The 57,166-nt window shown below is 59.6% G+C and carries 52 protein-coding genes (2 of these 52 only partly in view); 25 read left to right on the forward strand and 27 right to left on the reverse strand.

The features are described 5' to 3' along the window. Positions 1-1,816 carry the 3' portion of an Mks condensin complex protein MksF gene (gene mksF, locus ACEWE8_RS02100; protein WP_046784591.1) on the forward strand. It extends 1,016 nt beyond the left edge of the window, so only the last 1,816 of its 2,832 coding nucleotides appear in the window; its start codon lies beyond the left edge, outside the window; it ends in the stop codon at positions 1,814-1,816. Between the two features lie 118 nt (positions 1,817-1,934). Here the strand turns inward: mksF and ACEWE8_RS02105 are convergent, their stop codons facing one another. The 5 genes from ACEWE8_RS02105 to rplU form a co-directional block, all read right to left on the reverse strand. Next, positions 1,935-2,396, reverse strand: coding sequence for a CreA family protein (locus ACEWE8_RS02105; RefSeq protein ID WP_039603157.1), 462 nt, complete (start codon positions 2,394-2,396; stop codon positions 1,935-1,937). Continuing rightward, positions 2,393-3,511: a glutamate 5-kinase gene (gene proB, locus ACEWE8_RS02110; protein WP_012316297.1), complete on the reverse strand. Its 1,119-nt coding sequence runs from the start codon at positions 3,509-3,511 to the stop codon at positions 2,393-2,395. The genes ACEWE8_RS02105 and proB overlap by 4 nt, the downstream gene beginning before the upstream one ends. Before the next feature lie 87 nt (positions 3,512-3,598). Beyond that, on the reverse strand, positions 3,599-4,825 hold the full coding sequence (gene cgtA, locus ACEWE8_RS02115) for an Obg family GTPase CgtA (protein ID WP_046784592.1): 1,227 nt from the start codon (positions 4,823-4,825) through the stop codon (positions 3,599-3,601). 190 nt (positions 4,826-5,015) lie between these two features. Further along, positions 5,016-5,273, reverse strand: a complete 258-nt coding sequence (gene rpmA / locus ACEWE8_RS02120) for a 50S ribosomal protein L27 (RefSeq protein ID WP_008092023.1) — start codon at positions 5,271-5,273, stop codon at positions 5,016-5,018. 38 nt (positions 5,274-5,311) lie between these two features. Beyond that, a complete protein-coding gene (gene rplU / locus ACEWE8_RS02125; RefSeq protein ID WP_008092021.1) occupies positions 5,312-5,626 on the reverse strand; it encodes a 50S ribosomal protein L21 in 315 nt (104 codons plus the stop codon). 245 nt (positions 5,627-5,871) lie between these two features. On the opposite strand from rplU, the gene ACEWE8_RS02130 reads away from it, so the two are divergent. The 3 genes from ACEWE8_RS02130 (at position 5,872) to ACEWE8_RS02140 (ending at position 7,671) form a co-directional block, all read left to right on the forward strand. After that, the gene (locus tag ACEWE8_RS02130) at positions 5,872-6,840 is read left to right on the forward strand and encodes a polyprenyl synthetase family protein (protein ID WP_039603156.1); all 969 of its coding nucleotides are present in this window, start codon (positions 5,872-5,874) and stop codon (positions 6,838-6,840) included. A gap of 160 nt (positions 6,841-7,000) precedes the next feature. After that, a complete protein-coding gene (locus ACEWE8_RS02135; protein ID WP_012316300.1) occupies positions 7,001-7,342 on the forward strand; it encodes a zinc ribbon domain-containing protein YjdM in 342 nt (113 codons plus the stop codon). 83 nt (positions 7,343-7,425) lie between these two features. Continuing rightward, on the forward strand, positions 7,426-7,671 hold the full coding sequence (locus ACEWE8_RS02140) for a hypothetical protein (RefSeq protein ID WP_039603155.1): 246 nt from the start codon (positions 7,426-7,428) through the stop codon (positions 7,669-7,671). Between the two features lie 117 nt (positions 7,672-7,788). Here the strand turns inward: ACEWE8_RS02140 and ACEWE8_RS02145 are convergent, their stop codons facing one another. The 5 genes from ACEWE8_RS02145 to ACEWE8_RS02165 all read right to left on the reverse strand — a co-directional run bounded on the left by ACEWE8_RS02145 (position 7,789) and on the right by ACEWE8_RS02165 (position 12,572). Then, complete coding sequence (locus ACEWE8_RS02145) at positions 7,789-8,406, reverse strand: FKBP-type peptidyl-prolyl cis-trans isomerase (RefSeq protein WP_196997054.1); 618 nt, start codon at positions 8,404-8,406, stop codon at positions 7,789-7,791. Between the two features lie 85 nt (positions 8,407-8,491). Then, positions 8,492-8,797 carry a DUF6482 family protein gene (locus ACEWE8_RS02150; protein WP_046784593.1) on the reverse strand — a complete coding sequence of 102 codons (306 nt, stop codon included), beginning with the start codon at positions 8,795-8,797 and terminating at the stop codon, positions 8,492-8,494. Positions 8,798-8,941: 144 nt separating this feature from the next. Further along, a complete protein-coding gene (locus tag ACEWE8_RS02155; RefSeq protein ID WP_046784594.1) occupies positions 8,942-9,430 on the reverse strand; it encodes a TIGR00645 family protein in 489 nt (162 codons plus the stop codon). Between the two features lie 201 nt (positions 9,431-9,631). Beyond that, positions 9,632-9,970: a hypothetical protein gene (locus tag ACEWE8_RS02160; RefSeq protein ID WP_012316305.1), complete on the reverse strand. Its 339-nt coding sequence runs from the start codon at positions 9,968-9,970 to the stop codon at positions 9,632-9,634. A gap of 163 nt (positions 9,971-10,133) precedes the next feature. Beyond that, positions 10,134-12,572 carry a Lon protease family protein gene (locus tag ACEWE8_RS02165; protein ID WP_046784595.1) on the reverse strand — a complete coding sequence of 813 codons (2,439 nt, stop codon included), beginning with the start codon at positions 12,570-12,572 and terminating at the stop codon, positions 10,134-10,136. 251 nt (positions 12,573-12,823) lie between these two features. Between ACEWE8_RS02165 and ACEWE8_RS02170 the strand changes: the two genes are divergently transcribed. The 3 genes from ACEWE8_RS02170 (at position 12,824) to ACEWE8_RS02180 (ending at position 15,939) form a co-directional block, all read left to right on the forward strand. Next, complete coding sequence (locus ACEWE8_RS02170) at positions 12,824-13,312, forward strand: DUF3015 domain-containing protein (protein WP_012316307.1); 489 nt, start codon at positions 12,824-12,826, stop codon at positions 13,310-13,312. A 74-nt stretch (positions 13,313-13,386) separates the two neighbouring features. Then, positions 13,387-15,240, forward strand: coding sequence for a DUF4105 domain-containing protein (locus ACEWE8_RS02175; RefSeq protein ID WP_046784596.1), 1,854 nt, complete (start codon positions 13,387-13,389; stop codon positions 15,238-15,240). A gap of 201 nt (positions 15,241-15,441) precedes the next feature. Further along, positions 15,442-15,939, forward strand: coding sequence for a GreA/GreB family elongation factor (locus ACEWE8_RS02180; RefSeq protein WP_046784597.1), 498 nt, complete (start codon positions 15,442-15,444; stop codon positions 15,937-15,939). Between the two features lie 36 nt (positions 15,940-15,975). On the opposite strand, the gene gdhA is transcribed toward ACEWE8_RS02180, so the two are convergent. Together gdhA and ettA are read right to left on the reverse strand one after the other, a co-directional pair. Next, positions 15,976-17,316: an NADP-specific glutamate dehydrogenase gene (gene gdhA, locus ACEWE8_RS02185; RefSeq protein ID WP_046784598.1), complete on the reverse strand. Its 1,341-nt coding sequence runs from the start codon at positions 17,314-17,316 to the stop codon at positions 15,976-15,978. A gap of 244 nt (positions 17,317-17,560) precedes the next feature. Continuing rightward, complete coding sequence (gene ettA, locus ACEWE8_RS02190; protein WP_144415393.1) at positions 17,561-19,255, reverse strand: energy-dependent translational throttle protein EttA; 1,695 nt, start codon at positions 19,253-19,255, stop codon at positions 17,561-17,563. Positions 19,256-19,402: 147 nt separating this feature from the next. Between ettA and ACEWE8_RS02195 the strand changes: the two genes are divergently transcribed. The 7 genes from ACEWE8_RS02195 (at position 19,403) to ACEWE8_RS02225 (ending at position 27,138) form a co-directional block, all read left to right on the forward strand. Further along, positions 19,403-20,668: a site-specific integrase gene (locus tag ACEWE8_RS02195; RefSeq protein WP_046784599.1), complete on the forward strand. Its 1,266-nt coding sequence runs from the start codon at positions 19,403-19,405 to the stop codon at positions 20,666-20,668. Continuing rightward, positions 20,665-22,251, forward strand: coding sequence for a tyrosine-type recombinase/integrase (locus tag ACEWE8_RS02200; protein ID WP_046784600.1), 1,587 nt, complete (start codon positions 20,665-20,667; stop codon positions 22,249-22,251). The genes ACEWE8_RS02195 and ACEWE8_RS02200 overlap by 4 nt, the downstream gene beginning before the upstream one ends. Beyond that, positions 22,248-24,485, forward strand: coding sequence for a hypothetical protein (locus ACEWE8_RS02205; RefSeq protein ID WP_206405827.1), 2,238 nt, complete (start codon positions 22,248-22,250; stop codon positions 24,483-24,485). The genes ACEWE8_RS02200 and ACEWE8_RS02205 overlap by 4 nt, the downstream gene beginning before the upstream one ends. 2 nt (positions 24,486-24,487) lie before the next feature. Next, positions 24,488-24,886 carry a hypothetical protein gene (locus ACEWE8_RS02210; protein ID WP_046784602.1) on the forward strand — a complete coding sequence of 133 codons (399 nt, stop codon included), beginning with the start codon at positions 24,488-24,490 and terminating at the stop codon, positions 24,884-24,886. Between the two features lie 215 nt (positions 24,887-25,101). After that, complete coding sequence (locus ACEWE8_RS02215) at positions 25,102-25,395, forward strand: hypothetical protein (protein ID WP_189339939.1); 294 nt, start codon at positions 25,102-25,104, stop codon at positions 25,393-25,395. 69 nt (positions 25,396-25,464) lie between these two features. Then, complete coding sequence (locus tag ACEWE8_RS02220) at positions 25,465-26,493, forward strand: DUF4238 domain-containing protein (protein WP_046784603.1); 1,029 nt, start codon at positions 25,465-25,467, stop codon at positions 26,491-26,493. A 513-nt stretch (positions 26,494-27,006) separates the two neighbouring features. Then, positions 27,007-27,138 carry a YHYH domain-containing protein gene (locus ACEWE8_RS02225; protein WP_144415395.1) on the forward strand — a complete coding sequence of 44 codons (132 nt, stop codon included), beginning with the start codon at positions 27,007-27,009 and terminating at the stop codon, positions 27,136-27,138. Between the two features lie 59 nt (positions 27,139-27,197). Here ACEWE8_RS02225 and ACEWE8_RS02230 read toward each other — a convergent pair whose 3' ends face one another. Genes ACEWE8_RS02230 through ACEWE8_RS02240 form a run of 3 tightly spaced genes read right to left on the reverse strand, consistent with a single transcriptional unit; the run spans position 27,198 to position 28,691 of the window. Further along, positions 27,198-27,932, reverse strand: a complete 735-nt coding sequence (locus ACEWE8_RS02230) for a TraX family protein (protein WP_046784604.1) — start codon at positions 27,930-27,932, stop codon at positions 27,198-27,200. Further along, complete coding sequence (locus tag ACEWE8_RS02235; RefSeq protein ID WP_046784605.1) at positions 27,929-28,369, reverse strand: YqaA family protein; 441 nt, start codon at positions 28,367-28,369, stop codon at positions 27,929-27,931. The genes ACEWE8_RS02230 and ACEWE8_RS02235 overlap by 4 nt, the downstream gene beginning before the upstream one ends. A gap of 4 nt (positions 28,370-28,373) precedes the next feature. Beyond that, a complete protein-coding gene (locus ACEWE8_RS02240) occupies positions 28,374-28,691 on the reverse strand; it encodes a metal-sensing transcriptional repressor (protein WP_046784606.1) in 318 nt (105 codons plus the stop codon). A gap of 512 nt (positions 28,692-29,203) precedes the next feature. Between ACEWE8_RS02240 and ACEWE8_RS02245 the strand changes: the two genes are divergently transcribed. The 3 genes from ACEWE8_RS02245 to ACEWE8_RS02255 all read left to right on the forward strand — a co-directional run bounded on the left by ACEWE8_RS02245 (position 29,204) and on the right by ACEWE8_RS02255 (position 32,365). Next, positions 29,204-29,941 (forward strand): HupE/UreJ family protein, encoded by a 738-nt coding sequence (locus ACEWE8_RS02245; RefSeq protein ID WP_046784607.1) that lies wholly within the window; start codon positions 29,204-29,206, stop codon positions 29,939-29,941. 10 nt (positions 29,942-29,951) lie between these two features. Beyond that, positions 29,952-30,629 (forward strand): hypothetical protein, encoded by a 678-nt coding sequence (locus tag ACEWE8_RS02250; protein ID WP_046784608.1) that lies wholly within the window; start codon positions 29,952-29,954, stop codon positions 30,627-30,629. Positions 30,630-30,922: 293 nt separating this feature from the next. Beyond that, entirely contained in the window at positions 30,923-32,365 is a 1,443-nt protein-coding gene (locus ACEWE8_RS02255) for a HAMP domain-containing sensor histidine kinase (RefSeq protein ID WP_046784609.1), read from the forward strand. A gap of 2 nt (positions 32,366-32,367) precedes the next feature. Here ACEWE8_RS02255 and ACEWE8_RS02260 read toward each other — a convergent pair whose 3' ends face one another. Continuing rightward, complete coding sequence (locus ACEWE8_RS02260; RefSeq protein WP_046784610.1) at positions 32,368-33,339, reverse strand: zinc ABC transporter substrate-binding protein; 972 nt, start codon at positions 33,337-33,339, stop codon at positions 32,368-32,370. Between the two features lie 43 nt (positions 33,340-33,382). Then, positions 33,383-34,687 carry an MFS transporter gene (locus tag ACEWE8_RS02265; RefSeq protein ID WP_046784611.1) on the reverse strand — a complete coding sequence of 435 codons (1,305 nt, stop codon included), beginning with the start codon at positions 34,685-34,687 and terminating at the stop codon, positions 33,383-33,385. A 188-nt stretch (positions 34,688-34,875) separates the two neighbouring features. On the opposite strand from ACEWE8_RS02265, the gene ACEWE8_RS02270 reads away from it, so the two are divergent. Together ACEWE8_RS02270 and chrA are read left to right on the forward strand one after the other, a co-directional pair. Beyond that, the gene (locus ACEWE8_RS02270) at positions 34,876-35,817 is read left to right on the forward strand and encodes a chromate resistance protein ChrB domain-containing protein (RefSeq protein ID WP_144415396.1); all 942 of its coding nucleotides are present in this window, start codon (positions 34,876-34,878) and stop codon (positions 35,815-35,817) included. Next, the gene (gene chrA / locus ACEWE8_RS02275; protein WP_046784612.1) at positions 35,810-37,180 is read left to right on the forward strand and encodes a chromate efflux transporter; all 1,371 of its coding nucleotides are present in this window, start codon (positions 35,810-35,812) and stop codon (positions 37,178-37,180) included. The genes ACEWE8_RS02270 and chrA overlap by 8 nt, the downstream gene beginning before the upstream one ends. A gap of 340 nt (positions 37,181-37,520) precedes the next feature. On the opposite strand, the gene ACEWE8_RS02280 is transcribed toward chrA, so the two are convergent. Further along, positions 37,521-37,973, reverse strand: coding sequence for a hypothetical protein (locus ACEWE8_RS02280; RefSeq protein ID WP_046784613.1), 453 nt, complete (start codon positions 37,971-37,973; stop codon positions 37,521-37,523). A gap of 85 nt (positions 37,974-38,058) precedes the next feature. Here ACEWE8_RS02280 and ACEWE8_RS02285 point away from each other — a divergent pair, with 85 nt between their 5' ends. The 3 genes from ACEWE8_RS02285 to ACEWE8_RS02295 all read left to right on the forward strand — a co-directional run bounded on the left by ACEWE8_RS02285 (position 38,059) and on the right by ACEWE8_RS02295 (position 39,589). Continuing rightward, positions 38,059-38,346 (forward strand): helix-turn-helix domain-containing protein, encoded by a 288-nt coding sequence (locus ACEWE8_RS02285; protein WP_046784614.1) that lies wholly within the window; start codon positions 38,059-38,061, stop codon positions 38,344-38,346. 321 nt (positions 38,347-38,667) lie between these two features. Continuing rightward, positions 38,668-38,934: an antitoxin Xre/MbcA/ParS toxin-binding domain-containing protein gene (locus ACEWE8_RS02290; protein WP_080952058.1), complete on the forward strand. Its 267-nt coding sequence runs from the start codon at positions 38,668-38,670 to the stop codon at positions 38,932-38,934. Between the two features lie 55 nt (positions 38,935-38,989). Continuing rightward, the gene (locus ACEWE8_RS02295; RefSeq protein ID WP_080952059.1) at positions 38,990-39,589 is read left to right on the forward strand and encodes a DUF6088 family protein; all 600 of its coding nucleotides are present in this window, start codon (positions 38,990-38,992) and stop codon (positions 39,587-39,589) included. Between the two features lie 611 nt (positions 39,590-40,200). Here ACEWE8_RS02295 and ACEWE8_RS02300 read toward each other — a convergent pair. The 3 genes from ACEWE8_RS02300 to ACEWE8_RS02310 all read right to left on the reverse strand — a co-directional run bounded on the left by ACEWE8_RS02300 (position 40,201) and on the right by ACEWE8_RS02310 (position 44,981). Next, positions 40,201-42,615, reverse strand: coding sequence for a S8 family peptidase (locus tag ACEWE8_RS02300; protein ID WP_046784616.1), 2,415 nt, complete (start codon positions 42,613-42,615; stop codon positions 40,201-40,203). A gap of 23 nt (positions 42,616-42,638) precedes the next feature. After that, the gene (locus ACEWE8_RS02305) at positions 42,639-43,622 is read right to left on the reverse strand and encodes an AAA family ATPase (protein ID WP_046784617.1); all 984 of its coding nucleotides are present in this window, start codon (positions 43,620-43,622) and stop codon (positions 42,639-42,641) included. Between the two features lie 960 nt (positions 43,623-44,582). Then, complete coding sequence (locus ACEWE8_RS02310; protein ID WP_046784618.1) at positions 44,583-44,981, reverse strand: hypothetical protein; 399 nt, start codon at positions 44,979-44,981, stop codon at positions 44,583-44,585. Between the two features lie 258 nt (positions 44,982-45,239). On the opposite strand from ACEWE8_RS02310, the gene ACEWE8_RS02315 reads away from it, so the two are divergent. The 3 genes from ACEWE8_RS02315 to ACEWE8_RS02325 all read left to right on the forward strand — a co-directional run bounded on the left by ACEWE8_RS02315 (position 45,240) and on the right by ACEWE8_RS02325 (position 51,636). Continuing rightward, a complete protein-coding gene (locus tag ACEWE8_RS02315; RefSeq protein WP_046784619.1) occupies positions 45,240-49,070 on the forward strand; it encodes a GGDEF and EAL domain-containing protein in 3,831 nt (1,276 codons plus the stop codon). A gap of 195 nt (positions 49,071-49,265) precedes the next feature. Then, positions 49,266-50,519 (forward strand): serine hydroxymethyltransferase, encoded by a 1,254-nt coding sequence (gene glyA, locus ACEWE8_RS02320; RefSeq protein ID WP_012316314.1) that lies wholly within the window; start codon positions 49,266-49,268, stop codon positions 50,517-50,519. Positions 50,520-50,682: 163 nt separating this feature from the next. Continuing rightward, positions 50,683-51,636, forward strand: coding sequence for an arsenic resistance protein (locus ACEWE8_RS02325; protein ID WP_046784685.1), 954 nt, complete (start codon positions 50,683-50,685; stop codon positions 51,634-51,636). 39 nt (positions 51,637-51,675) lie between these two features. On the opposite strand, the gene ACEWE8_RS02330 is transcribed toward ACEWE8_RS02325, so the two are convergent. The 6 genes from ACEWE8_RS02330 to ACEWE8_RS02355 all read right to left on the reverse strand — a co-directional run. Further along, a complete protein-coding gene (locus ACEWE8_RS02330; RefSeq protein WP_046784686.1) occupies positions 51,676-52,866 on the reverse strand; it encodes a multidrug effflux MFS transporter in 1,191 nt (396 codons plus the stop codon). A 49-nt stretch (positions 52,867-52,915) separates the two neighbouring features. Beyond that, positions 52,916-53,515, reverse strand: a complete 600-nt coding sequence (locus ACEWE8_RS02335; protein WP_046784621.1) for a thermostable hemolysin — start codon at positions 53,513-53,515, stop codon at positions 52,916-52,918. A 16-nt stretch (positions 53,516-53,531) separates the two neighbouring features. After that, on the reverse strand, positions 53,532-55,013 hold the full coding sequence (locus ACEWE8_RS02340; protein WP_012316318.1) for an AMP-binding protein: 1,482 nt from the start codon (positions 55,011-55,013) through the stop codon (positions 53,532-53,534). Further along, positions 55,010-55,942, reverse strand: coding sequence for a TauD/TfdA family dioxygenase (locus tag ACEWE8_RS02345; RefSeq protein WP_395589211.1), 933 nt, complete (start codon positions 55,940-55,942; stop codon positions 55,010-55,012). The genes ACEWE8_RS02340 and ACEWE8_RS02345 overlap by 4 nt, the downstream gene beginning before the upstream one ends. 128 nt (positions 55,943-56,070) lie before the next feature. Next, positions 56,071-57,009 (reverse strand): LysR family transcriptional regulator, encoded by a 939-nt coding sequence (locus ACEWE8_RS02350; protein WP_012316320.1) that lies wholly within the window; start codon positions 57,007-57,009, stop codon positions 56,071-56,073. Positions 57,010-57,034: 25 nt separating this feature from the next. Further along, positions 57,035-57,166, reverse strand: partial view of a MarR family winged helix-turn-helix transcriptional regulator gene (locus ACEWE8_RS02355; protein WP_012316321.1) — the 3' end only. 375 nt of this gene lie beyond the right edge of the window; only the last 132 of its 507 coding nucleotides appear in the window; its start codon lies off the right edge, out of view; the stop codon is at positions 57,035-57,037.

A 57,166-nucleotide genomic window follows, 5' to 3' on the forward strand; every position in this document is an offset into this window, starting at 1 on the left:
CCTGGTTGATGACGTCAAAGTGCTGGAGCAGCAACTGCTGGCCGCCAAGGATGCCCACGACGAGCTGGCCGGCGCCTTGGCCCAGTCGCGGCAGTTCTCTGCCGAGGACCTCGACGAGCGTGTGCGCGACCTGGAAAAGCGCCTCAAGCAGGTCAAGCAGCAGCTCGACCACGCCGACAACAACAGCTACGCCCGCCTGCGCGAAGAGTTTTCGCAGGCAGACGTCGAACGCCTGATGCGCCTGTTCAACGGCGCACTGTTCAGCCTGCCGCTGGGCGAGCGCGGTATCGAACTGGACGATAGCGACCTGTGGGTGAAATCGCTGGAAGCGGTGCTCGATGGCTTCAAGGGCGAGCGCTTCGAGGCCCCAGGCATTTCCATCGACCTTTCGCACATCGACCCACCGGCCCTGCAAGCCCTGGCCGACCGCGCCGCCCTGCGCGACCAGAAGGACCGCCTGGAGCGCGAGCTCAAGCAGCTCAAGACCCAGCAATCGGTGGCCGCCGACCGTACCGCGTCCAAAGCGCAGACCGAAGCCCTGTACCAACAGGTGCTGGATGCGCAGAAGGCCCTGGAGGACTACCGTCGCAGCGAAACCCTGGCGGCTGAAGAACCGGAGAAGATGGAGCAGCTGGCGCAACTGGAAGCGGCCCAGGACGAACTCAAGCGCTCCAGCGATGCGTTCACCGAGCGCGTCCAGCAGCTGTCGGCCAAGCTGCAACTGGTCGGCCGCCAGATCGCCGACCTGGAAGCCAAGCAGCGCACCCTGGAAGACGCCTTGCGCCGTCGCCAGCTGCTGCCTGCCGACCTGCCGTTCGGTACGCCGTTCATGGAAGCGGTCGACGACTCCATGGACAACCTGTTGCCCCTGCTCAACGATTACCAGGACAGCTGGCAGGGCCTGCAGCGCGTCGACAACCAGATCGAGGCGCTGTACGCCCAGGTACGCCTCAAGGGTGTGGCCAAGTTCGACAGCGAAGACGACATGGAGCGGCGCCTGCAACTGCTGGTCAATGCCTATGCGCACCGCACCGACGAGGCCCTGACCCTGGCCAAGGCGCGCCGCGCGGCAGTCACCGACATCGCCCGCACCCTGCGCAACATCCGCAGCGACTACGACAGCCTCGAACACCAGCTGGCCCTGTTCAACCGCGAGATCAACAAGCGCCAGGTTTCCAACCTGCAGAGCTTCCGCGTGGTACTGGCGCCGAACAAGGAAGCGCTCAAGCACATCGACCAGATCATCCACAGCGCCGGCCAGTACGAGGAAGGCGAGACATTGTCGGTGTTCGACCTGACTCAGAATTCGGAGCAGGATCACAAGAACGAAGAAGCCAAGGAATACCTGGCACGGCTGGTGGCGGCCAACCACAACCAGCTGGGCCTCAAAGACCTGTTCGAACTGGCTTTCGAGATCACCAAGATCAACAGCCAGCCGGTGATCCACGCCGACATCGACGGCGCCGCTTCCAACGGCACCACCATGACCATCAAGGCGCTGACCAACATGTACCTGTTGCTGCACTTGATGGACCGCGACCTGGCCGGGCGCATCCGCCTGCCTTACTACCTCGACGAAGCGGCGGACATCGACGAGCGCAACCAGGCTGCACTGCTGGAGACCAGCCTGCAACTGGGCTTCGTGCCGATTCTGGCGAGCGTGAAGCCACAGGTATCGGCGCATGTGGCGATCGACCTGGAAGGCGGTAGCGGGCCGAATGGCATCTATATCGACGAGGCGGACTGGAAGTACATCAGCCGACGTGACGTGGAGAAAGCGATCGTGCGCGAGGATCAGGCCGAAGAACTGGCCTGAGGAACAGGGGCCGCTTTGCGGCCCTTCCGCGACACGAGGCCGCGCCTACAGGCATATACGTTCGCCTGTAGGAGCGGCCTCGTGTCGCGAAAGGAGGCCAAAGGCCTCCCCTAAAGTATCAGTGAGCCCAAGGCAGAATCGGAATCGCCGTCACCGCATTCTGCGGGCTGCCTTCGATCATGCGGTCGCTGTACACCAGGTACACCAGTGTATTGCGCTTCTTGTCCAGGAAGCGCACCACCTGCATGGTCTTGAACACCAGCGAGGTGCGCTCCTTGAACACCTCCTCACCGTCTTTCAACTCACCCTTGAAGTTGATCGGCCCGACCTGGCGGCAAGCAATCGACGCCTCCGCACGGTCCTCGGCCAGGCCCAGGCCACCCTTCACTCCGCCCGTCTTGGCGCGCGACAGGTAGCAGGTCACACCTTCGACCTTGGGGTCGTCGAACGCCTCGACCACGATGCGATCGTTGGGCCCGACGAACTTGAACACAGTAGATACCTGGCCGATTTCCTCGGCCCCTGCCAGCATCGGCAGCGCCAGGGCTGCCACGGCAATCACGCGCTTGAGCATGTTCATACCAGCACCAGGTTGTCACGGTGGACCAGCTCCGGCTCGGCACTGTAGCCAAGCAGGGACTCGATGGCATCGGACGACTGGCCAATGATTTTCTGTGCTTCCAGCGCGCTGTAGTTGGCAAGGCCACGCGCCACTTCAAGGCCGTCCGGGCCTACGCACACCACCATTTCGCCACGGCGGAAGCTGCCTTGGACGGTCTTCACGCCTACCGGCAGCAGGCTCTTGTTGGCCTGGCGCAGGGCCTGAACCGCACCGGCGTCCAGCACCAGCGTGCCGCGGGTTTGCAAGTGCCCAGCCAGCCACTGCTTGCGCGCCGCCAGCATGCCGCGCTCAGGCGACAGCAGGGTACCCAGACGCTCGCCAGCCTTGAGGCGGTCGAGTACGCGTTCGATACGGCCACCGATGATGATGGTATGGGCGCCGGAACGGGCTGCCAGGCGTGCGGCGCGCAACTTGGTCTGCATGCCGCCACGGCCCAGGGCACCGCCGGTACCACCGGCTACGGCGTCGAGCGACGGGTCATCGGCACGGGCCTCGTAGATCAGCTGTGCCTCTGGATTGTTGCGTGGGTCGGCGTCAAACATGCCGTCACGGTCGGTGAGGATCACCAGCAGGTCGGCTTCGACCAGGTTCGCCACCAACGCGGCCAGGGTATCGTTGTCGCCGAAGCGGATCTCGTCGGTAACCACGGTGTCGTTTTCGTTGATCACCGGCACCACGCCCAGGTCGACCAACGTACGCAGCGTGCTGCGGGCGTTGAGGTAACGCTTGCGGTCGGACAGGTCGTCGTGAGTCAGAAGGATCTGCGCGGTGTGCTTGCCATGCTCGCCAAAGCTCGACTCCCACGCCTGCACCAGGCGCATCTGGCCGATCGAAGCGGCAGCCTGCAGCTCGTTCATCGCGCTCGGTCGTGCGGTCCAGCCCAGCTGGCTCATGCCGGCAGCCACGGCCCCGGAGGACACCAGCACCAACTCAACGCCCGCCTCACGCAGGGCAACCATCTGCTCGACCCATACGGCCATGGCACCGCGGTCGAGGCCCTTGCCATCGGCCGTGAGCAGCGCACTACCGATCTTCACGACCCAGCGCTTGGCGCCAGTCACCTTGCTTCGCATCTTCTCTTCCAACCTATGTCGAATCTGTAGATACCGTGGATACAAAAACGCCGCTCCAGAGAGCGGCGTTTAGTGTACTGCAACCGGTCAGTCGCGCACGTAAATGATTTCCGGGCCGTCTTCGTCGTCCTCGAAATCATCGTCCCACGCGTCATCGTCGCCGATGTCATGCACGCTCTTGACGCCGGTACGACGCAGGGTACGGGCGTCGTCCAGGGCCTGCAGCTGGGCGCGGGCTTCGTCTTCGATGCGCTGGTCGAGGTCGGCCAGTTCTTCGGCGTAGGCCGGGTCATTGGCCAGGCGATCGGCGCGGTCTTCGATGTAGCGCATCAGGTCGTGAGTGAGCTGCTCGGTGCCCTGCTTGGCGATGGCCGAGATCACGTAGACCGGGCCTTCCCACTGCAGACGCTCGACCACTTCCTTGACGCGCTCGTCGCGCTCGTCGTCCATCAGCATGTCCGCCTTGTTCAGCACCAGCCAGCGCTCACGGTCGGTCAGCGACGGGCTGAAGCGGGTCAGCTCGTTGATGATCACTTCAGCGGCATCGGCCGGGCTGCTGCCGTCCAGCGGCGCCAGGTCGACCAGGTGCAGCAGCACGCGGGTACGCGCCAGGTGCTTGAGGAAGCGGATACCCAGGCCGGCACCGTCGGATGCGCCTTCGATCAGGCCAGGGATGTCGGCGACGACGAAGCTCTTCCAGCGGTCGACGCTGACCACGCCCAGGTTCGGCACCAGGGTGGTGAACGGGTAGTCGGCAACCTTCGGCTTGGCGGCCGACACCGAACGGATGAAGGTGCTCTTGCCGGCATTCGGCAGGCCCAGCAGGCCCACGTCGGCCAGGACTTTCAGCTCCATCTTCAGGTCGCGCTGGTCACCCGGCTTGCCTGGGGTGGTCTGGCGCGGCGCACGGTTGGTGCTGGATTTGAAACGGGTGTTGCCCAGGCCGTGCCAGCCGCCTTGGGCGACCATCAGCTTCTGGCCAGGGGTGACCAGGTCACCGATCACTTCCTGGGTGGAAGCGTCGATCACCGTGGTACCGACCGGCACACGCAGGAACAGGTCCTCACCCTTCTTGCCGGTGCAATCGGTGCTGCCACCGTTGGCGCCGCGCTGGGCTTCGTGGTGACGGGTGTAGCGGTAGTCAACCAGGGTGTTGAGGTTTTCGTCGGCCACCATGTACACCGAGCCGCCATCGCCACCGTCACCCCCGTTGGGGCCACCGTTCTCGATGAACTTCTCGCGACGGAAGCTCATGCAACCGTTACCGCCATCACCGGCCTTGACCCGGATGGATACTTCGTCAACAAACTTCATTCAAAAACCGCCTCTCGCCTTCCGACGAGCTGAATACTTAAAAAACCTGAGGCTCTTGCAAAAATGAGCGCGGCGGCCCCGTACGACCGAAGAAACCCACGCCGGCAGCCCATACAAACAGCTTTGCAAGAGGCTCACCACAAACGAAAAAGCCCCGTCGCATGACGGGGCTTCTGGAGCGACGTCGCGATTAAGCGGCGACGATGCTCACGTAACGGCGGTTGAACTCGCCTTTCTTCTCGAACTTGATCACGCCTTCGATCTTGGCGAACAGGGTGTGATCCTTGCCCATGCCAACGCCGTAGCCGGCGTGGAACTGGGTGCCGCGCTGACGGACGATGATGTTGCCGGCCTTGACGACCTGGCTGCCATACATCTTCACGCCAAGGCGTTTCGATTCTGAGTCGCGACCGTTACGAGTACTACCACCAGCCTTCTTGTGAGCCATGGTTCAATTCTCCAAATAAATTCAGGGGATCTGAGCGATTAAGCCTGGATACCGGTGATTTTGATCTCGGTGAACCACTGGCGGTGGCCCATACGCTTCATGTGGTGCTTACGACGACGGAACTTGATGATGCGTACTTTATCGTGACGGCCTTGCGAAACGACTTCGGCAACAACTTTAGCGCCAGCGACGACTGGAGCGCCGATGGTGACTTCTTCACCGTTGGCAACCAGCAGAACGCGATCGAAAGTCACGGATTCGCCAGTGGCGATTTCCAGCTTTTCGATTTTGAGGAATTCACCTTCAGCGACTTTGTACTGCTTGCCGCCGGTAACGATTACTGCGTAAGACATGGGTATTTCTCCGATAATCCTGCTCACCCAGCGCTTTATATGATGAGTATTGGCTGGCATGGCTGCACAGGGCTGGAACGGCCCGGCGCAATTGCGTAAGGCAGGTGCTGCCCAGGAAGTTAGGGTGCGCGATTGTACGCAACCCGGGTTTTGCTTGCAAGTACCGGCCCCGCTCACCGGGCGGCGCGCCTTGACACACCGGGACCCGCGACCTAGCATGCCGCGCAACCTCACTGGAGCAGCCGATGCAACCCCAAACCTTCTACCGCGCGGTAGCTGACGATTTCAGCGCCGTCGACGAGATCATCAAGAAGCAGCTGACCTCGCGCGTGCCGCTGGTATCGAAGATCGGCGACTATATCACGTCGGCCGGCGGCAAGCGCCTGCGCCCCCTGCTGGTGCTGCTGTGTGGCAAGGCCCTGGGCCGCGAGGGTGACGACCTGCGCCTGCTCGCCGCAACCATCGAGTTCCTGCACACCGCCACCCTGCTGCACGACGATGTGGTCGACATGTCCGGCATGCGCCGCGGCCGCTCCACCGCCAATGCCCTGTGGGGCAACGCACCGAGCGTGCTAGTGGGCGACTTCCTTTATTCGCGCTCGTTCGAAATGATGGTCGAGCTGGGCTCCATGCCGGTCATGCAGATCCTCTCCAAGGCCACCCGGGTGATCGCCGAAGGCGAAGTGCTGCAGCTGTCGCGCGTGCGCGATGCCAGCACCACCGAAGAGGTGTACATGGAGGTCATCCGCGGCAAGACCGCCATGCTGTTCGAGGCCTCGACCCACAGCGCCGCCGCGCTGGCCGGTGCCACCGACGAGCAGCGCGAGGCCCTGCGTACCTTTGGCGACCACCTGGGCGTGGCCTTCCAGCTGGTCGACGACCTGCTGGACTACAAAGGCGATTCGCAGACCCTGGGCAAGAACGTCGGCGACGACCTGGCCGAAGGCAAGCCAACCCTGCCGCTGATCTACACCATGCGTGAAGGCACGCCAGAGCAGGCTGCACTGGTGCGTAAGGCGATCCAGAAGGGTGGCCTGGAAGATCTGGAGCAGATCCGTGTGGCGGTCGAAGCTTCGGGTGCGCTGGACTACACCGCGCAGTTGGCACGTGATTACGTGAAGCGGGCCATTGAGTGCCTGGAAGTGCTGCCGGCCAGCCAATACCGGGATGCACTGGTCGAGCTGAGTGAGTTTGCGGTAGCGCGCACACACTAAGATCGCGCCACCCTCTTCGCGGGCAAGCCCGCTCCACAGGATCCGCGTGGTTCCAGAGGAGCAGGCTTGCCCGCGTTGCATTTGTACGGACAAAAACACTTCCCCGTTAAAACCTTATACAATATGGGCCTTTAACCGTCTGTCTGTTTAAGGAACCGAAGTGAGCACTTTGCCGCCCTGCCCCAAATGCAATTCTGAATACACCTACGAGGATGGCACCCAGCTGATCTGCCCCGAATGCGCCCACGAGTGGTCGGCCAACGGCGAAGCCGATGCCGGCAGCGATGACGTGGTGAAAAAGGATTCGGTGGGCAACGTGCTGCAGGACGGCGACACCGTCACCGTGATCAAGGACCTCAAGGTCAAGGGCTCCTCCCTGGTGGTCAAGGTCGGCACCAAGGTCAAGAACATCCGCCTGTGCGATGGCGACCACGACATCGACTGCAAGATCGACGGCATTGGCGCCATGAAGCTGAAGTCGGAATTCGTGCGCAAGGTCTGATTACATAAAAAACAGCCAATAGTCTCTTGCTATTTTGATAATAAGAATTATTCTCATTGGACTGTTATCCAAGGAGAATAGCCATGACTTATCTGATCGACGCCTGGCTGGACCGCCCCCACCCTTACCTGCGCATCCTGCATCGCGAAACCGGCGAAGTGTGCGCCATGCTCGAAGAAGAAGCGCTCGACGAGCTGCGTGACCAGGGCGACCTGGACATGAGCGGGCTGAATTCGAGTGAGCCGGTGGTGCTCAAGGAGCTGGTGCGCAATCTGTTCCTGTTTTGCTATGCGCGGGCATTGCGCCCGGTGGGAACAGACTGGAATTGATCGGCATAGCGAGGGCTTTGCCCTCGTTCGCGACACAAGGCCGCTCCTACAAGAGCATCATGGGCCTGTAGGAGCGGCCTTGTGTCGCGAATGGGCCGCAAAGCGGCCCCAGAGGCATTACAGAACGTCGAGCAGCTCGACGTCGAATACCAGCACGCTGTGCGGCGGGATGCTGCCAACGCCTTGGGCGCCGTAGGCAAGCTCGCTCGGCACGTACAGGCGCCATTTGCTGCCAGCGTTCATCAGCTGCAAGGCTTCGGTCCAGCCAGCGATCACGCCACCGACCGGGAATTCAGCCGGCTGGCCACGCTCGTAGGAGCTGTCGAACACGGTGCCGTCGATCAGCGTGCCGTGGTAGTGGGTACGCACGTTGCTTTCGCGGGTCGGCTTGGCGCCTTCGCCAGCGGTCAGCACTTCGAACTGCAGGCCCGAAGCGAGGGTGGTGATGCCTTCACGCTTGGCATTTTCGGCCAGGAATTCCTTGCCGGTGGCAGCCGCGGCTTCAGCCTTGGCAGCCGCTTCTGCTTGCATCACGTCACGGATGACCTTGAAGCTGGCCGACAGGTCGGCTTCGCTGACGCGGCTGTCGGCACCGTTGAAGGCGTCGGTCAGGCCGGCCACGATCGCATCCAGGTTGACGCCCGGTGGCGGGTTGTCGCGCAGCTGGCCGCCCAGCTGACGGCCGATGCCGTAGCTTACGCGGGTTTCGTCGGTGGACAGGTTGAGTTCGGACATTGTCGTGCTCCACTGCAGGGCGCAGTGCAGCCGCGCCCTTGATGAAAAGGGCGAGCAGCCTAGCACACTGGGAAGCTGCGAGCAGCTACCAGGCCGAACGCTGGGAAATGGGTACCTTGAGGTCTTCTTCGGGGTGCGAACCCATGCCGCACATTTCGTCCTGCACAGACCAGTGCACCAGGTTCATCGAGACCATCGGGATGGCTTGCAGCAACTTGCGGGCGTCTTCCACCGAGTGCACGCGCAGGCGTTCACCGCGGGTATCGGCAAGGGGGTGGGCGTGGCCCTTGATGCGGGCCTCGAGCAGATAATCACCACCTTCGATGGCGATCAGGTTCACTTCGTCGACATGGCCGGCCCTGGCCTCGGTATTGAGCTGATGCAGGTTCATGAGAGCACCTCGCTGCTGGAACCAGGCATGAGTGCTCATTTTTCGTACAGGACCTGGGAATACACAAGGCATTGCTGACGCCGCTCGTCAGTTGGGCCGCGCTGGCCCCAGCACCGGTACGCCGGCGATGGGGCCCGAAAGCACTCAGTGCTTGGTGACTTTGTCCAGGTAGCCCATGCAGAACGCCGACACCACGAAGGTCATGTGGATGATCACGTACCACATCAGGTAGTCGGTAGAAATGTTCTGCGCGTCCATGAACACCCGCAGCAGGTGGATGGAGGAAATGGCCACGATCGAGGCGGCGACCTTCATCTTCAGCGACGAAGAGTCCATCTTGCCCAGCCAGTTGAGCTTCTCCTTGCTGTCGTCGATGTCCAGCTGCGAGACGAAGTTCTCGTAGCCGGAGATCATCACCATGACCAGCAGGCCGCCCACCAGCGACATGTCGATCAGCGACAGGATCACCAGGATCAGGTCGGCTTCGCTCAGGACAAAGACGTTGGGCAGGACGTGGATGACTTCCTGGAAAAACTTCAGCGCCAAGGCCAACAGGCCGAGGGACAGGCCGAAGTAGATGGGGGCGAGCAGCCAGCGCGAGGCATACATCGCGTTTTCGAGAATACGTTCCATGGAGGGTTGGGACTCGTCAGGTGACTAAAAAAGCGACGCCGAGTATAGCCAGCCACCTGTTACAGCAAAAGCCCGGCCTGAAGGGGGCTGCCGTGCAGCGCAACCGCCGACCAGCCGGCTACCTCAGGTACACCACTGCCCTGGTAAGCAGTGAGGCCCCAGTGCGAGCCGGCTTGCCGGCGATTGGGCCAGAAGAGGCGCTCAGGTTTCAGGATGGAACTGGTAATCCCCCAGGTTGCGACAACGTTCACCGTTGATCCGGCGCAACTGCGCCTGCAGGTGCAGGCACCAGATCTGCGGATCCTCGGCCACCTGGTACCCATGCAGGGTCAGGCTGTCGACAATGGCGTTGAGCACCGACTCGGCCACCAACGGCCCATGGAACGGCCCTTGGGCCTTGATGGCTGAGGGTTGTTCACCGGCCATGCCGGCAGCGAACAGCAAGGTCCACATGCCGTTATCACCGGCCAGCGGGCGAATGCTGCATTCGATACGCGTCACCAGGCCCAGGCACTGGCGAGTGAGGCAGAGGTTGCGCATGGCCGCGTCCCCCTCCAATAAGCCGTATTCAGCTCGAAACGTTCGGGCTGTTTCCATCCTGAACCCTGATACCGTCCTAAGTTCCAGCATAGAATAGCGGCGCAAAAAGATGGAAAACCGGCGCTGAACGGTAGCACATGGCCGCTAGCGCCGATTTATTGACTCAGGCCGGCTTGGCCTGGGCAATCACCTCTTCCAGGCGTTCCTTTTCCGCCTTCTCGATGTCTTCCTCGCTGATCATCTCGGCGATCTCGCGCAAGCGCTCGACCACCCGGGCGTTGACGCTGCCTTCGGTGAACTGGCCCTGCTCGTCCTGCTCCCCGGCGTCCTCACCCACCAGCAGGCTCAGCGCCTCGTCAGCCTGGCTGACCGCATACACGTGGAACACGCCGTTCTCGACCGCCTGCAGCACACGCTCATCGAGCATCAATGTCGCCACATTGGCACGCGGGATGATTACCCCCTGCTCGCCCGTCAGGCCACGGGCCTCACACAGGCGGAAGAAGCCTTCGATCTTCTCGTTGACCCCACCCACCGCCTGCACTTCACCAAACTGGTTGATCGAGCCGGTGATCGCGAAGCACTGCTTGAGCGGGGTGCGCGACAGTGCCGAGATCAGCGTGCAGGCCTCACCCAGCGAGGCACTGTCACCGTCCACATAGCCGTAGGACTGCTCCAGGGCAATGCTCGCGGAAATCGCCAAGGGGAATTCCTGGGCATAGCGGCTGCCCAGGTAACCGGTGAGGATCATCACCCCCTTGGAGTGGATCGGCTGGCCCAGGTTGACCTCGCGTTCGATGTCGACGATGCCGCTGCCGCCCGGGTAGACCGTGGCGGAAATGCGCGCTGGCATGCCGAACGCCGAGTCGCCGACCTCCAGCACGGTCAGGCCGTTGCACTTGCCGATAGCCGCGCCTTCGGTGTCGATCAGAATGATGCCGGCGAGCATGTCATCGAGCACGCGCTGCGAAACGCGCCCGGTGCGGGTGGCCTTGGCCTTGAGCGCACGCTCGATATGCCCGGCGTCAGTCATCTCGTCACTGGCCAGCTGGCGGATGAAATCGGCCTCGCTGACCAGCTGGAACAGGTCACCGATACGCGCCGACAGGCGCGACTGGTTTTCCGCCAGGCGCGCACTGTAGGTGGCCAGGCGCGCCACCGCATCGCTGGTCAGCGGCGCCATGCCCTCCTCGTTGGTGCGGGTGCGCAACAGCTGGGCGAACTGCTCGAGGTTCTCGTCGACCATCGGCATGTCTTCGTCGAAATCCACCAGCACCCGGAACATCTCCTGGAAGTCCGGGTCGTGGTCCTGCAACGCGTAGTACAGCTGACGCGAGCCGATGATCACCAGCTTGACGTTGAGCGGGATCATCTGCGGCGTCAGGCTGACGCTGGCGACACGGCCCAGCTCACCGATCGGCGACTCCATCTTCAACTTGCGCGACTGCAGGGCGCGCTTGAGCGCATCCCAGACGAACGGCTCGCCGAGCATCTTCTCCGCTTCAAGGATCAGGAAGCCACCGTTGGCACGGTGCAGCGCGCCTGGGCGCAGTTGGCGGTAGGAGGTGTACAGCGCCCCTTGGTCGGTGCTGTATTCGATCCGCCCGAACAGGTTGTCGTAAGTTGGGTGCGGTTCGAACACCACAGGGGCGCCACCGACGGCGTGGTGGCCGACCACCAGGCTTGGGGCGTATTGCTCTTCGAGCAGCTTGCGCGCCACGGCGTCGGTCTTGCTGTCATCGACCAGTTGCTCGACCACGGTACGCAGCAGGTTCAACTGCACCGATTGCAGGTAGGCGCACACCGCTGCGTTCTCGGCGTACTTTTCCGACAGCGGCGCCAGCAATGGCTGCAGCGCCAGGGTAATGGTTTCTTCGTTGAGCTGGCGCAGGTGGTTGTTCGACTCGCGCTTCCACTGTGGCAGGCTGGCCAGTTCTTCATTGAGGCGCTCCTCAAGGAAGGCGATGTCCTCGTGAAACTGCTCGCGGACCTCTTCCGGCAGCTGGGCGAATTCGGCTTCGTCCAGGGCCTTGCCGTCGGCCATCGGGGTGAAGGCGACATTGCTGGCGTCGCGGTACAGGGCCACGTCCTTTTCCAGCGAGGCGCGCTCGATGACATCCAGGGCGCGGTCGTAACGCTGGTTGAAGGCGCGGTCGATGGCGCCCTTCTTCTGCTGGTAGGACGGGTGCTCGAACACCGCCGGGAAGGTCGCCAGCAGGTTGTCGATCAGGCCGCCCATGTCGCTGATGAATTCTGCGGCGCTGCCCGACGGCAGCTCCAGTGCCCGTGGCTCGCGGGTGTCATCGAAGTGGTTGACGTAGACCCAGTCGGCCGGGGTCTGCTGGCGCTTGCCCTCGGCCTTGAGGTAGCGCTTGACGAACGAGAAGCGCCCGGTGCCGGGCTCGCCCATCACATACACGTTGTAACCAGGGCGTGGCATGGCCACGCCGAACTGCAGGGCCTCGACAGCACGTTCCTGGCCCAGGACTCCGCGAAACGGCTCCAGATCGTCGGTATTGGCAAAGGCAAACTGCTCGGGGGAAAAACGCCTGGTCAAAGCTTCAGGCGCGAGACGCAGGCGCGCAGCGACGGGATCGGGCATTGGGTTTCCTTACTTCGGCGGGGCAGATACGCAGCATTCTGGCGCTGCCCGCGCGCGCCTTGCAAGGCTCAGCGGGACTTTATGTCGCAGTATCGATTAGCGACCCAAGCAAATTTTTCGCAATCAACGACGCAACCTTTAGATCGTGCCTAAACTCCAAGCTGCGCGGGTGGGTGAAAAGCTTTCCCGACCTGGCAACCGAGTTGCCAGCAACCCTGACCCTTGGTTAAGACAAATAGAGAACAAATGCTATGAAACGGATTCTTCTGGGTACTCTGTTCACCGTAGTCTCACTCAATGCCATGGCCGAAGCGCCAGGCGGCCCGAACTGCGGCTGGGGCAACATGCTGTTCGAAGGCCAGCGCGGCACGCCGGCTCACTTCCTGGCATCCACCACCAACGGTACGTCCGGTAACGCCACCTTCGGCATGACCTCCGGCACCAACGGCTGCTCCACCAAGGCCTCGCTGACCTATGGCGGCAAGTCCTGGTTCGCCATGAATGGCATGATGAACGAACTGTCCGAAGACATGGCCATGGGCCAGGGCGAAGCACTCACCACCTACGCGGTGGTACTGGGTGTGGCGCCGGAAGACCGCGGCTACTTCAACTCGGTCACCCACCAGCACTTCAACCAGATCTTCAGCAGCGCTGACGTGAATGCCGAAACTGTCCACAGCAACACCCTGGCCGTTCTGAAGAACGACCCACGCCTGGCCAAGTACGCTACCGAGGCCTAAGCGCAGCTGCTCCCGCCCCGCTCGGGGCGGGTTTTCGCCTTTTTATCGGCATCGTTAAGAAGTAGTTGCCCGACATGCTCAAACGCCTCGCTTACCTGGCGCTGTGTGCCTGCGCCCCTGTTCATGCCGCGCCTGCGCTGGATGAAGGCCGTCTCCAGCAACTGGCCAATACCCCCTACTGGATTGCCCTGGGCCATTACGAAACCGCCAAGCTCGGCGGCTGGCGCAGCTATGTAGACGACCGCAAATTCTTCCTCGCCGAGGACGGTGCACACCACCCGGACCAGGAACTGCGGGCTACGGTGCAAGCGCTGTATGCCCCGGCCAGCCTGGGCGACAAGCATGCCCAATGCGTGTTCCCCGCACGCACCCGCTGGCTGACGGAGCAACTGGGCCTGCAAGGTTTGCCGCAGCCGGACTGCCAGGAGTTCAAGGCCTGGTACAAATCGGTCGACCCGCACAGCGCGGCACTGATCTTCCCGGCGGCCTACCTGAACAGCCCGTCATCGATGTTCGGCCATACCCTGCTGCGCATCGACCAGTCCAACACGCGCAGCGACGACACCACGCTGCTGAGTTACGCCATCAACTTCGGCGCCTATATCGAAGGCAGCGACAACAGCATCCTGTACGCCTGGAAGGGCCTGATGGGCGGCTATCCCGGGCTGTTCGCCCTGATGCCCTACCAGGAAAAACTCTCGGAATACCGCAGCCTGGAAAACCGCGACCTGTGGGAGTACCAGCTGGACCTCACCCCGGAAGAAACCGGGCGCATGGTCGAGCATGTGTGGGAACTCAAGCAGGTCCAGTTCGATTACTTCTTCTTCGACGAAAACTGCTCCTACCGCCTGCTGGAACTGCTGCAGGTGGCGCGGCCGAGCCTGGACCTGACCTCGCAGTTCCCGCTGACCGCGATCCCCACCGACACGGTCAAGGCCGTGAAACAGTCGGGCATGGTCGCCAGCGAGACCTACCGGCCCTCGCGTGAACGGGAATTGTTGGCCCGGGCCGAACCGCTGGACCTCGATGAGAAGCGCCAGGTGCTGGCCGTCAGTGCCGACACTGCGCAGTTGCAGAGCCCGGCATTCACCGCCCTGCCCCGCGAGCGCCAGGCCTTGGTGCAGGATGCCGCCTACCGCCTGGAACGTTACCGAGCCAACGGCCAGGAGCGCGACCCCGGCCAGGCACGGCGCAGCTTCGAGCTGTTGCGGGCGATCAACCGCAACCCGCCACCGCCCCTGCAAATTGAACGCCCCGGCCTGCCCGAGGACGGGCACGACTCACGCACCTGGCAGCTTGGCGTCGGCACCCGGGAAGACCGCGCCTATGCCGAATACGGGCTGCGCATGGCGTATCACGACCTGAACGACAATGCCTACGGCTTCCCGCTCGGCGCGCAGATCGAGATCCTGCAGCTCAAGGTGCGCCAGTACGAAGGCAACGACTGGCAAGTGCAACGCCTGGACTTGGCCACCATTCGCTCACTGACCCCTCGCAACGAACTGCTCAAGCCTTGGTCGTGGCAGGTCGCCGGTGGCCTGGAGCGGGTGCCGGGCAAGCATGACGACGAAGTGCTGGTGAGCCATGTCAACGGCGGTGCCGGCGGCACCTGGCAGTTGGCCGATGGGCTGCTGGGCTTTGCCTTGGGCACGGTGCGGGTCGAGCACCATAACGACTTCGCCCAGTTCATCGCCCCGGCGGCGGGGTTCAATGGCGGGCTGCTGTGGCGCAACGGGCTGGGCAACATGACACTGGAAGCCAAAGGCGATTACTTCACCAATGGCGAAGTGCGGCGCAGTGTGAGCCTGAACCAGCAGTGGGAGATCAGCCAGAACCTGGGGCTGAGGCTGAGTGCCTCACGGGAGTTCAGCCACCTGGCTACTGCCCAGAATGAGGTGATGCTGGAGCTGAAGTGGTATCACTACTGACGCGCCCTGCTCTTCGTAGGAGGGGCCTTGTGTCGCGAAAGGGGCGCGCAGCGGCCCCAAGGCCTATGGCGTGGCAAGTAATGCCGGGGCCGCTGCGCAGCCCTTTCGCGACACAAGGCCGCTCCTACGACGGCCGCATCAAGGCCGGCGAGTGTGAACCCACCGGCTCTTTCACGCTGTTTTGAGCAAAAGGAGGTCCCTATGAGCCGCGCATTCGTCAACGAGGACCAAGCCGCCGCCCAGGCCGACCAGCCGGTGGAGCGGCACGTCAGCGACCAGCCCAACTACGTCACCACCAATGGCCTGCGCCAGCTGCAGCAGCGCGTGGCCGAACTCAATGCCTTGCGTGCCGAGCTGCAGGCCCTGGGCGAACAGGGCGACAAGCAACGCCTGGCAGATGCCGAGCGTGACTTGCGTTATTTCAGCGCCAGGGTGCAGAGCGCGCAGGTGGTGCCAGCTGCCACCTCGACCAGCAAGGTGCAGATTGGCAGCCGGGTGCGGTTTGCCGATGAGCAGGGGCAGGAACAGACCGTGCAACTGGTTGGGGAGGATGAAGCCGATGCCAGCCGGGGGCTGATCAATTGGGGGTCGCCATTGGGGCGGGCATTGCTGGGCGCAGGGCCTGGGGATGAAGTGATTTGGCGGCGGCCGGCGGGGGACCAGGTGATCGAGGTGATGGATATCGTGGGTGAGGCCTGAAACAAAGGGGCCGCTGCGCGGCCCCAATCTTTCGAATCAGACCACGCCCTGGGCCAGCATGGCGTCCGCGACTTTGACGAAGCCGGCGATATTGGCGCCTTTCACGTAGTTGATCTTGCCATCGGCCTCTTCACCGTAGTGCACGCAAGCATGGTGGATCGACTGCATGATGTGGTGCAGCTTGCTGTCCACTTCACCGGCGGTCCACAGCAGGCGCATGGCGTTCTGTGACATCTCCAGGCCCGAAACGGCCACGCCGCCGGCGTTGGATGCCTTGCCCGGTGCGTACAGGATGCCAGCCTCCAGGAAGATATCCACAGCCTCCAGCGTGGTCGGCATGTTGGCGCCTTCCGCTACGCAGATGCAGCCGTTGCGCAGCAGGGTGCGGGCGTCTTCGCTGCCCAGTTCGTTCTGGGTGGCACACGGCAGGGCGATGTCGCACGGCAGGCTCCATGGCGTCTGCCCCTTGCGGAACTCCAGGCCGAACTGATCGGCCAGTTCGCTGATACGGCCACGCTTGACGTTCTTCAGCGCCATCACGGCGTCCCACTGGGCGTCGGTCAGGCCGGCTTCGGCGTACAGGGTGCCTTCGGAGTCGGACAGCGAGATCACCTTGCCGCCCAGGTCCATGACCTTGCGCGCAGCGTACTGGGCAACGTTGCCGGAACCGGAAATTGCTACGCGACGACCGTCGATGCGCAGGCCCTGACGCTTGAGCATTTCTTCGGCGAAGTACACACAGCCGTAGCCGGTGGCTTCAGGGCGGATCAGGCTGCCGCCGTAGGTCATGCCCTTGCCGGTCAGCACCGAAGTGAACTGGTTGGCCAGGCGCTTGTATTGGCCGAACATGAAGCCGATCTCGCGGGCGCCCACACCGATGTCACCGGCAGGCACGTCCAGGTCGGCGCCGATGTGGCGGTACAGCTCGCTCATGAAGGCCTGGCAGAAGCGCATCACTTCGGCGTCGCTCTTGCCCTTGGGGTCGAAGTCCGAGCCGCCCTTGCCGCCGCCCATGGGCAACGAGGTGAGGGAGTTCTTGAATACCTGCTCGAAGGCCAGGAACTTGAGCACACCCAGGTTTACCGAGGGGTGGAAACGCAGGCCGCCCTTGTAGGGGCCGATGGCGCTGCTCATCTGGATGCGGTAGCCGCGATTGACCTGAACCTTGCCCTGGTCATCGACCCACGACACGCGGAACAGCACCGCGCGCTCGGGTTCAACCATGCGCTCGAGGATGCCGGCCTGCAGGTAGTGTGGGTTGGCTTCAAGGAACGGCCAAAGGCTGCGCAGCACTTCTTCCACCGCCTGGTGGAATTCGGGCTGGGCCGGGTCGCGCTGCTTCAGGCGCTCGAGGAAATGGTCGACAGATTCGATCATGGGTAGACATCTCACCAAGAGGGATTGGACTTATTGGTTTTTTCTGGAATGTACCAAGAAGCAATCGCACTGGAATAGGGCGAAATGTCGTTTTTATGAAATTATTTGGTGCGTTTTATATAAGTGTATACAAAAAAAGGTGCCTTCCGATGGCCGATCAGCCCGCCTGGCGGGACAGGCCACTTCATGCCAGGCACAAAAATGGGGCCCCTGAGGGCCCCATTCATGTGCATCGGAAACCGGCTTACTGGGCCAGCTTCTTGTGCCGTACCCGATGCGGCTGGGCAGCGGCGTCGCCCAGGCGCTTCTTGCGGTCGGCTTCGTACTCGGTGTAGTTACCTTCGAAGAACACCACGTTCGAGTCGTCTTCGTACGCCAGGATGTGGGTAGCCACACGGTCCAGGAACCAACGGTCGTGGGAAATCACGATCGCGGCGCCCGGGAAGTCCAGCAGGGCTTCCTCCAGCGAACGCAGGGTTTCGACGTCCAGGTCGTTGGACGGTTCGTCGAGCAGCAGCACGTTGCCGCCCTCTTTCAGGGTCAGGGCCAGGTGCAGACGGCCACGTTCACCACCGGAGAGGTCCTTGACGAACTTCTGCTGGTCGCCGCCCTTGAAGTTGAACCGGCCAACGTAGGTGCGCGACGGGATCTCGTAGTTGCCGATGCGGATCATGTCGGAGCCATCGGAGATCTGCTGGAACACGGTCTTGGCACCGTCCAGGTCTTCGCGGCTCTGGTCCACACAGGCCAGTTGCACGGTTTCGCCGATCTCGATGCTGCCCGAGTCCGGCTGTTCCTTGCCCATCAGCATGCGGAACAGGGTCGACTTACCGGCACCGTTACCACCGATCACGCCGACGATGGCACCTTTAGGCATGGCGAACGACAGGTTGTCGATCAGCACCCGGTCGCCATAGCCTTTGGAGACGTTCTTGAACTCGATGACCTTGTCGCCCAGGCGCGGGCCAGCCGGGATGTAGATCTCGTTGGTTTCGCTGCGCTTCTGGAATTCCTGCGACTGCATCTCTTCAAAGCGCTGCAGACGGGCCTTGGATTTGGACTGGCGGGCCTTGGCGCCTTTGCGCACCCACTCCAGTTCCTCTTTCATGGCCTTCTCGTGGGCGCTCTGCTGCTTGGATTCCTGCGCCAGACGGTCCGACTTGGCCTCCAGCCAGCCCGAGTAGTTGCCTTCGTACGGGATGCCGGCGCCGCGGTCCAGTTCGAGGATCCAGCCTGCGACGTTATCGAGGAAGTAACGGTCGTGGGTAATCGCTACCACGGTACCCGGGAAGTCGTGCAGGAAGCGCTCCAGCCAGGCCACCGAGTCGGCGTCCAGGTGGTTGGTGGGTTCGTCGAGCAGCAGCATGTCGGGGGCCGACAGCAGCAGACGGCACAGGGCCACACGGCGCTTCTCACCACCGGACAGGTGTTCGATGCGGGCATCCCAGGCCGGCAGGCGCAGGGCGTCGGCGGCGACGTCGAGCTGGCGCTCGAGGTTGTGGCCGTCGGCAGCCTGCAGGATGGATTCGAGCTTGGCCTGCTCGGCGGCCAGCTTGTCGAAGTCGGCGTCGGGTTCGGCGTAGGCGGCGTAGACCTCGTCCAGGCGGGCCTGGGCGTCCTTGATCACGCTGACCGCTTCTTCGACCACTTCGCGTACGGTCTTGCTCGGGTCCAGTTGCGGCTCCTGGGGCAGGTAGCCGACGTTGATGTCGGGCATCGGACGGGCTTCGCCGTCGAATTCCTTGTCGACGCCCGCCATGATCCGCAGCAGGGTCGATTTACCCGCGCCGTTCAGGCCGAGTACGCCGATCTTGGCGCCCGGGAAGAACGACAGGGAAATGTTCTTGAGAATTTCCCGCTTCGGCGGCACGACCTTGCTCAGCCGATGCATGGTGTAGACGTAAGAGCCTGTTTTGCCTGATTTGTCATTTTTTGACATGGTTTGATTCGCCTTTAATCCTGTATTTTCAGTGCCTTGAGGGTAGAGACAGGCGCTCAAACCCTGGAAAGTAAAACGTTAGGTTTTGCGTTGACCGTCCGATACCCCTGACTATACTTCGAAAAGTTATGTTTATGAGGGAGCATCATGGGTTTCCAGGTCATAGAGCAGGTGGTGAATGCTGCTCGAAGAAAGCTGTTGGTGCAAGACTACATCCCTGTGTACTACCCCAACCTATACATCACCATGGAGCACTCGGGCAGAGCCCTCGAAACAACCAAGAAATATCTTGAGCATCTTGCTGTGTTTGAGGAGTTTCTGGCGTTTTCCTCCACTGATCTGATTTCTCACCTCGAACAGCGCCCTCACAGCCGGTACCTGACAGACAGTGAGCTTTCCAGGTTTGTGTCGGACGCGGGGTTCAGCAAGGAAACCTTGGCCATGAAGTATGCGGGGATGCGATTGCATCCGACCGCCTACAAATCCGTTAGCAAAGTCCATGCGCAGCAGCGAATCGAGGCGGTACGCGACTATCTGGCCTTCCTCTATGACAAGTTGGGTGATCACTCAACACGATATGAGGCGGTTGACGATCTGAAGAAGCGCATCAACCGCAAGATCAAAGCGGCCAGCCTTGCGTGGAAAAAAACGCGAACGGACCAAATGAAGGGGCTTACTGCCCAGGAGCGAACTCGTTTGCTGGAAATCATGCATCCGGATAGCGCCGAGAATCCCTTTTCAGATGATGCCATCAGGCTGCGTAACTACATCATTTTGCTGTTGGGTCTCGACATGGGGCTGCGACGCTCCGAGATGCTGCTGATCAAGACCAAAGATATTCACTGGCACAGTCGTCAACTGGCGGTGGTCAACCTGGAGGATGAGAGCATCGATCCACGAACCATGGCCCCGCAATTCAAAACCCACGAGCGCATGCTGGTGATGACCGATGACCTGTATGACGCGATCACTGAGTACGAATCGAAATATCGCCACAGAAAGGCCCGTAGCGGCACATCGCAAGCAAGGAAGCATCCGTTTTTGCTTGTGGCGCACAAGCGAAATGAGGGCGGGCCTCTGACCATCAAGGCAGTGGATGGCGTTCTGTCGAGGATTCGAGTAATAGCGCCGGAACTGGCTCATGTCCACCCGCATATTCTCAGGCATGACGCGGTCTACACCATGCTGGAAAGCATGCGTGAGGAACTGGCAGCGCTCACGCCGGAGGATCGTACCACGCAAGTTCAAAAGACTCTGACATGGATGTTCGGCTGGAGTCCCGAGTCGAACATGCCCGGCCTCTACGGCGCAAAGTTCTGGAAGGAGGAGGCAGACAAAGCGATACAGAAACGGGCCGAGCGGTTTACGTCCAGCCGTCAGAAGGCCGGCATGACACCAGGAGGTTCAGCGTGAACATCGCCGTCGAAGCACTTCAGGCCCCCACGAAGGACAGCCTCGATGCATGGCTGAGCACGCCTCGCCTGGCGAAATGTGGGGAGGTGTTCACACCGACTCACCCCATGTGGAAACCCGATAAATCGGCCAGAAACCCAGTCAACTGGAAAGCGGCCCTTGCCTGCGTTTCGCCGGATTGGCAGCCCTGGTTGCACGCCGCCCTGGCCTATCGAATGGCTGATCATGCAACGGGCTCGGTTGCTAAAGTCGGCAGCGTGTTGTCGCGGGCTGCTCAGGCCAGTCTTGACCCGCTCAACGAGGATCACCTAATCGCTCTGCGGGAGCGCTTTAACGTCAGCGAGTTCAGTCAGTTCGCCGCTTTCATGGCGTTTTGGCGCGGCTGCGAGTCCCTCGAACAACGTCCGCCACAATCCCTGATCGAGGCCTACCAGGCACTGCCCAGAAAAAAGAAATCCAGCCACGATGTGATCCTCAGCCTGGACCCCGAACAGGGCCCGTTCACCCAGGTGGAGCAGGACGCGCTGCACCAATGGATACATGAGCGGTTCTGTCACGGTCAGCTAGATCCCGAGCAATACCTGTATCTGCGCCTGTTGATGATTTACGGGCAGCGTGGCGCTCAGGTGCGCATGATGGTTTTTGGTGATTTCACGAAGACCGATAATGGCTGCAAGGTCAGGTTTCATTGGGCAAAGCAAAAAGACGGCGAGGCGGGTTGGCGAGCAAAGTCCGAAATCTTCAGTCTGGATGAGGACCTCTACACCACCGTGCAGGCCTACAAGGCCATGGTTCTGGCGAAACTCTGGCAAACCTATCCAGACCGCGCCGACTGGGATGCAGCCATTGAGAATGTGCCGCTCTTTCGTCGGAAGATGGATGATGAAGCAGAATTTCCGAATCGGGTGAATCCCCCTATTTTACTCGATAGCCCCCTGCAAAAAGCCCTCGAAGAGGCGCCGCAGCCAATCTTTCATGTTGGAGCAGGCACGGTTCAGGCATGGCTTGATCGCATCGAGCGGATTGAGGGCTTTCCGATTTCGCCTCGCACCCATCAGCCGCTGAAAGTGACGCGGGGGCACCGGTTCAGGCACACCCTCGGCACGGACCTGTCCAATACCGGGCTGGATGAGTGGACGATGGCCAGCGCATTGATGCACAAGAATACTCGGACAGTGCGAAAGTACCGCCAGGTGTCGCCGGAGCTGCTGGCCTTGATCGACGCGAAGATGAGCGACCATCTGGCCTTGGTTGTGAATGCGTTCAACGGGATCATCGTCACGGATCGCACCTCAGCAAAAAACGGGGATCGAGCGGATCGACAAATCGAGGATCTGGCAGTGTGCGGTGCCAATGCCGCCTGCCATCTCGATGCGCCCTTTACCTGTTACGCATGCGGAAAATTCCAGCCCCTTCTGTATGCCAATCACCGCGCTGTCCTTGAGCGACTGGAACGTCGGCGGGCGCAAATCATTGACACGGATAGAACGACCGGCGTGCTCTGGGATCGGGCCATTCTGGCGTGCCGCAAGGTGATTCTGGATTGTGAGGCCATGCGCCAATCAGGGAGGAAAGGCGAATGACCGATGCGTTTGATTCTGAACTGACGAACAACATTGTTGATTTCGAGCCTAGGAGCCAACTGGCTGCGGAGGCTCAGCTCGCGGCGTTTATCGAATGGGCAAAACAGACCCTGCCCAAAGGCATTCCCAATCGCGTGCACTCGAGTATTTGCTGGGAGGACGGCAGTTGGCACAAGCATGGCGTCCATAGCTGTAGCTTCACGGCGCACGGATCGACCAAGGCAGCCCCAAAGGCGATACAGGCACCCTTCACGGAGTTTGCCAAGGCCATCATGGTGTACCGACGGGTGTATTTGCAGAAAAAGGCAATTAGAGACTGGCTAAGTGCCCTGAAGGTGCTGGAAGCTGCCTTGGTCAAGCTGACCGGTACGCGGGATGTGACGCAGGTGTCTGCCGCTGCCTGCAATGAAGCGTGCGAGCAACTGAGTCGTCACTGGGCAAAAGGCAACAACGCATACTGTAGCAGCAAGGCACTTGAGGCCCTCATCTCACTGATGCGGGCCAAAAAACTGCTCAAGACCGATTTTCGGTGGACCTCTCCGCTTACGATGAAGCCGCGTGGCACGCTCAAGCAGCAAAAAGCGGATTGGGAACAGAAACTGCCCAACCCCGAAGCGATCAAAGCGCTCGGGGAAGTGTTCACTAACGAATTGACCCGCCCTCTGGATATAGTTGTGACATCCGCCTGTGCGCTGTTGCTTAGCGCCCCGAGTCGCGTGGGTGAGTTGGCGGATGTTGAATTGGATTGTCGGGTGTTCAAAGAGGATACCCACGGCAAACGGCGCATGTTCCTGCGCTGGTACGCGGAAAAGATAAACCAGGTTACGCTGAAGCCAGTCGTTAAGCCCGAGATGGAGCCGGTTGTCGATCGGGTCATCACCTTGTTAAAACCGATCACCGATGAGGCGCGGGCTTACGCCGCCTGGCTGGAAGAGCATCCCGATGAGTTTCCGCCCCATGAAGGGCTGCCACCCAAGGGGCCTGATGAACCGCTCACCTTTGCCGAAGCCTGTGCCGCGCTGAAACTCAGTGTTCATGAGAACCACAACCCGCGAACTACATTCCAAAATGGTTTCCTAAAACCCATGGAGCAGAAAAAGGCTCTCAGCCCCGCCGCCCGAGCCCTTTTGGCCGAGATTCGTGATGGTTTGGATGCCATTAGAGGGACGCGGATATACGTGACGGACAAGCCAGGAGTCCAGGGTGTTGAGTTGGACGGCCGGTGTGTGATCACGCTGCGCACGCTCAATGTGCTGCTGCGTGAGAAGTATCTCCCAAAGGATTTTCCCTACACCACGCCGTACACGGAGGGCAAGGCGCGGGTGAAGTTTCGTGATGCCTTATTCACCGTGCGCACGGGAGCGCTGGCTGAAGACGCAGGTGGCACTGCCGTGACGCACGGGTTTGGCGTAGAGATCGCGGCGAACCCTAACCGAATGAAGGCGCAATTAGCCAGTATGAACAACCCGGCAAGGAAAAGTCTGTTCGAGCGCCATGGCTACCCCGGTGTCAAGGTCAACACGCATGCGTTTCGACACGAATTGAACACGCGGATGCAACAGGCCGGTCTGTCGCAGCTCCTGATTGACGCTTTCTCCGGGCGCACGACGATGGGATCGGTTTACAACCACGAGACCATCGAGGAGCGCACCCAACGGGTTGCGGCTTACCACCCCAAAACGAAGAACAGCAGCGCCGCTCAGCGTCTGGCCAAGGTAAAAACCAATCAGCCTCTGAATCTTGCTGATGTAAGGGAACTGCGCGAAGGTGAGCAGGACCGCATTATCCATCAAACCCCTCTCGGCGTGTGTGTGCACAACTTTGCGTCCGAGCCCTGCCCGAAAATGGGTGCCTGTTTGGACTGCGGGCGGCTTGGCTGCGTGAAGGGGGATGACGTAAAGCTGGCCAACCTCAAGGAAGAACGCGACGACCTCAAACGCCGTCTCGATAAAGCCCTGGATGCGCAGTCTCGGGGTGTGTTTGGGGCGTCGGAGTCGGCCAAAAAACTGGGTGAGAAGCTTTTTAAGTGCGAGGCGCTCATCCAAATGATGGAAAACCCGGAACTCGAAAACGGTGCCATTGTGTGGAACGTCGATAACGGTTGGACGCTGACCAAGAACGCCGCCGCAATGTCGGGACTGATCGAAGTCAAAGTAATTGAAGAGAACCAGGCGCAAGAGGCGTTGCCATCGTTGGATGACGTCTTGGCTTTCCTAGATGAGATCGAGGGTTAACGATGGGGCATTTAACGCCAAAGGATGAGAAACGTATCATTAAGCTAATTGAGGAATGGTCAGAGCCGAAGCTGACCTGGCCTTTGCTCGTTGAGGCATGCAAAGAAAAACTGGGGATCAGTCGTGTTCGCCAGTCCCTGATGAATCTACCTGCCGTGGATTTAGCGATGAAGAATTGCAAGGCGGCATTGAAGGCTAAGAAGCTAAAGCCGGGCTGGATTGCCGATATACAAGCAGCCAACGAGCGCATTGAGGAACTGAAAGCGAGTAACCAAAAGCTGTTAGCTGCTGTTCGAGACATGCATAGCCGTTTTTTGATCTGGCAAGCAAATGCTGATATACACGGGCTAACGCAATCGATGCTGGAGCGGCCGGTTTCACAGCTTCAAAAGAAGAGATGATTGCGCATTTGTGCGTACTTGCGTAATTGCATTCACTTGGCCACTTGTTTGCATTCCACGTGACCACCCGTTTGCATCGACTTGGCCAGGCGCTCGCGTGGGGTGCAGCTTTCCCGTAGCGTCCCCGGTAATCGTTGGCCCGTTCCTTGGACGTCCACGCGTCGAAGATCTACCTCACCTTGCTCGCCTTTAGAGACCGCAGAGGGATTGCGACCTTGAGCTATGATCGCCTGGTCCACTACACGGGGATGCTCAGGCATCAGGTAGCCGATGCCATCACCCGACTGTACGATTCCCGGCTTATATCGTTCAGGCCAGGGGAATTTCAGAGCGAGTACGAATTTGACCGGACTAACCGCTATTTGGTGAGGGAATTTGGTACCCATTGGCCATCTTCTGATGATCAGCAAGCAGCTGCCGAGAAAGCTGATGCGCAGGGCGGGAAACAGCCTGCCAATAAAAAGGAAATAGGGGCGACGCTGGACTTCATTCGGGATGCTTCGGAATAAGGTTCGCTGGCGAGACACGGATGCGAGCACGGCTGCCAAGTGGCAAGAAATTCAAGGAAATAGCAGGGAATGAAAGGCTTCAAAAAGGACAACCATTACGTACCGCAGTCGTATCTGAAGCACTGGACGATAGAGGGCAAAGTCCTTGCCTATCGTCTGCTAGTGCCCCATGAAAAAAGCGCGGTTTGGAAGCCGTATTCAACCAAAAGCGTGGCGGTGCTTCGGCATCTTTATACTCGCTTGTCTGGTTCTGAAGCCAGTGACGAAGTCGAGCGATGGCTTGAGCGTGACTTCGAAACGCCTGGATTCGCATCCATCGAAAAGGTAGTTAGCGAGTCGCAGTTGACCCGCGAGGATTGGAACAACTTATTCCGCTTTGCTGTTGCGCAATCTGTCCGTACTCCTGCCCAAATGGAGAGCTTTTTCAAACGCCAAACTGAAACGCTTGAGGCATTTCTGTCAGAGACCATGGAGTGGTCAATCAGCCAAATCGAGGCAGCTTCAGCCGCCGGAGTTCAGTCTGAACCCCCTCCGGTTGTAGACCCTTATGGCAGGCTGCCGCTGAGAATTCACCGTTCGAAGAGTGAGGATGGCGAAGAAGGCATCAAAGCCGAAATCCTAATCGGCCGGAAATTTTGGCTCTGGCAGATCGAACATGTGCTCAAGAGCACCATCAATCGGTTGCCAAATCATCGTTGGACCATTCTACACGCGCCACCTGGAGTCACCTGGCCAACGTCCGACAACCCTTTCATGAGGGTCGGAGTTGGTACGAATGGAACAATTAGTCTTGAGGGCGGCTGGGATGTGCCAGGCACACAGCTGTTCATGCCACTCAGCCCCAAGCATCTCCTGTTCACGTGTGTGGGCTCACCGCCACGTCGGCGTGGCACCACGTTGAGTCTCGCTCAAGCAGCATTTTTCAGGACGATGATTTTGACCGGGGCCCATCACTATGTGTTTGCAACAGATACGCGAGATATCGAAGAGTGCAGGCCACGTACGGTCTGTCCCGAGCAATTCAAAGCAGTGCGAAAGCATTGGGCGGAATGGCATGACAGCCAGTCGAGAGAGGAAGCCAATTACCCCGACCGCTGATTATTGCGGCTCGCCCACGCTTTCATGAGCCAACTCGCCTTCACAATGGCGCCCTTGGGAGCGGTAAGCTGGGGCTGTTCAGTAGCATTCCAGTAAAAAATAGAAAAGCCCGCCATGTGAGGCGGGCTATCAAGTGTCTCCGAGGGGAGGCCATGGCCAACAAAGTCTCAGAGCAATCCTCCACAGGTTACCCATTTTGCGCAGCTTGTGCCATCGACCATTGGGGATGACGCAGGCTATGGGGCTGTAATCTCGTCGATTTGTCTTTGCTGCGAATGGCTGTTTTTGGCCAGTCGATAAGCGTAGGTTCGAAGGTCAAGCTTCACCCCCTTGGTTCGCTTCGCGGAGCGGTTCAGGAGCAGCTAAACCCGCATCGCGGAATCCGCCCATAGACTGCTTTCGACCCTTAGCGGACATTGCCAAGAGCCAGAATTTGGATTGTTAAGATAATACTCATGGCTATATGCTTAATGAGGCAATTTGCCACTACAAAACCAAGCATGGAGTAGCCTGATGAAAATCGTTTCCCTCGTGATTGCTGCGGTCCTTTCGTTCTCCTCGGTTGCTGCCTTCGCGCACAGCGGCGGTACCGACTCCAAGGGTTGTCATACCAACCACAAAACGGGCGACCGCCACTGCCACTAAGGCTGTTCACCGATTATTTCCTACGCTGGCGTTCTTGATTCCAAGGATGCCAGCTGCGGCTACAGCAAATTGCGGATACCCATCAGCGCCACGAGATGGCCGGGGTAGAACCAATAGCTCCATTGTGTGACTGGCAGGACCTTCAACGGCAACGGCGCCCAGAACAGAGCTAGCCCCAGCAGCGGCGCCAGGGCGGCGGTCGACAGTGCGAGGATAGCGAAGGGTTCCAGTTGCGCCGCTTGCTCGAACAGACCTGTTCGAGAGTTGGCTGCCGCGCAAAGTGCGACTGGCAGTAACGCGAACAGCTCGGGGCGCTTGATCGCGAACAAGAGGGCCGCCGGCACCAACACCCCATAAAAGCCAAACATCAGCGGCTCGCTCAGCAGATAGCCCGCGAGAATCGCGCCACCTGCCAGTATCCAGCTTTCGAGCGTTCGGTGCTGCACTCCCCAAGCGACCAGAAGACCTAGCGCCAGTGTGACCAGAACGTTGAATGTGCCCGAAGTACTGACCATCCGGTAAGGGAATTCAGAGAGCAGTGCGAACAGCACCAAAAGAGCGAGATACCGACCGTTGCTCCGGGTAAATAATTCGCCTGGTTGATTCCGCGAGACGTTGATGGCCACTGCCAAACAGAACAAGGGGAATGACAGACGACCCAGTACAAACAGGTCGCTGGTAGCCGGCCAGACCAATCGCATGTGATCGAATACCATCGTGATCAAGGCAATCCACTTGATCAAGTCCTGGCCCGCGTGACGCTCTGCTGCAGGACGGCTGGAATCGGACGTCATGGCATGCTTCCAAGCACAAGTAGTGTCAGCAACAGGTATCGTCCACCCTTGGCCAAGGTAACCAGCAGCGTGAAACGCCAAAGCGGCTCGCGCATGACCCCAGCCACCAGCGTGATCGGATCGCCGATGATGGGTACCCAGCTCAGCAGCAGCGACCAGTACCCATAGCGCTGGTAAAGGCCTTGCGCTTTCTGCAGATTGGCCTCACTGACCGGGAACCAGCGCTTGTGCTTGAAACGCTCGATGCCTCGGCCCAGTACCCAGTTCACCACTGAACCCAGCACATTGCCGGCGGTGGCCACCGCGAGAAGCGCCACAGGTAGGTAGTGCTCAGACACCAGCATCGCGACCAGCGCTGCCTCGGACTGCATTGGCAACAGCGTCGCTGCCGCGAACGCTGCCAGAAACAGGCCGAGATAGCTGGTGAGCTCGAACACAGCCCTACAGGTACTTGGTGATTTGCTTGAACTCGTCCAGGGCCGATCGATCGCCCTTGCTCAAAGCTGTAACCGAGTCTTCCAAGCAATGGTCAATATGATCCTGGATCAGCGTGCGCTTGGCCTGGCAGACAGCCTTTTCAACTGCATGCAACTGCTGGGCAATGTCCACGCATTCACGCCCGTCCTCAATCATGGCGATGATGCTGCGCAGATGACCGTCAGCACGCTTCAGGCGCTTGATGATCGCCTCATGGCTCTGGTGAGTATGGCCATGGCCGTGTTCGGCATCGTGCGTGTGGTCATGAGAGTGATCGGGCATATCTTGAGTCTCTGTTGGCGATACATTACGCTAGCGATGCTATCCCCCCCTGGGGGTTAGGTCAAACGTGCAGCTTTGCTATTGGAACAGCCTCATAGGCACCTGGATGTCTCGTCGTTTCCTGTCATCGACCATGATCGTCGCTCTGGCTATGGCCTTTATGCTGGCCTGGACAGGGCACGCCTATTCGTTGGCGGTACCGACTCAAGTCGTTCCCCAAGAGGCGGTGGTCACTAATCATGGACATGACCACGGTGAGGCCACTTGGAGCTGTTCGCACTGCACTGACCACTACCATGCTCCGCTCACACCCGACCATCAGCACGAGACGCCTCAGCTCTCTTCTGCCGCGCAACTGATGCCGGTCTTCGGCGCATCCACGCCTTTGGCCTGGTCAGGCGAATCGGTACCCCACCCGCCAATCTTCCGGATCGAACGCCCACCTCGTCCTGCTTTTGCTTCCTGACCCTGGCCGCTTTGCGGCTCTCGATCACTGCAAAAAGGATTGATCCATGCGTTTACACTCGATACCGGGTGGGAGCCTGCTCGCCGTGCGCGCACGCCATCCCATCTTCCTCCTGTTCCTGTTCGTTGCGTCCTTGCTCGTCGGCATGCCTGAAGCGTTGGCACATGCCGTAGCGGAAGGCGACAAGGGATTCATCCAGGAAAGCTCGGGGATCATGCTAATCCCGTTCATCTACATGGGCGCCAAGCACATGATGACGGGCTATGACCATCTGCTGTTCCTGTTCGGCGTCATCTTCTTCCTTTACCGCCTCAAGGACGTGGGCCTCTACGTCACGCTGTTCGCCGTGGGGCATTCGGTCACGCTGCTATTCGGCGTGCTCACCGAAATCAGCATCAGCTCCTACATCATCGACGCGATCATCGGTTTCTCGGTGGTCTACAAGGCGATGGATAACTTGGGGGCCTTCAAGCGCTGGTTTGGTTATCAGCCGAACACCAAAGCCGCGACACTGGCCTTCGGCCTGCTGCATGGCTTTGGCCTGGCAACGAAGATTCAGGAGTACGAAATCTCGGCCGACGGCCTGATCCCCAACCTCATTGCCTTCAATGTCGGGGTTGAGATCGGTCAGCTGCTCGCGTTGAGCGCCATCCTGATCCTGATGGGCTTCTGGAGAAGAACCGGTGGTTTCTGGCGTCACGCCTACACCGCCAACGTTGCCATGATGAGTGCCGGTTTCCTGCTGATGGGTTATCAGCTGACCGGTCTATTTGTTACTGCCTGAGGTGCTTCACATGTTCAATTCCCCCCTTCCTTCGGCAAGCGAACTGCCGAGCAGCCGTCAACTTGTCCGCTCCACGGCCATTGCCTTCGCAGTGGCCATGGGTTTGCTGGTTACGGTTGTCATGCCGTCTGAATATGCGGTCGATCCTACTGGCCTGGGCCGGGCGATGGGCCTGACGCAAATGGGCGAGATCAAGATCTCTCTGGCCCAGGAGGCACTGGCGGACGAGGCTGCAGCCAAGAACTCTACCCCCGCTGTCACCGTCTCTGCCCCTGCACCGGCGGCCATCCCGGCACCGCCACCCGTTAGCGTGCCGGTACCAGTACAGCAGGTGGCAATCGCGAAACCAGCAAAGTCCGCAGCCCCGGCGGCGAAATCGGATGAGGTCAGTCTGACGCTCAAGCCGGGAGAAGGCCGTGAAATCAAACTGGAGATGCGCAAAGGAAGCGTCGTGACTTACGAGTGGAGCGCCTCAGGTCCGGTCAACCACGACACCCACGGTGAAACCTACGACGCAGCCCAGGGCGATTTCCACAGCTACAGCAAGGGCCGCCAGGTGAAAGGCGACAAAGGTGAGCTGACAGCGCTTTTCGACGGTACCCATGGCTGGTTCTGGCGTAACCGCACGTCAGGCAACGTCACCATTGTCCTGAACACAACCGGCGATTACCTGGCCGTTAAGAAGTGAAACCCACGGTGCTTGCGACTAGCAGGCACCTCCTTGATCTTGATTGGATAATCTACGATGACCACAAAACTGTTGCGCTCTGTCCTACTCGTAAGCCTGCTTAGCCTGCTGGGCGCCTGCAGTGAAGAGCCTGCCACTACCAACGACAACGCCGGGCATGGACATTCCCACGACTGATTAAGCAGAGCCACGGATGGCTCTACCTCGCACAATCTAAGACCTTGGGATGTCGCGCAGGCGTCTCATGGTCTATAAAACGATATGCACCAGTTGACCATAAAGGGGTCGAGGGCATGCGTTTCACGCAGTGGCTAGGGATCAAGGGAGACACCGCCGGAATCGTGCAATACGACCTGCTGCGCTGGTTTTCACTGGTCAGTGTCTTGATCATCACCTTCGTTGCGTTGGGGCTGGGATTTATCGCTTCACGGTTCGTGGTGAACGAAAGCATCCAGCGTGATGCGGCACTCACAGCTCAGTTCATCCAGTCGCTGGCCTCGACCGAAGTTGGCACTCACCATTTGCCGCAGCATCAGATGGGCGAAATGCTCGATCCCCGAGCGGATCTGGTTTATTCCAACGTAACCCGATCGAAGCGCCAGATGGCACGTCGAGAGTTTCTTGAGCACATTGAGAACATCGCCCGGCAGCCGGACACCTTGCTGGTAACCATCTACGCACCTGATAACGTTGTCATCTGGTCGAGCAATCCAGCGCTGATGGGGACCACGGTGGACGAGGACGACCAGCTCAACGAATCATTTGCCACCAAAGCCCGCATATTCGCGACCTACCATGACGTGGTGCCTGAACGCGAAGAGCAGAAGTTTCCGCGACCACCTAAGGGTTTTTTCATCGAAAATTACATTCCGATGCTCAACGCATCGGGTGATGCCGTGGCGATGATCGAGATCTACAAAGAACCTTCAGATCTGGTGGCCAGAACCCAACATGGCTACATCCTGATGTGGCTCGCTACGTCGGTCGGCGGCGCATTGATCTATTTGGCTCTGTACCGCATCGTGCGCCGCGCTTCAGCCATCCTGGCGGCTCAGCAAAAGCAGATCATGCAAAACGAGGCCTTTGTCGCCATGGGCGAGATGTCCGCAGCGGTAGCTCACAGCCTGCGTAACCCATTGGCAAGTATTCGCTCCAGTGCTGAGTTGGTTCAGGAAATCGCCCCGCCCAATGTCCACCGCAACGTCGCCGACATCATTCTTCAGGTCGATCGAATGGCCTCATGGGTGCGAGACCTCCTTGCCACCTCAAGCCCATCAGCGGCCGCAGCCGAGCCTGTCGATCCCATCGCCGCTATCCATGAAACGTTGGCCGCCTACCAACCTCAAATCAGAGCTTGCCAGGTCAACGTCGAGTTGGCCCTTCCAGAGACAGCCCAACCGGTAGTGAGCCAGCGGGTCCTTTTACTTCAGGTGCTGAACAGTCTTGTTTCCAACGCGCTGGAGGCGATGCCAAAGGGCGGAAAGCTCAGCATTGAGCTAACCCGTGCCGAGTCCAGTCGCAAGTTCGCGATCATCGTGAGCGACACCGGAGAGGGCATGTCCGAGGCTCAGCGCAAGCGACTCTTTCAACCCTTCACCACAACGAAGCGAGGGGGCCTGGGCGTAGGGCTCGTCATGGTGAAGCGAATCATGGAGCGCTTTGGGGGAGCCGTTGATATTCACAGCACACAGGACCAAGGGACCCGGGTTGAGCTAACGCTGCAGCTGGCCAGCTAGATTCATTGTTTTGTCTTGTCCAGGCTCTCCAGACATTTCGCCAGCTCGTTCCCTACGCGTGAAAGCAACTCTCCGTAGCCCCCAGCTTTGGCAGCGACGCCGTAACCCAACGCATCGAGCTCAGCAAAGCGCACCGGAAGCCCCGCCGCCAGCGTGTCGCTCAGCGTCGGTCGTACGGGAGGCTCGCTGAAGAGGCAGCTGGGACCTGCAGCCTCAAGCTTGGCTCGCATGTCTGCGACATGTCGCGCACCTGGTCTCACCTCACCGCCGATCGCCAGGACGCCCGTGTGGTTCAGGCCGTACGCTTCCTCGAAGTAGTCGAAGGTCTGGTGGAAGACGAAGAAAGGTTTGGCCGCAAGCGGCTGCAGGCGAGCCTTGAGTTCTTGATCCTGTTTGCTCATTCGGGCATCAAACGCCTCGACGTTCGCTTGATAGCGAGTGGCGTTCTGAGGATCAACTGCGGACAGGTCAGCGGCCATCTGCCTGGCGATCACCACCGCGTTGCTCGGGCGAAGCCAAAGGTGGGCGTCAACAGAGCCGGGGCGGTGCTGATCGTCATGATCGTCGCCCTCAGGGACCTTGTTCAGTACTTCGTCGTGACCATGTTCAGCGTGGTCATGCTCCTCGCCGAAGTGGCGTAGGTGCAGACCTGGCAGATTCTGGATGGCTACGGTCTTTCCGCTGCGGGCAGAGAGACTTTTGGCGAGATAAATTTCGAGATCCGGCCCAATCCAGTAAACGACATCTGCAGCCTGAATATCTCGAACCGTAGAAGGCTTGAGCGAGAAGCTATGTGCTGACGAACCGGCGGGTACCAGGACTTCGGCATCGCCTACACCGTCCTGAACTTCTGCAGCGATGAGCTGGAGAGGCTTGATGCTGGTCACAACCTTAACTTCGGCGGAAGCGGCAGCACTGGTTACAGCCAGAATGAGGGAAGCGCCGATGATCGACACGGTGTGGCGGTTTTTCATAAGTGCTCCATTTGGGAAGTGCTGAGGTGCGTCGAGCCTTGTGCTAGGAGCGAGGCCATTTCCGGTGTTCGTCATCGATCACAAACGGATGAGCGTGAGATTTTCCATCTGCAACATGGGGATGATCTTCAGAAAGGTCGTCGTGATGATGCGCCACGACCTCGTGATCATAATCGGGATGCCAAATCCATTTGCTCAATAGCCAGGCACCCCCAGCCAGCAGACCTAGACCGATGAACCCAGCGGTGAGGCTGACGCTGGCTCCCAACCATCCGGCCAGCGGATAGGTGATCAGCCAGCAGGCATGGGACAACGCGAACTGAGCAGCGAACAGCGCCGGTCGATCTTGGGCAGAGGAGGACCGTCGCAGGATCCGTCCAGATGGCGTCTGAGCCAGGGAGTAGCCAGCGCCCAGTACCACCCACAACGCAATCAAGGCCGAATAGCTGGACACGAAGGCCCCGACTAGCAAACCGGCCACCAGGATCGCTCCGCCGGCCAACATAGCCTTGCGATCGTCCAGGTGCTCCAGTAGTCGCGGGAGCACCAACGCAATGACCATCGAGCCACCTCCGAAGGCCATCAACGCCATAGCCATTGCGCTCTGGTCCAGCCCAAGCTTCGCCTGTACCAGCACGACCGTATTCACAATCACCATCGCGCTGGCAGCAGCAATGGCCAGGTTAAGGGCAAGCAGGCCGCGCAGGCGCGGAGTATTCAGGAAAATCCGCAGGCCTTTGGTCGTACGCTCGTAAATGCTCCGCTTGGGTCCACGAACCGCTACCGGCAGTACTGCTGAAACCACCATGGCAGCTGAAACGAGAAAACCCACGACAGTGCCACCAAACAGGCTGTGGAAGCTCACCACGGTCAACAGTGCAGCCGCGAGCATCGGGCTGATGACGCTCTCCAGGTCGTAAGCCAGACGCGAAAGCGACAGCGCCCGAGTGTACTCACGCTCATCGGGAAGGATGTCGGGGATGGTGGCCTGAAAGGTTGGGGTGAATGCGGCGGAAGCAGACTGCAGCACGAAAATCAGTACGTAGACCTGCCAGATTTCCGTGACGAAGGGCAGTAGCAGCGCCACCGCTGCCCTGACCAGGTCGAGGAAGACCAGCATGGCTTTCCTGGGCAGGTGCTCGGCGAACGCCCCGGCGATCGGGGCCACAACAATGTAAGCCACCATCTTGATCGCGAGCGCAGTACCCAGGACCGCGCCGGCTTGCGCGCCGGCCAAATCGTAGGCCAGCAACCCAAGCGCCACCGTCGCCAGGCCGGTGCCGATCAGGGCGATCACCTGAGCGATAAACAGGTGCCTGTAAGTGCGGTTTTTCAGGACGGAGAGCATGGCACCTCTGTGCACGGCTGTAGGCGATCCTATCGCCTTGGTTACATCACGAGGCAATAGCGTATCCCCCCTGGGGGGATGTGGTCAACGCGACAACCTGTAATTCAAACCCTCCCGCAAATACCCGTTGCTTTTGGCTCAATCTTGGTTAATGTAGTGAAAGATACGTTTTGTGTTGAGTATATTACATGATCGATTGGTTGCTCCTGATTCTCGGGCTACCCACGGCCAATGCCACCGAGCGCATGCGTGCCTGGAGAACCCTCAAGGCCTCTGGCGCAGCTGTGCTGCGGGATGGCGTGTATCTGTTGCCTGACCAAAGCGCGGGCCGCGAGACATTTGAAGCCGTGGAGCGAGATGTGCTGGCCATCAACGGCACGGCATTTCTGCTGTCGCTGCCTGAGCGCAAGGAGCGCTTCAGTGGGCTGTTCGACAGAAGTGACGAATACGCCAAGTTCCTCGAAGAGATTGCAGGTTGCCGAGGGGAGCTTTCGCCAGACAACGCACTGCAGACGGCAAGGCAGGTGCGCAAACTGAGAAAGAGCTTCACTCAGTTGGCGGCGATCGACTTCTTCCCTGGCGTATGGAAGGGGCAAGCCGACTCGGCCCTGCAGGAATTTGAGACCGCGATTAGCCGTGCACTGTCGTCCGATGAGCCGAGTGCGCACGACGAGGTCATCAATCGGCTAGAGCGCAGCGAATACCAGGGGCGGACTTGGGCAACTCGAAAGCGCCCATGGGTGGATCGCTTGGCCTGTGCGTGGCTGATCCGTCGTTTCATCGATGCCGATGCACAGTTCTTGTGGCTAGAGAGTCCCAGCGACTGCCCTGGAGATGCACTGGGCTTCGATTTTGATGGGGCCAGATTCAGCCATGTCGGCCAGCGGGTGTCCTTTGAAACCCTTATCGAGAGCTTTGACGTTCAGCAGCCAGGTCTGGCACGCCTGGCAGGTGTCATTCACTACCTGGACGTTGGAGGTATCCAACCCTCCGAGGCACCCGGTATCGAGCGTGTCCTCGCAGGCTTGAGAGAAAGCATTGGCGATGACGATCAACTGACAACGGTCGCCGGAGGCATCTTCGATGGCCTGCTGACGGCTTTCGCAAGCGAGGAAACCCCAAATGGTTGATAGTCCCTCCGCAGTGGGTGAACAGCCGCCATCGAAAGCGACTCAGCAGCCGATCGGCCTCTATGAAGCCTTCCTGTTCTGGCTCAAGCTGGGCTTCATCAGCTTTGGCGGGCCCGCCGGGCAAATCTCGATCATGCACCAGGAACTGGTTGAGCGCCGGCGCTGGATCAGCGAGAAGCGATTTCTGCACGCGCTGAACTACTGCATGTTGTTACCTGGGCCTGAAGCCCAACAGCTCGCGACTTACATCGGCTGGCTTATGCACCGCAGCTGGGGCGGGGTTATTGCCGGTGCATTGTTCGTGCTGCCTTCGCTATTCATCCTGATTGGACTGTCCTGGGTCTACATTGCTTTTGGCGAGGTGCCGGTAGTCGCGGGAATCTTCTACGGCATCAAACCGGCAGTCACGGCCATCGTCGTACACGCTGCACACCGGATAGGTTCGCGAGCCCTGAAGAACGGCTGGCTGTGGGCCATGGCTGCGGCCTCCTTCGTGGCCATCTTCGCCCTTAACGTGCCGTTCCCGCTGATCGTGCTGGCGGCCGCCATCATCGGCTATGTAGGCGGTCGCTTCGCCCCAAGCAAATTCGTGATCGGCGGCGGTCATGGGGCGGCGAAAAACAGTTATGGACCAGCACTGATCGATGACGACACTCCAACCCCTGAACATGCGCGTTTCAGATGGAGCCACCTGGTACGTCTGCTGCTGATCGGCGCTGGGCTCTGGATCCTGCCCATGGGGCTATTGACGCTGTCGTTTGGTTGGGATGGCACCCTGACGCAGATGGGCTGGTTCTTCACCAAGGCCGCCCTGATGACGTTCGGCGGTGCCTACGCTGTACTGCCCTATGTCTATCAGGGGGCTGTCGGGCATTACGGGTGGCTGACACCAACACAAATGATCGATGGCCTCGCCTTAGGGGAAACCACGCCAGGCCCTCTGATCATGGTGGTTGCCTTCGTCGGATTCATCGGAGGCTACGTGCATCCGATGTTCGGGCTAGAGCACCCATTCCTCGCCGGTGCAGTCGCGGCGAGCCTCGTCACCTGGTTCACCTTCCTGCCCTCGTTCATCTTCATCCTGGCCGGTGGCCCGGTCGTGGAGTCGACACATAACGAGATGAAGTTCACCGCACCGCTGACAGGCATCACCGCCGCTGTGGTGGGGGTGATCCTGAACCTCGCCATGTTCTTCGGCTACCACGTGCTTTGGCCAACGGGCTTCAGTGGGGCGTTTGACTGGCCTTCAGCGGTGATAGCGGTTGCTGCAGCAATAGCCCTATTCCGCTTCAAGCGGGGTGTGATCCAGGTTCTATTTGCTTGCGCCCTGGCAGGTCTGGCAGTCCACATGCTGCGTATTTGATACCAGTTGCCGACCGGCACATCGTCGGTCGGGTTTTCATGACCTATCGCCTGCTGGCACCTTGTGAATCATTGAAGGGAAAAGAAGTTCGGATGGAGGTCCGCTTTGGGTCGATTGCGGTCATTCGCGAGCGACCCCTATCGATCCAAAGCTGCCTGCTACAGTAGTCGACGAAGACAGCCGACACGTCATAGTACAAGCGCTTGAGCGACGTCTGAAGGCCATCATTGAGGCCGCTTAGAGGAGCCGCCTTTGGTCTGCTGATCGTGAACGACACTGAAGTAGTTGCTTTGGTTTTTAACGAGTGGTGGCGAAAAATGAAATGCACAAGCCCTTTAACTCATCCACTCACGCGCAGATCGCGCTCAGCAGAAAAAATGATTTCTGTGACCTTGAGCTTTTCTTGCCGAGGCGAGAGATGGATGCTGTAACAAGCCCCACCTACTACCTTATAGATATAACCCTCTTCAGCTCCTGAATCGCATTCAGCAATGCTCACTTCCTGGAGCGGTTCCATCACCCAGTCCTTCCCGCCTCTCATGTGACCAGGAGACATCAGGTGAGCCTGCGCAAGCCATGAGCGGTCATCAAGCTCCGAAAGCATCTGTTGAAGAATCGGTACCGTAGGGATCATCAGCATGCTGCCCACGATGTCATCACCATAGTCACGCACGAGCTCCACGTAAAACCATGGGTGGTGCAGTTCCAGCTCAATAAATTTCCAGCGGCGACTGGAAGGCTCTCCGAAAATGTCGGCTGAGCTGAGTTCGGCGTGCCTGTAGGTCTTGAACATCGAAAAATCCTCAAAATATTAACAATAGTTAATGGATGTCCGACGTTCAAGACGGCTTCATCATTCCTTTTGTAGGAATGAAAAAATGGAACTGAAACAGGCATTTGGGAAAGCAATGAGGCAGCTTAGAAAATCCCGCAACCTCAACCAAGAAGATTTCGGTGGCCACAGCAGCCAAACCTACCTCAGTCAACTGGAAGCCGGTGGAAAAGGCCCTACCCTCGAAATGGTGCATGGGCTCGCCACTGTCATGAATGTTCATCCTTTGACGATCTTGACCCAGTGCTACCTTTTTATGGACAAGGATGCCACTCTGGATTCAATCATTCAGCGCGTTCGTGAGGAGCTCAGCGTGACGCCATCTGACCGATGAGGATGGGCACCTGCCCCCTTCAGCTTGGGCTGAGATGTACTGTCTGATGCAACCAAAGTCTGCGCTGCCTGAGCCAGTGGCTGGGTTGCGCCTGGGCCCTACCTATGCAGAAAAGGAGAGACATTGAAAGGTCGGCGGAAGGTAAAGACTGAGAAGTGGCGTATCAAGTCGGAACAGGAAGGCAGCGCCCAAGAGCTTTTGCGAGGGCGGGCACAGACGCAAGGAAAGCTCCTCGATATCGCGGCACAAGCCGGCAAGAGAATGGAGCCCGTTGGCCGACTTGCCGGTTGAGAGATACGCTTTCACATTTGAGGTGTGCAAATGAACGATCCACATATACTGGCGCTTTGCCCCAGTTCACCGTTGGGGTGCTGGAGCATCGGCCACCGATGCTTCAAGGGAAGGTGCGAGCAAATCGGGCACCTGGCAACGCGAGTACTTGGCAGTCGAGTACTTGCCGCACAATGGCTATACAAGCCAGCGATCGGCCTAAGGCATCAAGTGCCTTGCAACATCTTGGAAACCCGATCGGGCTACCAGCAGGTGGTGACACTTCTAGGTCGAATTGAGTACGGTGTCTACGCTTAACGCCGGTAGGTTCATATCCAGACGACCTGTCAACCCGCATGACATAGGATTAGCTGTGTCTGTCGCAGAATCTATTTCGAACCGTATAAAGCGCATGCCTAAGGGAAGGCCCTTTGTTAGGGCGGTATTCGAGCGAGCGGGCTCCCGCTCTGCGGTGAACAAAGCTCTGTCTCGGATGGTACTCAGGGGTTACCTAGAGCGTGTGGCCCGCGGCGTTTACATGCGTCCCAAGTACAGCCAATACACGGGCAAAAGGGTTCGAGCCAACCCGATTTCTGTAATGGAAGCTGTTGCCAGGGCAAGAGGCGAGACTATCCAGATCCATGGTGCAGAAGCTGTTCGTCGACTTGGACTGAGTGTTCAGATGCAGGTTTTGCCTACTTACTACACCAGTGGAGCGACCCGTGAGATCAAGATAGGTAGCGCGGTTGTTCGGCTGCGCCATGCGTCTCGCCAACGACTCCAGCAAGCAGGAACGCGAATAGGTACGGCCCTGACTGCTTTTTTCTATCTCGGAGAAAATGGGGTGAATGAGCAGGTCGCGAGCAAGATTGCCAACTCGCTCAGCGCTGAAGAACTCAAAAAGCTCATGGCATGCAAAATGCCCAAGTGGATGCGCTCAGCACTGGCCAACTGCGCTAGAAATGCGAACTGAAAGATTTAGGGAACAATAAAATTCTCGATTCAAGATACAACTAACATCTCCGTTGTCGCGACCGATTCTGGAATTCAGGCTCCGACAATTGCACTAAAAGTCGTTCGGGATATAAACAATAAAGTTTGGGCATCGACCACGAGAAAGAGAGATTGATATTTTTGGTGCCTCCACTGACCTCGCCAAATTTCGTTGAGCAGGTTCAATTGGTCAGTCATCGCGTAGCTCGGCGGCACGCCGAACGAAAGCTACTTCTGATCAGCATCATCTGGACGCTTGTCGTTCAGGGAGACAATATCGAACTCGTCGCTAAAAAAGACGCGTCACCTGCCTGAATTACCACGAGAGGCTCCGCATATCTTATTCGTCACTATCCGCATTGTAAAACTTGAATGCCATTTTCGATTCAAGAGCAGTCAGAGTTGTGCAAACATGCTTTGATTTAGGCTGAATTTATACTCCACCTTAATCAATAGACGAGTGATGCATAGCTGATACTCTCAGACTAGCAACTAGGAGGAGCCACCACAATCCGTACTGCAGTTGGGGTGGCGGCCCCGTCAAATTAGCGTAAACAAGGGAGCTTTGGCTAGACGCTCTCGCTTTGCAAACTATATCGCGGCCCGCTGACGTGCCTGCTCTCTTGCCTGTAACTGCAGAGCTAGGGTGGCTTGAATCTCGCTGTATAATTGCGCCTGCTCGTTATCACGGTCTGAAACCGTCACTACAAGCGCGTATGGTTCTTCAACCAGCACATCCGGATGTTTCCACTCCCGATCCTGGCGAATTACCACCACGAACCACTTCTCGTCCGGATTGCGCTGCTTGAAGGTCCATTTTGAGGATTGCACAGTACCTCTGCTTCGCAGCTGCGCAGAGATATCACGATTGGCGGCTGCATCGTCGTTTCGTGTCTCTGTTTCGTCCTGGTTTTCCTTGTTGAAGTGCGCCTGCACTTCATCAAGCGACTTACCTTTGACCAACCTGTAGCTAATCTGCGTGGCGAGATAATCCAACCGCGTGGTTCTCACAGCTGGCGAATAAGCGAGGGTCACGCTCAATTCCCTCAGCCCTCTCGCTTTGCGCAGATAAGACGCTGGCAGTGGCAACTCGAAGAACTGGCAGGCGTCTTTTTCAATCGTCTCCTCGCACATTAGCACTACGCAGTGATCTGAGGATCGAAACAAATCGCTTTCGTTCACCTGCCCATAGCCGGCAACGTCGCGAGAAATCTCACGGTTATAGGTGGCTTTGTTGACCTTGTATCCCTTCCTCATTTCGTCAGGGAAAGCGGTCTCAATCTCGCTCGGCAGCGATGCGTGACTCACCAGCATCGCTCGCAGCAAGTTGGCCGAGGCGTCCGGATATTCATTGAGTAAACGGCCGGAAAGGTAGGTGATGTAGGGGGCAGAGAAACTAGTACCGCAGATTTCTTTGAACAGCGTATTGCCCTGAAACTGGTAGTTCAAGGTCAGAACGCCCAGGCCGCGCATTTCCGTCTTCCACTGGTTGTTCCTGAAATGTACCGGGCACGCCAGGTTTCCTCCATGAGCCACCAGCTCCGGCTTCAACGCGCCTTTAACCGACGGGCCATGCCGCGTGAATGGTGATGGCTGATTCTCACAGGACGGGGATAGTTGATGAATTTCAGGATAACGCTGACTATCCACGGTGGCATCGTGTCGGGCAATACTGCCTACCGTTAGCACGTTCATCGCAGGTGCTGGATCAATGATGACGCTGCTCTCGTGCAACAGGTATTCTGGGTACTCTTCGCGCCAGCTATTGATAGGTACAGCTGGGTCAGATGACCCCATGAAGTTACCGGTCGAGACTACGAACAGGACGTTGTGCTTACGCGCAAGCACATCCAGGATGTAAGCCAACCCGCGAACGTGGCTGCCGTCATAGGGAGCATTACTGTTCCCCAATGAGAGGTTGAAGATCCTGCACCCTAAACCTACGAAGTGCTCAACAGCCTCCGTCAGAGTAGCCTCAACGGTGTGCTCGTCGTAAATAGGATTTTCGGTATCTGGACATTTCCGCATGACCTTGCCGTTGTAGAGCCAAAACTCCGGACGCCAGTAATTACTGCGGTCACAAGCTTCAACGTCACCATACAGAGCGATGCCGGCTACAGCGGTACCATGCCCCACTTCATCAAACTCGTCTTGGCCTTCAACGAATGATTCACTCTCGGCAATTGCGGATCTAAGAAGTGGATGGTTCGTATTGATCCCACTGTCGAGAATGCATACTCGTGCTGCTTCGAGAGCAGGTTGCGGAATATTGCCTGGAAGCTCAGCTATATCTCGGTTCAGCTGGGCATAAGTGATGCCAGTCTGCGGTATCCGATCGACCAGACGCACATCGCTGTGATTCAAAAGTAGGTCAGCCTGCGCCTGCGTAGCTTCGACGCGATACATGACCAAGCTGTCGTAATTCAGCTTGTGCACTGTCTGGATGCCAGCCTCTTCCAACCATTTTTCAAAACCCGTGACGAGGCGAATCCGTGCTGGGTGATTCATGACGTAGTGAGGCCATAGCTCAACATCCAGCTTGAAGTGCTCCCCCTCGGGGAGACCAAGATTGCGCAGCGCCCAGCTCTTCCTATCCTCGGCAGACCAGGCGTCGATACCCTCGATGGCTTCGAGAATCTGCTTATAGCTTACGGTCTGACCCAGGACGCCGAGCTTGTTCAGGTGATCTTGGAAAACCGCTAGGCCCTGCTCGGTGGCGAAGACGACACACACCTGCTTGCTTTCCTGACTGATGAACTCCAGGCCATGCTTTTGGAGATTTTCGAAGGTCATCGCGCCGTCGTACTGCAACTTAAGCACGAAAGGGGAGTTTTCTGCAGACTTGATTTGCTGGCGCGCAATGCCTGCGGCAGTGGCGAAGTAGCCGTTCAGCTTTTGACCATGCCCGCGCAAGTCACCACGCTTGGCGAACTTCGGCGGATTTTTTGTCCGGCGGGCATTGTCGAGATTTTCGCGCTCAAAGCTCAGGTGCTTGTACGTTGCCATTCATCGTCCTTGATTGCAGCGGATCAGTGTTTTCGAAGCCCCTCTCGCACCAGTGCACTACGAAGCTCTTTGATGGTGAGGAACTCTTGGTTTCGCAATATCATACGCTTAATGGCACGCCGAACAACTCGTTCGACATCGGCACCACTTTTCCCTTCAAGCTCTGCCAGCAACTCGCCGTCATCTAGCTCAAATTGTCGGCGAATACCCCGCAACTTTAGCTGCAACAACGAGGTAAGCTGTTTCCTATCAGGAAGTGGAAATTCAATGGCGTCATCAAACCGGCGCCAAATTGCTGAATCAAGAATACTTTCGTGGTTGGTCGCTGCCAAAATGAGGCTCTGACCATCGTAAGCATCCATCATCTGCAATACAGCATTGACCACACGGCGGAGCTCACCGTGATCAGAACTATCACCACGCTCTTTGCCAATCGCATCAAACTCGTCAAACAAAACAACCAACTGATGCCTGGAAATGAACTCAAACACCTTTCGCAGGTTGGCGGCAGTTTCTCCGAGGAACGACGACACCAGTGCGTCGAGCCGGACGATAGCCAGTGGCCGGTCCAACTCGAAGGCGATCACTTCAGCCGCAAGAGTCTTACCGCAACCTGGTGGACCGAAGAAAATGACCTTGCCTGATGGCTTCATGCCGTAACTGCGAAGGACCTCAGAACGGCGATGCTCCTCAAGCATCTCCTCGATCATGACGGCACTGCTCTCAGGGAGGATGATCTCTTCAAGCGATCGCTTGGGCGGCCTAATATCGAGAAGCGGAAGTCCACGCTCCTTATCTACAGGAATGTCAGCGGTAAATTGCGGTTTACGTGCGGACTGAACATGCATGTCGCCGCCGTAAAGAATCTGTTCCAAATCGTTGGCCAGAAGGTGGTGCTGTTTTTGCCGCTCTTCTTCGATAATAGCTTCCGAAGCACGACGGAAGGCCGCCTGATCTCCGAGCGTTCCGGCCTTGAAGAGCTGCCGTAGTATTTTTCCGTTAGCCATTTGATATGGTCCTGCAATTAGGTTGTTTCTCAGAGTCGTCAACTCATGAAACCAATTCTTGCCCTAAGCAGTACAACTAACAGGCTGAATCAATGAGAGCTAACATGAACGGACTCCTTTCCAATAATTACTATAGTGCAAACTCTAAAAACTCTTACACCAAGCTTACTGCAAGAGTATCGCCTAGGGTGGCTATTTGTCCAGTATTTCCAAAGCCTCAGCTCGGATTTTCAATGACAGTCGACGAGCGGCTTTGCTTGCGAGGACGATGAGCCGCCCTCTGTAAAAATGCCACTCCAAGGATAGCCAGGTACCCGCGAACCAGCATGCTGGCCGGGAGAACCTGCAAGCATCTGCAACTAGATAACTTTCGCTAAAATTAAAAAGTCGAACACCAAGCATGATCCATGCGTGCACCAGAACACCTACAAATTCTGCAATCTTATACAGCTATCAAACTTTTCAGCTGTCTGTTCAGCATGTAGGGTGCTTAGGACCTGCAGTTTTAGAGATTAGAGTTGCGCCACAAATGCGATGACCGGCGAACCGCGCTTTCTGCCAGATGAAAAAAGTTAAGTTTCGAGGTTACATCCGGCCCCAAAAGCGCCAAAAGGTTACTAAAGTTTAGACAAGGCAACGTTTTTTAGATTTTTTGCCATTGCCGATAGGCTGGAGCCCAGAACTTTAGGGGGAAAATCGCTCAATCAGAAAACGCAACCAAAAACTAATAGCGCAGATATGCATATTGAGCCAAAACCAAGCCCTCTAATCAGATAGGTAAAGACATCGACGATCGCCCCGGCCAGGTGGCCAGGCGGATGTGTTTACGGGGTGTCATTGAACAAAGTCGACCATTCTACGCCAACGCGCGGCGTTGCACAGGGTGGTCGGATGGTGGGGTCAACAGGGCCGCTGTGCGGCCCATTGGCGGCGATGAGGCCGGTGCTGGCCCCACACGAATCAGACGTGACGCTGCTTTGCCTTGCCCCGCGGCAAGCGGCAACGGTCGCCCTGCCCGGCCAGGCGCGCGGCCCAGGCAGATTTCACGCTGAAACCACCCTGGCGGGCAGGCTGCTCGGCAGCCTTGGCCGGCTTGGCGGCAGGTTTGTTCACGGCCTTGCTGGCCGGTTTCACTGCAGCCTCAGCCCCAGCTTCGACCGGGGCTACTGCCGCCTTGGCGGTCTTGCGCAGCTCGGCCAGCGACGGCGCCTTGGCTTTCGAGGCCGAGGCCTCAGGTTTGACCAGCGAACGCTGGCACGACTTGCAGGATACATCCTCGGTCACGGCAGTGCTGACAAGGGTCTGACTGCTGCGCCCACAGGCGGAATCGAGGCCATTGGTGGAAAAGTGAGTAACCAAAACCGAACATCTCCGATGCGTTGTCATTGAAGCGGGCGGCATTCTCGCACAGCAAGCAAGGCATTGCCGAACGGGCAGGTTTCATCGCGACCATCGGCACCCGATAGCAGGGCTGGCACTTTGCCATAATGACAGGCATGCTAGCCCGTTTCGGGTATACGGCCTTATAGTGCGCAACCGCGGTGCGGTAGCCCAGGCACCGGCATACACCGTGCATATCAATCCCTGCCGTCGCCAGCCCAATAGCAGGACCAAGGTTTGACCAATCTCAATCATCCGTCCTCGCCGCGCACTGTCACGCCGGCCCCAGCCGCTCCGGTGCGCGGCTCGGTCAAAGGTGCGCTGGCACTGCTGGCTTTGCTGCTGCTGGGTTTGCTGCTTTGGCAACTGTTCTCGCAGTTCCGCCACACCCAGGCCGAGCAGCGCCAGCAGCACCTGGACGCAAGCGTCGAACTGGCAGACCACTTGGGCCTGAACATGGCGCTCAAGGCCCAGCAGGCGCTGAATGTGGTGCAGCCGTATGTCAAAGCGCCTTCGCCTGCCGCCTTGCCCAGCCTGCTCGACACGCTGCGCGAGCGCCTGCCAAACCTCCGCGACCTGGCCTGGCTGGACCACAGTGGGCGGCTACAGAGCGACAGCCTGGCCGGCAGCCCCGACCGCCCGCTGATTGACGAGCTGTTCGGCTTGAACCAGGGCCGGCCTTACTTCTTCGCCAACTCGGCGGACAACCGCACCGTCTACCTGCTGTTGCGCCAGGCCACCGAGCAGGGTCGCGGCTACTGGCTGCTGCGCCTGTCCAACGATTTTTACCGCACCCTGACCCAGCACCTGGACGGCCCCGGGCACCCCCTGTGGCTGCTGGAGAACAGCCGCAGCGGCGAGGTGCTGGAACGCCACGCCCCAGCGCAGACCAGCGACCAGCCGCTGCAAAGCGTGATGCTGGTCTTCATCGACAACAGTGTCTGGCAGCTGCGGGGCCTGTTCGATGCCGGCCTTGCCCAGCAGAAACTGTTGCCGGCACTGCTGGGCAAGTGCCTGCTGGCGCTGTTCTGTGCCCTACTGCCGGTACTGGCGCTGATCAACATGCGCCGCCGCCAGCGCGCCCTGCAGGAGGACCGCCGGCGCTACCAGGAAATCTTCGAGGGCACCGGCGTAGCCCTGTGCGTGCTCGACCTCTCCAGCCTGCCCGGCCAGCTTGACCGCTACCACCTGCGCAACCTCGCCGCGCTCAAGCAGAGCCTGGCACTCGACTCCAGCCTGCGCCGCTCGCTGCTGCTGGAACTGAAGATCACCGAAATCAACCAAGTGGCGCGCCAGCTGCTCAACGTCGACTGCCACGCAGGGGCCTGGCAACGGCTGATCGACGGCAGCGGCGACGGCCGTGACAGCGTCGGCATGCAACTGATCGATGCGCTGATCGAGCAGCGCCCGCTGCTGGAACTGGAAGTGCGCCTGCCCGCCCCCCTGGGCGGTGAGCTGCACCTGTGGCTGATGGCGCGGCTGCCGGAACAGCGCCGCGACTACCAGGCGGTGATCCTGAGCATCAGCGACATCACCAGCCGCAAGCAGGTGGAGCTGTCGCTGCTGGAGCGCGAAAGCTTCTGGTCGGACGTGGTGCGTACCGTGCCCGACCAGTTGTACGTGCAGGACGTGCTCAGCCAGCGGATGATCTTCAGCAACCGCCACCTCGGCCAGACCCTGGGCTACGACCGCACCGAGCTTGCGCAGATGGGCGACCGCTTCTGGGAGCTGCTGCTGCACCCCGAGGATGCGGCGCACTACCAGGCCCTGCGCCAGCAGCAACGCACCAACGGCCACGGCCAGTCACTGCATTGCCAGCTGCGCTTCCGCCACCGTGACGGCGGCTGGCGCTGCTACGACATCCGTGAACAAGTGCTGACCCGCGACAGCGATGGCCAGGTTACCCGCATCATCGGTGTGGGCAAGGACGTCACCGTGCAGATCGAGGCCAGCCAGTCGCTACGCGACAGCGAGCAGCGCTACCGCATGCTCGCCGAAAGCATCAGCGACGTGATCTTCTCCACCGACAGCAAGCTGCAGCTCAACTACGTCAGCCCCTCGGTGCAGGCAGTGCTGGGCTACAACACCGACTGGATCTTCGAAAACGGCTGGCAGTCGATTGTCGCCAACCCGTCCCAGCTCACCGGCATCTACAGCCTGATGGAACGGGTCAGCAAGGCCATGGGCGACCGGGAACAGCTGGCACAACTGCGCCAGCACCTGCCCAACCAGCTGTTTTTGTTCGACTGCCTGCGCGCCGATGGCCGCAAGATCCCTATCGAGCTGCGCCTGGTGCTGGTGTGGGACGACCGCGAGCGCTTCGAGGGTGTGCTGGGCGTGGGCCGCGACATCAGCCAGCAACGCCGTGCGGAAAAAGACCTGCGCATGGCCGCCACGGTCTTCGAACACTCAACCTCGGCCATCCTCATCACCGACCCGGCCGGCTACATCGTGCAGGCCAACGAAGCGTTCAGCCGGGTCAGCGGGTATTCGGTCAGCGATGTGCTCGACCAGCTGCCAAGCATGCTGACGGTCGACGACCAGCAGGAGGGCCACCTGCGCTACGTACTCAAACAGCTGCACCTGCGCGGCAGCTGGGAAGGCGAAGTGTGGCTCAAGCGCCGCAGTGGCGAGCACTACCCAGCCTGGGTCGGTATAACCGCGGTGCTCGATGACGAGGGCGACCTGGCCAGCTATGTGTGTTTCTTCACTGACATCAGCGAGCGCAAGGCCAGCGAACAGCGCATTCATCGCCTGGCCTATTACGATGCCCTGACCCACCTGCCCAACCGCACGCTGTTCCAGGACCGCCTGCACACTGCCCTGCAACAAGCTGAGCGGCAAAAGTCGTGGGTGGTACTGATGTTCCTCGACCTGGACCGTTTCAAGCCGATCAACGACTCCCTGGGCCACGCCGCGGGCGATCGCATGCTCAAGGACATGGCCCTGCGCCTGCTGGCCTGTGTCGACGATGACGACACCGTGGCGCGCATGGGCGGTGATGAGTTCACCCTGCTGCTGCAATCGCGCGCCACCCGCGAAATGGCGCTCAACCGCGCCATCCATGTGGCCGAGAACATCCTCGCCAGCCTGGTGCGGCCATTCGTGCTCGAAGGCCGCGAGTTCTTCGTCACCGCCAGTATCGGCATCGCCCTCAGCCCGCAGGACGGCGGCGAACTGAGCCAACTGATGAAGAACGCCGACACCGCCATGTACCACGCCAAGGAGCGCGGCAAGAACAACTTCCAGTTCTACCAGGCCGAGATGAACGCCAGCGCCCTGGAGCGCCTGGAGCTGGAAAGCGACCTGCGCCATGCACTGGAGCAGAACGAATTCATCCTCTACTACCAGCCGCAGTTCAGCGGCGACGGCAAGCGCCTGACCGGTGCCGAGGCGCTGCTGCGCTGGCGCCACCCCACGCGCGGCCTGGTGCCGCCGGGCGACTTCATCCCGGTGATCGAGGAGCTGGGGCTGGTGGTGGATGTCGGCGACTGGGTGCTGCGCGAGGCCAGCCGCCAGCTCAAGGCCTGGCACAAGGCCAAGGTGCGCGTGCCGAAGGTGTCAGTGAACATCTCGGCCCGGCAGTTCTCCGACGGCCAGCTGGGCAAGCGCATCGCCACCGTGCTCGAAGAAACCGGCCTGCCGCCTGCGTGCCTGGAGCTGGAGCTGACCGAAAGCATCCTGATGCGCGATGTGAACGAAGCGATGCAGATACTCGACAGCCTGAAGGTGCTGGGCCTGAGCATTGCGGTGGACGACTTCGGCACCGGCTACTCGTCGCTCAACTACCTCAAGCAGTTCCCCATCGACGTGCTGAAGATCGACCGCACCTTCGTCGACGGCCTGCCCGAGGGCGAGCAGGACGCGCAGATCGCCCGGGCGATCATCGCCATGGCGCACAGCCTGAACCTGGCGGTGATCGCCGAGGGCGTCGAAACCCACGAGCAGCTGGAGTTCCTGCGTGAGCATGGCTGTGACGAGGTGCAAGGCTACCTGTTCGGGCGGCCGATGCCGGCCAGCCAGTTCGAGGCGCAGTTCAGCAACGAGACGCTGTTCATGTTCCAGTGATCCGGTGCCCGCTGGCGCGGCCCTGGCCTGCTGAAAGCGGACTTCAAAGTCAACTCCCGCCCCCATCCAGCCCAGGCAGGGCGCGGGATGCAACATGAAAGCCATTGGTCCGCGACTTGATGCCACTTCATATGCCAGGCGCGAATCAATCGGTTAGAATGCCCCCCCAATTCAGCCCGATCCTTGAGGACCGTTATGTTCAGCCGTGATTTGACCATTGCCAAGTACGACGCCGAGCTCTTCGAAGCCATGCAGCAAGAAGCTCTGCGCCAGGAAGAGCATATCGAGCTGATCGCTTCGGAAAACTACACCAGCCCAGCCGTCATGGAAGCCCAGGGTTCGGTCCTGACCAACAAGTACGCCGAAGGCTACCCGGGCAAGCGTTACTACGGTGGTTGCGAGTACGTCGACGTGGTCGAGCAACTGGCCATCGACCGCGCCAAGGAGCTGTTCGGCGCCGACTACGCCAACGTTCAGCCGCACGCCGGCTCCCAGGCCAACGCCGCTGTCTACCTGGCCCTGCTGTCGGCCGGTGACACCATCCTGGGCATGAGCCTGGCCCACGGTGGCCACCTGACCCACGGTGCTTCGGTAAGCTCCTCGGGCAAGCTGTACAACGCCATCCAGTACGGCATCGATGCCAACGGCCTGATCGACTACGACGAAGTCGAGCGCCTGGCCGTCGAGCACAAGCCGAAAATGATCGTTGCCGGCTTCTCGGCCTACTCGCAGGTCCTGGACTTCCCGCGCTTCCGCGCCATCGCCGACAAAGTAGGTGCCTACCTGTTCGTCGACATGGCCCACGTTGCCGGCCTGGTTGCCGCTGGCGTGTACCCGAACCCGGTGCCGTTCGCCGACGTGGTCACCACCACCACCCACAAGACCCTGCGCGGCCCGCGTGGCGGCCTGATCCTGGCCCGTGCCAATGCCGACATCGAGAAGAAGCTGAACTCCGCCGTCTTCCCGGGCGCCCAGGGCGGCCCGCTGGAGCACGTCATCGCGGCCAAGGCCATCTGCTTCAAGGAAGCCCTGCAGCCTGAGTTCAAGGCTTACCAGCAGCAAGTGGTGAAGAACGCCCAGGCCATGGCCAGCGTGTTCATCGAGCGTGGTTTCGACGTCGTTTCCGGCGGCACCCAGAACCACCTGTTCCTGCTGTCGCTGATCAAGCAGGAAATCTCCGGTAAGGATGCTGACGCCGCCCTGGGCAAAGCCTTCATCACCGTCAACAAGAACTCGGTACCTAACGACCCACGTTCGCCGTTCGTGACCTCGGGCCTGCGTTTCGGCACCCCGGCCGTCACCACCCGCGGCTTCAAAGAAGCCGAGTGTAAAGAACTGGCCGGCTGGATCTGCGACATCCTCGCCGACCTGAACAACGACGCCGTCATCGACGCCGTACGTGAAAAGGTCAAGGCCATCTGCAAGAAGCTGCCGGTGTACGGCAACTGATTGGCGATAGCCCGATGTGAAAAGCCCGGCCCTTGTGCCGGGCTTTTTCATGCCTGCGGGCAAGCCTTGCCATTGCAAGCCACAACAAGCGGGCGACCACAATTGCGGCGCAGCGTATTACCCTGTGCACCCTCACGCCCACCGCGAACGCCAGGACGCCGCCTTGACCAGAGAGCAACTCGAAACCCATCAGATTGCGTTGTATTTCGCCGCCGTGCTCGCCGCCGCTGCCTTCGGCCTGCTGGCCACCGACACCGCGCGCCACCTGGAAGCACTGGTCACCCCCGCCATCGCCGTACTGATGTACGCGATGTTCCTGCAAATCCCCTTCCTCGACCTGCGCCAAAGCCTGGGCAACCGCCGCTTCATGGCCGCGCTGCTGCTGGCCAACTTCATCTTTGTCCCGCTACTGGTGTGGGCCGCCACCCGAGGCTTGGTCGGGCACCCGGCCATCCTCATCGGCGCCCTGCTGGTGCTGCTGACGCCCTGCATCGACTACGTGGTGGTGTTCACCCACATCGGCAAAGGCGACTCGCGCCTTACCCTCGCCGCCACCCCCGTGCTGTTGCTGGTGCAACTGGTGCTGTTGCCGGTGTACCTGGCGCTGATGCTGGGTGACAGCAGCGAAGTGGCGATTTCCATCACGCCATTCGTGGAGGCGTTCGTGCTGCTGATTGTGCTGCCGCTGATCCTGGCGGTGCTCACCTCGGCCGGAGCACGCCGGTCACGTAGCGTTTCTGTGTGGAATGAGGCCTGGGCGTGGATGCCGGTGCCGGCGATGGCACTGGTGCTGGTGGCAGTGATCGGCTCGCAGATTGCCGTGGTAGTGCGCGATTTCGACCGCCTGCTGCCGGTGATCCCGGTGTACATCGGCTTCATGCTGCTGGCCCCGGTGCTCGGGTTTGCCTCGGCGCGGCTGCTGCGTTTGCCGGTGGCCGAGGCCCGCTCGGTGACATTCAGCAGCGCGACGCGCAATTCGCTGGTGGTGTTGCCGCTGGCGCTCGCATTGCCCGAGGACATGCGTACGCTGGCGGCAGCGGCGGTGATCACGCAGACGCTGATAGAGCTCATCAGTGAGTTGGTTTACGTACGAGCGCTCCCCGCGCTGATCCGCTGACAGCGCCCCGCAAGCCAACCCGCCCGGCACTGCTTAGCCTCAGGCCACCGACGCCTGCCGCTGCATCCGCACGCTCAGCATGCCCGACAGCGAAACCAGCCAAAGCATCAGGAACACGCCGGCGATAGCCAGGTTGGATGCCAACGGCAAGGCACTGACGATGCCTGAGGCAACGGCGCCGAACACCAGCATCAAGCACCCCTGCAGGCTTGCCGCTACCCCTGCCCGGTCCGGGAACAGGGACATGGAACGGGCCATGGCATTGGAGAAGATGAAACCTTGGCCAAAAGCGACCAGCATGATGCCACCCAGGATCGTCACCAGGTTCAAACCGCCCGGCATCGCGGCGATCACTGCCACACCGAGCAGGAATAGCGCCATCCCGGCCCACATCAAGGCATGCGCATTGACGTAACGGATCAGCGCGCGGTTTACCAAGGTGCCCACCAGGTAGCAACTGCCTACCGCAAGCGCCGTGGTACCAAAGTACTGAGCGCTGTGCCCGAGGCGTTCCTGGACGATGTGCGGCCCGAACACGTTCCACAGCAAGAAGGCAGAGAAACTGGAACCGAGCACGACGACCGAGGAACGAAAGCGACTGTCGGCCAGGATGCAGCGGTAGCCTGCGATGGTCTGCAGTGCACTGCGCCTGCCCGTCACCGCCAGCGACTCCTTGAGCCCCGCCAGCACGAAGGCAAGCACGATCACCGCGTATACCGCATAGAGCACGAAGTTGTAGCGCCACCCCAGATGCACTTCGATCAGCCCACCTACGTAGGGCGCGATCACCGGGCCCAGGCCAAAGGCCAGGCTCAGGTAGATGATCGCCACATAGAAGCGAGGCCCCTTGACGACGTCCACCAGCAACGCCCGCGCGACCACCTGGCAAGCGCCAATAGCGAACCCTTGCAGCGCTCGGGCCAGCAGCAGCATTTCTATCGAGGTGGCAACCGTTGCCAGCAGGCTGCCGCCGAGAAACACCACAAGGCCCAGCTGAACCGCCGGCTTGCGCCCGCGGGCATCGGCCATGACCCCGAAAAACAGCTGGCCGATCGCATAGAACAGCAGCGTGATGGTGATGGTGTTCTGCATCAATACAGGGCTGGCCGACAGTTCCCGGCCGATGGAGGGAATGCTGGGCGCATACAGGTCGATGGCGATGCCGCCAACGCTGTTGATCAGCGGCGCCAGGAACACAATGAAATTCTCGTAACGCTTGGTCGCGTTCATGTTTACCTCCAGCACACCGGGCACAGTGGTGCCCGGCATGGTGATCAGGTCAGGCAGATGCCTGATTGGCGAAATGGGGCTGGGCGAGGCCTGGCGCAGGTGCACTCATCCAGATGCTGGGCGATGACAAACGCGACACCACCACCCGCGGCCTGTGGTCGTAATAGGAACCCCAGTTGACGGCTGGGTCCCGGACCCGCCCTCTGTCCGCGCCGCCCAGGTCTTCGAGGTTGTCGACGATCGGCGCCAGCAACTGGCGCACCTGTTCGGTAGCGGTCAGCACCACCAAGCCGAAGTTGCGCAGCGCCAGGGTCTTGATGACATTGTTGAGCAGGTACTTGCCTGCACCGCTGCCGCTGCGAAATGAAGCGAAGGCGCCCACTTCGGCGATACGGGCGCGGTCCAGCCCATAGCGCTCATCCAAGCTCTGATCCAGGTAATACTCACTGAAGAGCTTGCCGGAATCGCCGTAACTGATGCCGGCACAGGCATAGCCCGGGGCGCCACCGTTAGGGTCGGTCAGGCATACGAACAGATCGGGCTCAGGTTCTGGCGTTGCCTGGTAGTGCTTGAGGTAGTGCGCACGCACCGCCTCTTGCAGGCATCGGTAGCCGGGCCGGCCTTTATAGAAATTACGCACGATGTACATGCTGGCTCCCTCGTACTCAGGCGTACATCTGATCGATGAAGCGGGCCTCGATTTCCGCGCGCCGCGGCCGCCCGGTGACGGTGTAGAACTGCTCGCGGAACAAGGCGATATCCTCGATGACGCGCACCTGGCGAACCCGGGCGAAATCGGCAAGGCGATGTTCAAGGCGCGCCATTTCGCTGCGTACGCGCTCCGCGCCCGCAGCACTGAGCACGATGGCGCACGGCTCGTCCCTGCCTTCCCCCATGACGATCATGTCGTCCACCAGCGGGCTCTCCTTGTAGACGTTCTCCACCCACTCCGGCGAGATGTTGCGCGCCGTGGAGAGGATGATCACGTGTTTCTTGCGCCCGGTGATGTAGAGGTAGCCGTCGCGAAATTCGGCGATATCACCGGTATGCAAGTAGCCATCGGACAGGTCGCAGGCGGTATCGTCAGCGTTGTAGTACCCCGCGCAAAGGGTCGGCGTGCGCACCAGCAGTTCGCCATCGACCAGCTTGGGTTCGATACCGTCGAGCAGCTTGCCGGCGGAGCCAATGCGCCGCTCGGCGGGCGAATTCAGCGAGATGATCGATGAGTTCTCGCTCAGGCCATACGCCTCGAACACCTGCACGCCGCGCGCTTCCAGCGCCTCCAGCACTGTGGCCGGAATCTTCGCGCCACCGGTGATGATGTGCGGGCGTTGCGGGCCGAACAGCTGCTCGACCGTGCAATGCTCAAGCAGCCCATTGGCCTCCTCAAGCAACTTGGGCGGCAGGTACAGGAAATTGGGCTGGTTGGGTGCGATCAGCTCCAGGTACTGCCGGGCATTGCCGCTCGCCGCGCCATATTCGGTCACGCCCTCGGGCATCAACGTCAGCGTACCGCCCGACAGGATCGGGATGAAAACGCCGAGCACCTGCTCGATCAACAAGCTCATCGGCACGATCGAGAAGTAGTGCAGCGGTTGTTGTGGCAGGCGCTTCATGACGTTGTCCACCAACAGCCCCACCGCCTCGTCGCGAATCATCACCCCCTTGGGTTTGGAGGTGGTGCCTGAGGTATGGATGATCGAAACGATGCCCTCCGGGATCAACTCATCCTCGTTGCGCCACTCCTCGCCGATGGCCTGGTTCATCAGCTGGCCCGGAATGAAGCAGGCCTTGTCCGGCAGGATGCCGTGCAGGCGGTTGGCGGTTTTTTCATCGCTGACGAATACCGCTGCGGCCTTGCCCAGCAGGCTGCCGATCTGGTCGTCGGAAAACTCGATGGGCACCGGCAACAGCACCGCACCGACTTTCTGAATGGCCAGCAGCGTGTAGACCCACTCGTAGCATGAGCGCATGGCGATACCGAATACCTTGCGTTCACAGCGCCCCACACGCCCTTCAAGGGCACTGGCCAGGCGCATCACATCGCGACGCAGTTCGTGCAGCGTATGGGTGCGGCCATCCATCTCACGGATGACGATGCGGTCGGGCGTTGCCGCCAGGTAGTCCTGCATTTTCTTGCTGATCATTGGCCGTTACCTCCGATGCGGTAGCTCTGGGCGCCGAAAATGCGCCGCGAAGTGTCATCCAGCCGGCGGCGGCCGTGCATGACGCGGGTGTTGTCGATCACGACGATGTCGCCTTTCTGCCAGAAGTGGCTGTAGGTATTGCGCTCGGTCACTTCCTTGATTTCATCCCAGATCTCAAGGGCAATATCTTCGCCATCAGCCCAGGTAATACGCGGCGGCTCGTAATTGACGCTGGGGCCCAGCATCGAATTGCAGAAGGCCTTGCGACCACTGAAACAATTGGTTTCCACAGCGGAAATAATCAACTCTGAAGCAATCAGGTTTTGATCGATGCGCCGGTAAGTTTGCCCCGCCACTTGATCATTGACCTGCTGCAGGTGGTCATCCGTAATGGCGTCCAGCGGTAACTGAAGTTCAATACTGAGGAAGCGCTTTACGTTCTGCCATGGAATACGCCGGGCATAACGTATATCGCGCTGCTCAAATAACTTTCGGGTTTTAGCCGACAAGTCGAACAACACCCGTTGGCCATCGCACAGGGTAGTTTGCGAACCGACCGAAGCCGCTTCCAGGCAATAGAACCACTGCAGGTCAGGGTTGAACGGCAGGTTGCCATTCTCGCGGTGCAGCCCCATCTCGTGCACCCCCGCCTCGATTTCCGCGGTGTTGGAGGTAGCCGCCTTGCGCGCCGGGTCAAAGGTGACGCGCGACGAGTGTGCGCTGACGAACTCATTGAAGTCTGCAAGGGTATCTGCGAAATCGCGGTAGATCACCGCACCGCTGTGGGCCAGGTCTTCGTAAAGTGTTGCACCGCTGATAACCTCGCTGACGCGCATGTCACGGTCAACAGCAACTACACATTCAAAACCGTAGCAGGGTGTCGGTTGCCGATAATAAGGGAACACCCAAGGTTGAACTTGCGCCAACATGACTCATTCCTCCGTGAACTGTGGGTTCAGGTAGGCATCCGCTACCCGATGACCACACAGTAAGAGAAATGAGCACGCTGTTGGTTTTAAGAAATCTAAAGGCGTTGCGAAAATTTAAATATGCCGTGTCATCGTTCCGTCAACAGGGCTTCGGCCACTTGTTCGATCAACGAGCGCAAACTGGAAATATCCTTGCTGTCGCTGCGATCGCGTGCCCAGATCATGTCCAGAGTAAAACTGGGGAAGCCCAGCGGCGGTTGGCAGACTTTGACTTGCGGGGCGATGCGCAGGTGCGGCAACAAGCGCGCCGGCAATGCCAAGGTGGAAGGCACAGCGGCAACGATGTTCACGCAGGCCTGATAGCCGTTGGCGCGCACCAGCACATTGCGTGAACGGCCGACCTTGTCCAACCAGCTGTCGACCATGTTCTTTTCCGAGACCCATGGCGTAGGGAAGACATGGGGCGATGCACAGAATTCATCGAGGTTCATGGCACCTTCGTTGGCCAGCGTTTTCTGGCTGGTCAGGCACACGAAGTCGTCATTGAGCACAGGCTGCCACTGCAATTCGGGATGCATCTGGTGATAGCCCGGGCCAAAACCGATGGCGATGTCGATTTCGCCGGATATCAGCCGGTCCACTGGCAAGTCACGGCTCAGGCGGTCCAGGTGCAGCGAGGTATTGCCATGGGTGCGGGACAACACCGCCAGGGCCTGGGGCAGGAATGACAACTCGAAATATTCCGGGGCGCAGAGCCTCCAGATTTTGCGCACGGCCTGCGGCGAAACCGTGCTGTCGTCTTCCGCGCAGCGGTTGACCGATTCGACCACCACGCGCAGGTAGGGCGCGATTTTCTCGGCCTTGGTGGTGGGCAGCAGCACGCCCTGGGAAGAAGCGAACAACGTGTCATCGAAGCAGCCACGCAAGCGCTTGAGGCAATAACTGACGGTAGGCTGGCTGACGCTCATCAACTCGGCGGTGCGCTTGGCGCTGCGCAACTCGAGCAGGTTGAGAAACACCACGATGTCCTGCAGATCCAACTGCTTGAGGTAGTTGCTGTGCAGCATGAAAATTCCTCCTGAATTTTCCAGTTCATTGGCTGGGCGCCCCTTCGCCAGGCAGACACGCGAGCATCTGCTTCAACAGCTGCGCAAACCCTGCGCGCTGCTTCGCACTCAAAGGGGCCAGTACCAGCTCCTGAATCTCAGTATGTGTAAGCAGAGC

Source organism: Pseudomonas sp. TR47 (assembly GCF_044143025.1).
Classification (GTDB): domain Bacteria; phylum Pseudomonadota; class Gammaproteobacteria; order Pseudomonadales; family Pseudomonadaceae; genus Aquipseudomonas; species Aquipseudomonas putida_E.

Coding starts and splice junctions, on each gene's coding strand:
- ACEWE8_RS02345 (WP_395589211.1), bottom strand. CDS start 55,942: ATGTTGGCGCAAGTTCAACCTTGGGTGTTCCCTTATTATCGGCAACCG.
- ACEWE8_RS02305 (WP_046784617.1), bottom strand. CDS start 43,622: ATGGCTAACGGAAAAATACTACGGCAGCTCTTCAAGGCCGGAACGCTC.
- gdhA (WP_046784598.1), bottom strand. CDS start 17,316: ATGATCGAATCTGTCGACCATTTCCTCGAGCGCCTGAAGCAGCGCGAC.
- ACEWE8_RS02350 (WP_012316320.1), bottom strand. CDS start 57,009: ATGCTGCACAGCAACTACCTCAAGCAGTTGGATCTGCAGGACATCGTG.
- ACEWE8_RS02180 (WP_046784597.1), top strand. CDS start 15,442: ATGAGCCGCGCATTCGTCAACGAGGACCAAGCCGCCGCCCAGGCCGAC.
- ACEWE8_RS02155 (WP_046784594.1), bottom strand. CDS start 9,430: ATGGAACGTATTCTCGAAAACGCGATGTATGCCTCGCGCTGGCTGCTC.
- cgtA (WP_046784592.1), bottom strand. CDS start 4,825: ATGAAGTTTGTTGACGAAGTATCCATCCGGGTCAAGGCCGGTGATGGC.
- ettA (WP_144415393.1), bottom strand. CDS start 19,255: ATGTCAAAAAATGACAAATCAGGCAAAACAGGCTCTTACGTCTACACC.
- ACEWE8_RS02230 (WP_046784604.1), bottom strand. CDS start 27,932: ATGACGTCCGATTCCAGCCGTCCTGCAGCAGAGCGTCACGCGGGCCAG.
- chrA (WP_046784612.1), top strand. CDS start 35,810: ATGGTTGATAGTCCCTCCGCAGTGGGTGAACAGCCGCCATCGAAAGCG.
- ACEWE8_RS02330 (WP_046784686.1), bottom strand. CDS start 52,866: ATGAACGCGACCAAGCGTTACGAGAATTTCATTGTGTTCCTGGCGCCG.
- ACEWE8_RS02160 (WP_012316305.1), bottom strand. CDS start 9,970: ATGCGCAACCTCTGCCTCACTCGCCAGTGCCTGGGCCTGGTGACGCGT.
- ACEWE8_RS02105 (WP_039603157.1), bottom strand. CDS start 2,396: ATGAACATGCTCAAGCGCGTGATTGCCGTGGCAGCCCTGGCGCTGCCG.
- ACEWE8_RS02260 (WP_046784610.1), bottom strand. CDS start 33,339: ATGAAAAACCGCCACACCGTGTCGATCATCGGCGCTTCCCTCATTCTG.
- ACEWE8_RS02195 (WP_046784599.1), top strand. CDS start 19,403: ATGGGTTTCCAGGTCATAGAGCAGGTGGTGAATGCTGCTCGAAGAAAG.
- ACEWE8_RS02170 (WP_012316307.1), top strand. CDS start 12,824: ATGAAACGGATTCTTCTGGGTACTCTGTTCACCGTAGTCTCACTCAAT.
- ACEWE8_RS02240 (WP_046784606.1), bottom strand. CDS start 28,691: ATGCCCGATCACTCTCATGACCACACGCACGATGCCGAACACGGCCAT.
- ACEWE8_RS02220 (WP_046784603.1), top strand. CDS start 25,465: ATGAAAGGCTTCAAAAAGGACAACCATTACGTACCGCAGTCGTATCTG.
- ACEWE8_RS02300 (WP_046784616.1), bottom strand. CDS start 42,615: ATGGCAACGTACAAGCACCTGAGCTTTGAGCGCGAAAATCTCGACAAT.
- ACEWE8_RS02265 (WP_046784611.1), bottom strand. CDS start 34,687: ATGCTCTCCGTCCTGAAAAACCGCACTTACAGGCACCTGTTTATCGCT.
- rpmA (WP_008092023.1), bottom strand. CDS start 5,273: ATGGCTCACAAGAAGGCTGGTGGTAGTACTCGTAACGGTCGCGACTCA.
- ACEWE8_RS02290 (WP_080952058.1), top strand. CDS start 38,668: ATGAACGATCCACATATACTGGCGCTTTGCCCCAGTTCACCGTTGGGG.
- ACEWE8_RS02130 (WP_039603156.1), top strand. CDS start 5,872: ATGCAACCCCAAACCTTCTACCGCGCGGTAGCTGACGATTTCAGCGCC.
- ACEWE8_RS02210 (WP_046784602.1), top strand. CDS start 24,488: ATGGGGCATTTAACGCCAAAGGATGAGAAACGTATCATTAAGCTAATT.
- rplU (WP_008092021.1), bottom strand. CDS start 5,626: ATGTCTTACGCAGTAATCGTTACCGGCGGCAAGCAGTACAAAGTCGCT.
- ACEWE8_RS02140 (WP_039603155.1), top strand. CDS start 7,426: ATGACTTATCTGATCGACGCCTGGCTGGACCGCCCCCACCCTTACCTG.
- ACEWE8_RS02285 (WP_046784614.1), top strand. CDS start 38,059: ATGGAACTGAAACAGGCATTTGGGAAAGCAATGAGGCAGCTTAGAAAA.
- ACEWE8_RS02280 (WP_046784613.1), bottom strand. CDS start 37,973: ATGTTCAAGACCTACAGGCACGCCGAACTCAGCTCAGCCGACATTTTC.
- glyA (WP_012316314.1), top strand. CDS start 49,266: ATGTTCAGCCGTGATTTGACCATTGCCAAGTACGACGCCGAGCTCTTC.
- ACEWE8_RS02255 (WP_046784609.1), top strand. CDS start 30,923: ATGCGTTTCACGCAGTGGCTAGGGATCAAGGGAGACACCGCCGGAATC.
- proB (WP_012316297.1), bottom strand. CDS start 3,511: ATGCGAAGCAAGGTGACTGGCGCCAAGCGCTGGGTCGTGAAGATCGGT.
- ACEWE8_RS02165 (WP_046784595.1), bottom strand. CDS start 12,572: ATGCCCGATCCCGTCGCTGCGCGCCTGCGTCTCGCGCCTGAAGCTTTG.
- ACEWE8_RS02270 (WP_144415396.1), top strand. CDS start 34,876: ATGATCGATTGGTTGCTCCTGATTCTCGGGCTACCCACGGCCAATGCC.
- ACEWE8_RS02150 (WP_046784593.1), bottom strand. CDS start 8,797: ATGAACCTGCATCAGCTCAATACCGAGGCCAGGGCCGGCCATGTCGAC.
- ACEWE8_RS02335 (WP_046784621.1), bottom strand. CDS start 53,515: ATGTACATCGTGCGTAATTTCTATAAAGGCCGGCCCGGCTACCGATGC.
- ACEWE8_RS02145 (WP_196997054.1), bottom strand. CDS start 8,406: ATGTCCGAACTCAACCTGTCCACCGACGAAACCCGCGTAAGCTACGGC.
- ACEWE8_RS02245 (WP_046784607.1), top strand. CDS start 29,204: ATGCGTTTACACTCGATACCGGGTGGGAGCCTGCTCGCCGTGCGCGCA.
- ACEWE8_RS02175 (WP_046784596.1), top strand. CDS start 13,387: ATGCTCAAACGCCTCGCTTACCTGGCGCTGTGTGCCTGCGCCCCTGTT.
- ACEWE8_RS02340 (WP_012316318.1), bottom strand. CDS start 55,013: ATGATCAGCAAGAAAATGCAGGACTACCTGGCGGCAACGCCCGACCGC.
- ACEWE8_RS02205 (WP_206405827.1), top strand. CDS start 22,248: ATGACCGATGCGTTTGATTCTGAACTGACGAACAACATTGTTGATTTC.
- ACEWE8_RS02225 (WP_144415395.1), top strand. CDS start 27,007: ATGAAAATCGTTTCCCTCGTGATTGCTGCGGTCCTTTCGTTCTCCTCG.
- ACEWE8_RS02250 (WP_046784608.1), top strand. CDS start 29,952: ATGTTCAATTCCCCCCTTCCTTCGGCAAGCGAACTGCCGAGCAGCCGT.